Consider the following 56413-nt stretch of genomic DNA (forward strand, 5'->3'; position numbering starts at 1 on the left):
GCGCAAATGGGGGATTCTGTTTACGCCGACCCTTGTATTTCTGCCGGAAGAGGTTCCCGAGGACGCCACCGCCATTGATGCAGCGGTTGCAGTCATGCCGGGGGCGTTTTCGAAAGGAACAACTTTGGATCTGTTCACCTGGGTCTTCGAAAAGCGGTACGAACTTGAAAATGGTGAAGATTTTCAGCGCTACCACGCACGGCGCATTCAGGAGCGAAACAATGTTTCGCAAGACTGAGGTCGGGGGATATAAATAAAAAAATTCATTGTAATGAATTTAATGTTGCGACAGACCGCCCTCGTCGACTACGGTACACAAATGCTTTGGGTCGCAAAGCGCCGTCGGCGTGTTAGCAAATGGGAGGGATCATGAAGCCGAGACTCTTAACATTGGTCTGCGCAATGACAGGGGGTGCCGCGTTTGCTGCGGATACCGACCCGAAAAACGTAACCTATGGTGAATATGGTGCCGTAGAGGTCTCGTTGACCGGCGCGGCCGGTGACGCGGCAAATGGCGCGCTGATCGTTGGCGACAAGTCAAAAGGCAATTGCGTGGCGTGCCATGCGGTCTCGGCTTTGGCCGATATTCCGTTCCATGGCGAGGTTGGCCCGGCGCTGGATGGTGCCGGTGATCGTTGGTCCGAGGCCGAGCTTCGCGGATTGGTTGCAAACGCGAAAATGACGTTCGAAGGCACGGTGATGCCGGCATTCTACAAGGATGACGGCTATATCCGACCGGGCGACGCCTATACCGGCAAAGCCCCGACCGAGCCTCTGACGTCGATCCTGACAGCGCAGGAAATCGAAGACGTGGTCGCGTTTCTTGCAACCCTGAAAGAGGAATAGTCGCGCTTGTCCAGCGTGATTTTTCGAAGACTCAAAGGAGATTGAAAATGGAACTCTCTCGCCGCGAAACTCTGGCCCTTGGGCTGGGCGCCGCGTTCCTGACAATGATGCCGTTTCGTGCAAATGCGGCCGCTGAGGATGCGATTGCCGCGTTTACCGGTGGGGCGGATGTGGCCGACGGCGGTGTTACACTGACGGCACCTGAAATCGCCGAAAACGGAAACACCGTACCGATCGAAGTAAGCGCCCCAGGTGCAGCATCGATTCTGATCGTTGCAGCAGGCAACCCCGAACCGGGCGTCGCAACGTTCAACTTTGGCCCACTGGCCGCTGAACAGGCCGCTTCAACCCGTATCCGCCTTGCCGGAACGCAGGATGTCATTGCCGTGGCGAAGATGGCAGATGGCAGCTTTGCCAAGGCATCCGCGACCGTAAAAGTGACAATCGGCGGCTGCGGCGGCTGATAGCCACGCGCGCCTCGAAGAACAGGAGACTAACCAATGGCATCCGGTGTGAAACCCCGCGTCAAGGTTCCCAAGAAAGCCGCAGCTGGCGAAACCGTCACGATCAAGACATTGATCAGCCACAAGATGGAAAGCGGACAGCGCAAGGACAAAGAAGGCAACGTCATACCTCGGTCGATCATCAACCGTTTCACCTGTGAGTTTAACGGCGAAATGGTGATCGATGTGACGATGGAGCCGGCAATCTCAACCAACCCGTATTTCCAGTTTGAGGCAACCGTGCCCGAGGCAGGTGAGTTCGTGTTTACCTGGTACGATGACGACGGCTCTGTATACGACGAGAAGAAATCGATCGAGATCGCCTGACGGCTCGACCACTAAGGCAGATCAGCGCCGGGCATGACGTTTGGCGCTGGTCCACCAAGGGAGGAACGTAATGAATACAAAGGCATTAACGGCGATCGCAGCAGTTCTGGTTTTCCCAGTGGCAGCAATGGCCGGACCTGACGAAGACAATCTTGTGATCAATGACGAGCTGGACATGACCTCGGTCACCGAAGCGCCGGCGCATTTGGAAAACCTGGACACGATCTATTCCGGTTGGCATTTCCGTACGGATGAAACCCAGGCCCTTCAGATTGATGATTTCGACAATCCGGCGATGATCTTCGTCGACAAGGCTGCCGACCTTTTTGAGACGGTCGATGGGGCTGCCGGCAAAAGCTGTGCCTCGTGCCACGACGGGGTGGAAAGCTTCAAGGGATTGCAGGCTTCCATGCCGAAGGTTGATGCCGAAACCGGCAAGCTGGTGGTCATGGAAGATCTGATCAACGCGTGCCGGACCGAGCACATGGAGGCCGATGCCTGGAAATGGTCCGGTGGCGATATGCAGGGCATGGTCGCTTTGATCGGACTACAGTCACGCGGGATGCCCATGAACGTTGCCATCGACGGTGATGCCGCCCCGTATTGGGAACAGGGCAAGGAAATGTACTATACGCGCTATGGCCAGTTGGAGCTGAGCTGTGCCAACTGTCATGAAGACAATTGGGGCAATATGATCCGGGCAGATCACCTGAGCCAGGGAATGATCAACGGGTTCCCGACGTATCGCTTGAAACAGGCCAAGCTGATTTCGCGACACAATCGTTTCCGCGGTTGTATTCGTGATACGCGGGCGGAAACCTTTGCCGAAGGTTCAGACGAATTCCGTGCGCTGGAGCTTTATGTTGCCTCGCGTGGCAACGGGCTTTCAGTCGAAACCCCGGCCGTGCGCCAATAACGAACGACCCGCGTGGGCGATGTCCGACGCGGGTTTTTCAAGAGCATAACATTCACACATTAATATGTGTAACAGGAAAGCCGAAAGATGATTTCTCGACGTGACTTCTTGCAGGTTTCAATGGCGGCATCGGCTCTGTACGGAGCGTCCGGGTTTGGCAATTGGGCCAGGCTTTCCGCGCAGCAAAGTCTGACGCAGGATCAGCTGCTGGAGTTTGAGACCTTTGGCAATATCAGCCTGATCCATGTCACTGACATCCACGCGCAACTCAAACCGATTTACTTCCGTGAACCCGAGATAAACCTGGGTATCGGCGAGGCGAAAGGGCAGATGCCGCACGTCACGGGGGCCGCATTCCGCAAGGCCTACGGGATCGAGGATGGCAGCCCGTCCGCCTATGCGCTGACATACGACGACTTTGCGGCCCTGGCAAAGACCTACGGTCGGGTCGGTGGTTTGGACCGGGTCTCGACGGTGATCAATGCCATCCGTGCGGACCGGCCCGATGCCCTGCTTTTGGATGGCGGTGATACCTGGCACGGGTCTTACACCTGTTACCAGACGGCTGGTCAGGACATGGTCAATGTCATGAACGCGCTGAAACCTGATGCAATGACCTTTCATTGGGAGTTCACGCTGGGCAGCGACAGAGTTAACGAAATCGTCGAAGGGCTGCCCTTTGCCGCTTTGGGTCAGAACATTTTTGATGCCGAATGGGATGAACCTGCGGAATTGTTCAAGCCCTACAAGTTCTTTGACCGAGGCGGTGCAAAGGTTGCCGTGATCGGGCAGGCGTTCCCTTACATGCCAATTGCGAATCCGGGTTGGATGTTCCCTGAATACTCTTTCGGCATTCGGGATGAGAACATGCAGGCAATGGTCGACGAGGTTCGCGATGCCGGTGCCGATGTCGTCGTCGCCCTCAGCCATAACGGCTTTGACGTGGACAAGAAAATGGCCGGCCGGGTGCAGGGGATCGACGTGATCCTCAGTGGCCACACCCACGATGCGCTGCCCGAGCCGGTTCTGGTGGGCAAAACGCATATCATCGCGTCAGGCTCGAACGGCAAATTCGTCAGCCGCGTGGATCTGGATGTGCGGGATGGGCAGTTGATGGGGTTGAAGCACAAGCTGATCCCGATCTTCTCTGATGTTATCGCTCCGGATCCTGCGATCACCGCCCTGATAGATGAGCAGCGCGCGCCCTATGAGGAGACGCTCAGCGAAGTGATCGGCAGAACGGACTCGTTGCTCTATCGTCGCGGCAATTTCAACGGAACCTGGGATGACCTGATCTGTGATGCCCTGCTTAAGGAGCGGGAGGCAGACATTGCCATGTCCCCCGGTGTTCGTTGGGGGCCGTCGATCCTGCCGGGGCAGGAGATCACGCGCGAGGACATCTGGAACGTCACTTCGATGTCATATCCGAATGCCTATCGCACGGAAATGACGGGTGAGTTCATCCATGTGATCCTCGAGGATGTTGGCGACAACCTGTTCAACCCTGATCCCTACTACCAGCAGGGCGGCGACATGGTCCGTGTCGGTGGGCTGGGCTACCGCATCGACGTGACCAAGCCGCAAGGGCAGCGGATCAGCGAGATGACTCTGCTGAAGACAGGTGAAGCGATTGATCCGTCGAAAACCTATGTCGTGGCCGGCTGGGCCAGCGTCAACGAAGGCACCGAGGGTCCGCCGATCTGGGATGTCGTCGAAAACCACATTCGCAACCTTGGAACCGTAACGGTGCAAGAGAACACCAGCGTCGATGTCGTCGGCGCCTAAGAAACAGATGGAGACCTAAGAGATATGGATGACGCGTTCAAACCGTCCCGCCGGGCCTTCCTGAAAGGTAGTGCCGCGGTCGCCGCGGGGTCAGTTGCAGGTGCGGCAGTGGCAGAAACGCCCGACCCCCTGATAACAGAGCTTCAGGATTGGGCATCGTACACGGGTGCAGGCGTTGACGAGACACCTTATGGCATGCCGATCAGCTATGAATCCCATGTCGTGCGCCGCAATGTGGAATGGCTGACCGCCTCTCCGATTTCGTCGATCAACTTCACGCCGATCCACGCGCTTGATGGTACAATCACACCCCAGGGCTGCGCCTTTGAACGGCACCACTCGGGCGCGATTGAACTGCGCAAGGAAGACTATCGCCTGATGATCAACGGGCTGGTCGATCGCCCGCTGGTCTTTACGTATGACGACATCGAGCGGTTCCCGCGTGAAAACCACGTGTATTTCTGCGAATGCGCCGCGAATACCGGGATGGAGTGGGCAGGCGCGCAGCTCAACGGCGTGCAATTCACCCATGGTATGATCCACAACATGGAATATACCGGTGTTCCGCTGCGCACGCTGTTGCAGGAAGCTGGTGCCGATATCTCGCCCGACAAATGGGTCTATGTCGAGGGCGCGGACGCGTCGTCCAATGGCCGCTCCATTCCGATGGAAAAAGCGCTGGATGATGTGTTGGTGGCCTTCAAGGCAAATGGCGAGGCTCTGCGGATGGAACATGGCTATCCTGTGCGCCTGGTCGTGCCAGGCTGGGAAGGCAACATGTGGGTCAAATGGCTGCGCCGGATCGAGGTCGTCGACAGGGCGGTCGAAAGCCGCGAAGAAACTTCGAAATACACCGATGTCTATGCCGATGGCACGGCCCAGAAATGGACTTGGGTGATGGATGCGAAATCCGTCATAACCTCGCCCAGCCCGCAAATGCCGATCAAACATGGGCCCGGGCCGCTGGTGATTTCAGGGCTTGCATGGTCAGGCCACGGACAGATTACCCGTGTCGATGTATCCAAGGACGGCGGCATCACGTGGGAGACGGCACGCCTTGGCAAGCAGGGCGACACCAAGGCTTTGACACGTTTCTATCTCGACACGAATTGGGACGGGGCACCCATGCTCCTACAGGCCCGAGCAATGGATGAGACCGGCTATGTACAGCCAACCAAAGACCAGCTGCGCGAAAAGCGCGGCGAGAACTCGGTCTATCACAATAACTGTATCCAGACGTGGTACGTAAGCGCAGAGGGGATCGCCGAGAATGTCGAAGTCTCTTAGTCATGTTTTCCTGCCCGTATTCGGCGGCACGGCGTTGGTGCTTGCGGGGGCGTTGGTGTTCGCCAACCGAAACTTCGGCCAATCGAAGATCGAAACTTTGGAAACCCGGATTGGTCAGGTTGAGGCCCACGCTGCAGCCGCACAGGAAAAAGCGAAGACAGAAGCCGAACGAGCAGCCCAGCTTGAGCTCAAACTCCAGGAAATTCAGGCCGCCGCAGCGGAACGGGTTGCGAATGGCGCGAACCTGACCGCACCTGCGCCCAGCCGCGAGGGCACCTATGGGCTTGGACGGCCTGCGCTGGAGGAAGAGATCGCGGCCTGGGACGTTGACGTTTTGCCGGACGGGCGGGGCTTGCCTGTCGGATCGGGCGACGTTTGGACCGGGGAAGAAGTATTTGCCGACCGCTGCGCGTCATGTCACGGAGAGTTCGCGGAAGGTGTGGACAACTGGCCCGTTCTTGCCGGTGGGTTCGATACGCTTGCAAACGAAGATCCCGTCAAGACCGTCGGGTCATACTGGCCGCATTTGTCTACTGCCTGGGATTACATTTCCCGATCCATGCCATTTGGCGAGGCGGGCACTTTGACCGCGGATGAGACCTATGCGATTGTTGCCTACATCCTGTATTCAAATGATTTGGTGGATGACGATTTCGAACTGAGCAACGAAAACTTCGCCGAATTCGAGATGTACAACAAGGACGGTTTTGTCGTCGATACACGACCCGAGACCGAGTACGCCGAATGGCGCAAAGAGCCTTGCATGGAAAACTGCAAGGCAGAGTCCGCTGTCACGATGCGTTCCGTTTTTCTGGTCGAGACGCCGCCCGAAGGTGGGTCGAACTCGGTGATGAATGATGCCACCGTTGAGGGGTTGCCGACATTCACTGCGGACGGCCCGTCGTTCATTCCGGCAGCGGCACCCAAGCCCGAGGAAGAAGCCGCTGCGGAGCCAGCCGTTCAAGAGGCCGAAGAGACCGACGAAGCAACGGAACTGGTTGCCGCCGGAGCGAAAGTCTTCAAGAAGTGTAAAGCCTGCCATCAGGTGGGTGAAGGTGCAAAGCACGGTACCGGGCCGGCGTTGAACGGAATAGTCGGGGCCAATGCAGGATCGGTCGAGGGGTTCAAATACTCCAAGGCGATGAAAGCCGCATCCGAAGCCGGCCTTGTTTGGACGGATGAGGAAATGGCGGCCTTCCTGACGAAACCCAAGGATTACATGAAGGGCACGCGAATGTCTTTTGCGGGGCTCAGGAAGCCAGACGACGTTGAGGCCGTGATTGTCTACCTCAAATCGTTCGGAAGCTGATCGTGCGGTGGTCGGGCATAGTGGCGTGTGCGGCGGTTGTGGCGGCTTTCGCCACATCGACCTGCGCAACCGAAGACCTTGGTGATGCCGAGGCCGGGAAAACAGTGTTCGCCAAATGCAAAGGCTGCCATCAGGTTGGCGAAGGCGCGGAAAACAAAATCGGTCCGCATCTGAATGGTGTCTTTGGGCGCAAGGCCGCAGGTCTCGATGATTTCAATTATTCCAAAAGCCTTATGCGCGCGGGAAATTCGGGTTTGGAATGGCACGCTGACACCTTGTCAGCCTATATCGAAAATCCCCGTGCATTCGCCTCGGGCACAAGGATGAGCTTTCGCGGTCTGAAAGACCCGGAAGACCGGGCCAATGTGATTGCCTATTTGCGGGGGTTTTCAGACAACCCTCGGGACATTCCCGAAGCGGACCCAACCGCGAAAGGCACGGACCATTCCGTCGATCCAGCGATCCTGGCGATTCAGGGAGATCCCGAATACGGCGCATATCTCAGCAGCGAATGCACGACGTGCCATCAGATCGAGGGAAGTGACGAGGGTATCCCGTCGATCGTGTATTGGCCCGACGAGGATTTTGTCGTCGCCATGCACGCATACAAGGACAAAAAGCGGCCACACCCGGTTATGCAAATGATCGCCGGAAGGCTGAGCAATGACGAGATTGCGGCGTTGGCCGCATATTTCAATAACCCAGAGTAATTGTGCCTAAGGGGAGGAAACGCGATGACACTCAATAGACGTACATTTCTAGGAGCCGCCGGGGTGGCGGCAGCCGGATTATCTGCACCGATGGTTCTGGCTCAGGGCAGGCCCCGGGTCGTTGTCGTCGGCGGCGGTGCAGGCGGCGCTACGGCTGCCCGTTATATTGCGAAGGACAGCAAAGGTGAGATCGACGTGACGCTGATCGAGCCGTCGCGGACTTACTACACCTGCTTCTTCTCGAACCTGTATCTTGGAGGGTTCCAGGAACTTTCGGATATCGCGCACAGCTATGGAACGCTTGCTGCCGATTATGGGATAAACGTGGTCCACGATTGGGCCATCGGTGTTGACCGCGATGCCAAGACTGTATCCTTGGCCGGGGGTGGCTCGGTCCCGTATGACAAGCTGATCCTCAGCCCGGGTATCGATTTTGTTGACGGGGCTGTTGAAGGCTGGGACGTCTCGGCGCAAAACAAGATGCCGCATGCGTACAAGGCCGGCTCGCAGACAGAGCTTCTGAAAGCTCAGATCATGGCGATGCCCGAAGGCGGTACTTTTGCGATGGTTGCACCACCGAACCCGTACCGCTGCCCGCCCGGACCCTATGAGAGGGTCTCGATGGTTGCGCATGTTCTGAAAGCAAACAATCCCACCGCGAAAATCATCGTGGCGGATCCGAAGCCGAAGTTTTCGAAGATGGCATTGTTCCAGGAAGGCTGGGCAAACCATTACGAAGGCATGGTCGACTGGATTGGTGAAGACTTCGGTGGTGGAAATGTCTCGGTAAACCCGGACGCGATGACGGTGACCATCGACGGAGAAGAGACCAAAGTCGACGTCTGCAACGTGATCCCGGCGATGAAAGCCGGACGCATTGTCGAAATGGCCGGAGTGACCGAAGGCAACTGGGCGCCGGTGAACGCCGCGGACATGTCCTCCAAGGCGGATCCGGACATCTATGTCCTGGGCGATGCCAGCCAGCAGGGTGACATGCCGAAATCGGGTTTCTCGGCCAACAGTCAGGCGAAAGTGTGCGCGAATGCCGTGCGAGGCGCGTTGACCGGATCCAAGGTGTTCCCGGCCAAGTTCTCCAACACCTGCTGGTCGCTGATCGACACGGATGATGGCGTGAAGGTTGGCGCAACCTACGAGGCGACGCCGGAAAAAATCGCCAAGGTGGACGGCTTCATCAGCCAGACCGGCGAAGATGCCGATCTGAGAAAAGCAACGTATGAAGAGTCGCTGGGTTGGTATGCCGGTATCACCTCGGACATGTTTGGATAGAAGTTCTCGGGGGTTTTGACACGCGTCAAAGCCCCCGAAGCTCAATCTGAGAAACTGCGGCTCAGGAGGAGGATCAAGATCATGAAACACTTAATCATCACGGCCGCGTTTTTTGCGGTCTCTGCCAGTCAAGGGCTTGCCGAGGATATCATCACGACCCCCTTTGACGGAAGTTTTGATGATGCCACCTTCGCGGTCGAATCCGCCATTGTCGGGCAGGGGTTGGTCATCGACTATGTGAGCCACGTTGGCGAAATGTTGAACCGAACGGGCGCTGATGTCGGCAGCGACAAACAGATATTCGCGGCGGCGGACATCTTTATTTTTTGCTCGGCAAAGATTTCGCGAGAGGTGATGGAAGCTGATCCGATGAATATCGGATATTGCCCATACGGGATTTTCGTGGCCGAGGACGATGACGGGGTGAAGGTCGGATACCGAAGCTATCCGGATGGCCCAATGCAAAAGGTCCAGACCCTGTTGTCTGGAATCGTTGAAGAGGCCGTTGGGGATTGAAATGAACTACCGGCAGTATTTTCGAGATCAACTAGATCAACTGAAACAGGAAGGAAACTACCGGATTTTTGCTGACCTCGAACGTCAGTGCGGCGCGTTTCCTAAGGCGCGCAGTTACGCAGGGGGTGGTCCCGAAAAAGTCACTGTCTGGTGCTCGAACGACTATCTTGGAATGGGACAGCATCCCAAGGTTCTTGCGGCCATGCACGAGGCGATCGACAAATGCGGTGCAGGTGCCGGTGGGACGCGGAATATCTCGGGGACCACGCACGAACATGTGCTGTTGGAGCAGGAACTTGCGGACCTTCACGGCAAGCACGCGGCATTGCTGTTCACGTCTGGTTACGTATCCAATTGGGCCGCCTTGGGAACCTTGGCGTCCCGCATTCCTGGCATCACGGTTCTGTCCGACGAATTGAACCATGCCTCGATGATCGAGGGGATTCGTCACAGCCGTTGTCAAAAGCGGATCTGGAAGCACAACGATCTTGAGGACCTTGAAAGACATCTTGCGGACCTGCCTGCAAATGCGCCCAAGCTGATCGCGTTTGAAAGCGTCTATTCCATGGATGGCGATATTGCACCGATTGCCGAGATCTGTGATCTGGCGGACCAATATGGCGCGATGACCTATCTGGATGAGGTTCACGCGGTCGGGCTGTACGGTCCGCGCGGCGGTGGCATCGCCGAGCGCGAGGGCCTGATGGACCGCCTGACCGTGATTGAAGGGACTTTGGGCAAGGCGTTCGGCGTGGTCGGTGGGTACATCGCGGCGTCGAAAGAGCTTGTCGACTTTGTCCGATCCTTTGCCAGCGGATTTATTTTCACCACTGCTTTGCCTCCGGCCGTGGCGGCAGGAGCTGCGGCTTCGGTGAAGCACCTGAAGCAAAGCAATGCAGAGCGGCAACAGCACAATAAGCGCGTGCGCGAAGTCCGGGACAGGCTGGACGATCTGGGTATTCCCCATACACCGAACCCAAGCCACATCATTCCGGTCATGGTCGGCGATCCGGTCAAGTGTCGATTCATTTCGGATGTGCTGATGCGTGACTATGGGATCTACATCCAGCCCATCAACTATCCAACTGTTCCCAAAGGAACGGAACGTCTGCGGATTACGCCGTCGCCGGTGCACACCTGTGAAGACGTGGACCGGCTGGTATCTGCATTGGGCGAGTTGTGGACGCAATGCCAATTGGCGCGCAGGCCAATGGCTGCGCAATGACGCTGACGAATTGACCAAAGACAAAGACACACACGCAACGTAGTGAGAGTTTCTGTCCATGGAGAGGCTCATCGATTTGCTGGGAGACCCGGGCACCCTGGCGTTTGCCGGAGTGCTGGTCGGTATCTTGTTCGGCGTTACGGCTCAGAAGTCCCATTTTTGTTTGCGCGCATCGACGGTGGAAGTCGCCGAAGGTAAGTTTGGCCCCCGCTTGGCGGTTTGGCTGATCGCCTTTACCGCGGCACTGACGCTGGTACAGGCGCTTGTCTCGCTTGAATTGCTGGACCTTTCCGAGGCACGCGCGATCGCGTCAACCGGCAGCCTTAGCGGTGCGATTATTGGTGGGGCGATGTTTGGCATCGGCATGGTTCTTGCGCGTGGATGTGCCTCTCGCCTGCTGGTGTTGGCATCATGCGGCAATCTGCGAGCACTTGTGACAGGATTGATTTTGACCTTGGTGGCTCAGGCCGCCTACACAGGCGTTCTCAGCCCCGCCCGTGAAGCGATTTCCGGTCTGTGGACCATCTCGGGAGGCGCAGAGCGCGATCTTGCAGAAATAATGGGGTTCCCCCCATCGGTCTATTCGGCCGTTGCCGCAATTGGATTTGTCCTGTCGATCGTGTTTGCCCTTCACAGGAAAGTCGCGCCTGCAAAGATCGTGACAGCCGCCGGAGTTGGCGGGGCAGTGGCGCTTGGATGGTTCATGACGTTTTCCATCGCGCTGGCATCCTTTGAGGTCGTCCCCGTGTCTTCGGTGACGTTTACCGGCCCGGCCACAGACACGCTGATGGCGTTGGTTGCAGAGCGAAATGTGGTGCTGTCTTTCGGTATCGGTCTTGTGCCGGGCGTGGCCATTGGCGCAGCAGGATCTGCCATCATTTCCGGTGAGTGGAGGATCGAGCGTTTTGGCTCGGACACTCCGATGGAACGGTACCTCGTCGGAGCTGTCTTCACGGGGTTCGGGGCGATGCTGGCCGGAGGTTGCGCCGTGGGCGCCGGACTTTCAGGCGGGTCCGCCCTGTCATTGACAGCCTGGTTTGCCGTTTTCTTCATGTGGGTTGGGGCGATAGGCACGCACAGGTTTTTGATGCGGCTGCCGGTATTGCAGCATTCCTGACTTACTCGAACTCCATCTGTTCGAAAACGCGCCCGGCGTTCTTGGTTGCCAGCTCCTCGAACGCGTCCAGGTGGGCATAGGGGGACTGATCGACATAATAGGCTTCGGTCAGATCGCCGCCTGCATCCATATGTTCTTGAATTCTGGTTCGCAGATACACCAGGTAATCGCGCGTATAGCGGCGCACCTGATCCATATTCGTGGGATGACCGTGCCCGGGTATGACATATGTGGCATTCAAAGCCTCGAACTCGTTGTCCCAGGTTTCCAGCCAATCCGCGGTATAGGTATCCTGAAAGATCGGCAGCATGCGCTCGTGGAACGCCATGTCACCCGCGATGACAAGGCTTTGGTTCGGCAACCAGATCGAGATATCGCCGGGGCTGTGGGCCGGTCCGAGGTATTTGGCCTCGATCCGGAAGTCGCCCATCTCAATCACGTATTCATCATCGAATGTCTCGGTTGGGCCTGCCAGAAACGTTCCCTCTGCCTTGTCCTGATTGTATCGTTTCATTCCCTCCAGAATCTGAGGGCCATATTCCTCGAACTCGGCAGCTGCATCCGAATGGGCGACGATTGGAACCCCGATTTCCGACCAGTAGGCATTGCCAAGCATCGCGTGCCCCTGACCGTTCTCGTTGAAGACAAGCGTGACCGGCTGATCCGTAATCGCCTGAATTTCCTTGTGAAGCGCTTGGGCAAGGACATAGGCGGCACCGCCGTTGACAACGACCACGCCCTCACCTGTTACGATGAAGCTCAGGTTGTTGTTGTGACCAGAGTTTTCGTAGGTCGGCGGAGCGGTTGCGCCAATGGCGGAATAGACGCCAGGGATGAATTCGACCGGCTTGGAATACAGAACGCTTTGCGGATACTGGTCTGCAATATCCTCGCTTGCCCAAGCTGGTGTGACTAAAGCAACCGCAATCCCGAATGATCGTATCATGACGCCTCTCCAATGAATCTGTAGGCCGAGTCGGTCTTTTCGACGCGGCCAATTCCACCGTTCGGCAAGTGGAAGCCAATTATTCTCTTTTTTTCTTCGGAAACCTGATCCAGCAGAGAGTAACGCGCAGCTGCGGCGACCTGGGGATCCTGATCCGTTCCACTGTGCCAATCGGGGTGCTCAAAGGCCACGTGCGGATTCCCCAGCGCGTCGCCGACGACCATCACGGACTCATTCCCATTTCGAAGCTCAAAAGCCATGTGACCGGGCGTGTGCCCAAAGCTTGCCCGTGCCGCAATGCCCGGAAGTATCTCTTGCCCATCCTCGAAGAACGCGACCTGATCTTCAATTGCTTCCAATCGCCGTTTTGCACCGGCCGCGAACGCGGTGCGATCTTCACCTATCGTGTCCACCGTTGAGGGGTTCCACCAATAATCCCATTCTTTGCGCCCAATGAGGTGCGTCGCATTTGGGAAAAGCAGGTCGTCGAAATCATCCAGAACACCCCAGATATGATCCGGGTGCGCGTGGGTGAAAACCACATGCGTGACACTTTCGGGCGACAGGCCGATTGCTTCAAAAGTTTCCATCAGTTTGCCCGATGTGGGCATGAAGTCCGGCCCCGCTCCAGCATCGAACAGCACGGTGTTTTCATCATCTCGATAAAGCGTGACGTTGCACTCTGGCTCGTACTTGGTCGCGTCCGCTTGATTGCGGGTCAGAAATTGCTCGACCTCCTCTTTGGGCATGGCTCCGAAAACAACATCAGGTGGCAATGACAGGTATCCGTCTGACACGGTCGTAATTCGGGCTGAAGGACCGAGCCGCAGCTCTGCTTGCACGATCCTGGCTTGAGCTCCAAGTGCCGCAAGACACGTGGCATTGAACAGGAAGCTGCGTCGGGACAAAGAAATTCCATTCATACGAAATCATTAAAATGAATATTTTTATTTGTAAACGATGGAAGTACCAACAATGGATCATTCCACGACGCTGAAAAACCGGCCGGGTCTTCTTTGTGAATGGGCGAAGAACGGTTTTCAGCGGTGGTAAATGGAGACGACACCAAGGTCATGCGCAAAGTGAACGTGCAGCGCAATCCGCGCCATGATGGTTTGCCGAGGAAGAGATGATGTCGGAAAGGCGATTGTTACGTGACCTCGAAACAGGGGAGAGGCCCAGCCGCTGAACGACGGCGACGGCAGACGCAGCTTTCCACCGAAAAATCCCGGCCCATCTGCGTCAAAGCGCATTGTTCTCATCCCGCTGTGCTTGTAAGGAAATTGCACGGCCCCAGGGGCTGCGCCGTGCGGGCGTGATGGAATGGTAGACATATCAGACTTAAAATCTGAAGGGCGTATGCCCGTGTGGGTTCGAGTCCCACCGCCCGCACCAAAAAACCGTATAAGCGTTTTTAAAAAAACAAATAAAAATATGGCACCTTTCGTGCCCCACATTCTGCCCCACACTTGGTGAGGTATGCTTGCCAATCGGGCGGCCTTTTCTTCGATTAGACTTTCCAGTTCAGCAACCTTCGCCAGATTGACGCCTGTGCCCTGGTGAATCATCCATTTGCTGTCTTTCTCTGTGCACAAGAACGATTGATCCGATCGAAATGGCGTGTAGACCATTCACTAATTTTCCAGGGAGGACCCCACAGGCTCTGAAACTCGATCAGTCTGGAGCCTGGTCTTCGCTTGGCCTACAGTGTTGCTGGGCCTCTCCAACCGAAAAAGGAGCTCCTATGTCCCGACTTTCAGAACGCACAGACTTTGCCACCGAAATCTGCAAGCAGGCTGGGGTAGTGGCCAAAAAGTTCTTTGCAGATCGGGTCAATCTTGTCGTTGATCAAAAAGGCGCTCAGGACTGGGTTAGCGAGGCGGACAGGAGCGTTGAGACTTTCATTCGTCAAAAGATCGCGGAAACTTGGCCCAAAGATGGCGTTTACGGTGAAGAACATGGCGCGGTAGCGGGAGAGAGTGGCTTTGACTGGGTTATTGATCCAATTGATGGAACCACGAATTTCGTGAACGGTATTCCAGCATGGACCATTGTTCTGGCTGGTGTCACCAACGGCCAAACGGAGATTGGCGTGATCCATGATCCAAACGTGGATGAAACATTTGTCGCAACGCGCGGAGAAACAGCGACACTTAACGGATCACCGATACGCGTCGCTTCAGGAGTGCCGTTGCGCGACGGAACTGTGGCCGTAGGATACTCGAACCGGATTGAGAGCCGTCATGTTTTACCCGTGATCGAGGACCTGATCGAACACGGGGCGATGTTTCATAGAAATGCCAGCGGCGCGCTTTCGTTGGCTTACGTCGCTGCCGGACGCCTTCTGGGCTATGTCGAGGAACACATGAATGCTTGGGATTGTCTGGCTGGGCAATTGCTGGTCGCGGAAGCGGGCGGCGTTGTTGAGGATCAGAACGCCGATGCGATGATCCGAGACGGCGGGCGCGTGATCGCAGGCACGCCAGATGTGTTCGAGACGTTGCGTGAGATCGCAGAGAAGGCTTGGAACGCTTAGCTCCTACGTCAAAGAGACCCAACATGAAACAGGCTCGAGCGTAGCTAAATCTGCCTGCCAGAAATGGCCTTGTGAGGGTTGGTCGTGCTTGCGGTCTATCGAACAATCCGAAAGTGCGCACCAAAGCAATGTGCCCACTGCCCCGTGTGTCGCGATTGCAAGATCCCCGGCATAATGCGTCTGGATTATCTCTGTTACTGCGCGATGAATGCGTCTCTGCGCCTCGACAGCTGTTTCCCAACCGCAATAGCTCGTATTCGGCTGCGCAAAGAAAGCATCGGCCGCGGCCTCGAAATCGTCCCGAGGCAAGTAACCGGTTGCGCTGCGGTCGTTCTCACCAAGGCCCAAGTTGCAATTCACGGGTAGCGCTCGTGGTGCAGCAAGAATCTCACCTGTTTCGCGGGCCTTCCGCTCGCCACTGGTCCATATCTGCGTCACGTTGGACAAGACTTCACTGGATGCAAACTCAGTAGCGCGTTTGCGGCCCACAGCATTCAAGCCCCACTCAGTTATCGGGACGGCCGGATCGACAGAGACCTCGGGGTGCGAGATGATAATGAGTTTCGGCATTTAATCCGGCAAAAGAACGGGGCCTTTGTCAGCAAAGCCCATTTTGATTTCGGTGCCGGGATCAAGCGGCGCATCGACGTCATCGTGTACGGCAAAAACCTGACCGAATTCACCGGTCAGCGTGTATTCCATCCGAACGCCGACATAGGTCGCCTTGGCCACCGTGGCTGGGATGCCTTGGTGTGAACCGATGACCAAACGTGAGGGTCGCACGGCGATGGTCGCAGGTCCTTCGGACAAACCTCGACGTGGTAGCGTGTGGCGATACCCTTCTATTTCTATCGTTGCCGCTTCGCCATTGATTTCGACGATTTGGCACTCCAAAAGGTTTGCCTCGCCTATGAAATCAGCGACAAATCGGTCGTTCGGGGCGTCGTAAAGCTGGCGGGGTGTGCCCATTTGGGCGATTGCTGCGTTACGCATGACAACAATCTCATCCGAGACCGCCAGCGCCTCCTCCTGATCGTGGGTCACGTAGACAACTGTCAAACCAAGATCTTGCTGGATTGCCCGAATATCCTCTCGCACCTGACGGCGAAGCTTGGCATCGAGGTTGGACAGCGGCTCGTCGAACAGCAGAACCTGCGGCTCAAGAACCAGCGCGCGGGCGACTGCAACACGCTGTTGTTGACCCCCTGACAGTTCAGAGGGAAGACGGCTGTCGAACCCCTGAAGCCCAACCAGTTCCAGCCCATTCAGAGCGCGGCTGCGGGCTTCATCCTTTGCAAAGCCCGAGAATGTGAGGCCATACATCACGTTTTCCAGCACGCTCATGTGAGGGAAAAGCGCGTATGACTGGAACACCATGGATACGTCACGGTCGGTTGCGGGCAATTTGGTCACGTCTCGATCTCCGATCAGGATCTTGCCCGAGCTTGCCATTTCCAACCCGGCAATCATGCGCAGAGTCGTTGTTTTCCCACAGCCTGACGGGCCAAGCAGTGTGACGAGCTTTCCCGCCTCGACGTTCAGGTTGATGTTGTCGACGGCAACGACATCCTTGCCGAACACTTTCGACACGTTCTCAAAGCGTACCGGGGCGGCCTTGGAACCGATTTTGGTGTCGGTCATGGCGATGTCTCCGTAGCGTGCTGCGTGCGTCGGCCAATCTGGACCCGACCGACGAGAAGTTGCAATAAGCCGACCGCCGCGAGCATCACGAAGATCAGCGTCGTCGAATAGGCGATCGCAAGGCCATAGTCGTTGTTCTCGACTCGACCGATGATGTAGCTGGTCGCCATGTCATATTCTGCGCTGACCAGAAAGATGACGGCCGAGATCGCCGTCATGGCGCGCACAAAGCTGTATACAAGCGCGGCAAGTATCGCAGGGCGCAACAGCGGCAGAATGATATTTCGGAACGTCTGCCACGAGTTTGCACCAAGGGTCAGCGAGGATTCATCAAGGCTGCGGTCAAGCTGCGACATGCTCGCGATCCCCGCACGAACGCCGACCGGCATATTGCGGAAGATGAAGCTGACAACGAGAATGACACCCGTACCCGTGATTTCAATTGGCGGAACGTTGAAGGCCAGGATGTAGCTGACGCCGATCACTGTCCCGGGGATAGCGAAGGACAGCATTGTTCCAAATTCGAAAGCGTTCTTGCCTGCAAAACTTTGTCTTGTCAGCAGATAGGCGGTCACCAGGCCAACGGCGGCAGTCAATGGCGCAGCAATGGCCGCGATGGTTATGGTGGTCCAGAAACTGTCCCAAGCTGCCCCGGTCCAGCGAATACCCTCTTCTTCGAAGCGGACCGAGAATGCAGTGATATAGTGTTTGATCGTCAGCGAGTTATCGACGCCCCACAGCTCGACAACACTGCCGTAAATGATCATCGCGTAGACAACAATTGTGAACAGCGCCCAACCCAGAGCGACGAGCAGTACCGGAACAGAAAGGCCAGTGGGCATCAGTGGATGAACGCCGGCATCCCCTTTGCCAGTGACGGTTGTATAGCTTTTCTTCCCCAGCCAGACACGCTGCGCGTAGAAGGCGGAAAGAGTGAAGAACAGAAGCACCATGGCCAGAACCGCGGCCCTGCCCTGATCGTACTGAGCGCCGACGATGGCAAAGAATATCTCGGTCGAAAGCACGTCGAAATTCCCGCCCAATACAAGCGGATTTCCGAAATCGGCCATGCTTTCGATGAAGCCCAGAAGAAATGCGTTCGCAAGACCAGGCCGCATCAGGGGCAAGGAAACCGTCTTGAATGTCTGCCATCTGCTGGCGCGGAGCGTTTGCGCCGCTTCTTCCATCGACGGAGAGACACCTTCAACCACACCGATCAGAACAAGAAACGCAATTGGCGTAAACGCGAGTGTCTGCGCGATCAGGATGCCCGGCATTCCGTAAAGCCAGCGTGTCGGTTGCGTGCCGAACAGTTCGGCAAAGAACCGGGTGACGGACCCGGACAGGCCAAAAAGCAGGATCAGCGCCAGGCCGATCACGAATGGCGGGGTGATTATTGGCAGAACGGTCAGAGCGCGCAACGCGCGCTTGTAGCGGAAACCCGAACGCGTCACGACCAACGCGAAACATAGGCCGAGGATCGTTGTGATGAAGCCAACGAGGATGGCAAGGAAAAGTGAGTTCCAGGCCGCACCGCATCGGGCACCATGAAAACACCCCAGGCCCCACAGTCGATCATCGAAAAACTTTGAGAAGAAAACTGCGATGGAATACGCGCCGTCTTCGGTGATGAAGGCAGCGAAAAGCATCTTCGCGATGGGGAAAAAGACAAACGCGGTGACAATTGTAATAACGCCTCCGATGGCGCTTACGACAAAGACGTCACCGTTAATGGCACCCCTTGCCGCGATCCCCTGAGTAAGCAGGAACAGAAAGCTCGAGGCACATATCATCGCGCCATAGCCCATGCCGAACTGACGGTCGCCAAGTTCGCCAAACATCGCCTCCAACCAATGAAAGTTGAAACCTCTGATGCCAATGCTGAACCCCTGAGCGATCAGCCAGCCAAAGCCAAGCGCCCCTGACAGGATCAAGATGCGGGCGTAAACTGGATCAGATTTGGTGCGCTTCAACACCAGAAGCGGCAGGGCCAGTGCGATCAAAAGCGGAGCGAGCCAAAGTTTTTCACCTTGCCCAATCAGAAACGCAGCGGGGGCGTAACCCTCATCGAATGGATAGCCGTCCAAAAGCCACTCGAACGACCAAAGGCCACCGTCGACCATGTACCAAGGTAACAGGCAGAATCCGACCCACCCGGCCGTGATCCAGAAGATCAGGACCGGATGGGTCGTTTTTGAAGTCTGGTCAGTCATTTACTGCGGCAGAGTCGAAACCTCTTCGTCCCATTTCTGCAACAGACGCTTCCGTTCGTCTGAGGAACCATACTTTTTGAAGTCATAATCAATCAGCTTGATCTGACTCATGTCAGGCGCGCTCTCCGAAGTTTTCGCGTTCTTGTTCGACGGCACCTGAAACGCGTTGACCTGAAGAGCAAGATTCTGAGCTTCTGGAGACAGCGCCCAGTCATAGAACTTTTTCGCCTCTTCTTCGTTGCGCGCCCCTTTGACAATCGACATCGAGCCGATTTCGTATCCCGTGCCCTCGCATGGCGCGACGACCTTAATCGGGAATCCTGAAACGGCCTGCTTTACAGCATCATGCATGAAGACGATACCAATGGTGTTCTCACCACGACCGGCCGCCTTGATCGGCGCGGACCCGGACTTGGTATATTGGTTGATGTTCGAATGCAGACCCTTCATGAACTCAAAGCCTTCGTCCTCGCCAAAGATCTGAACCATCGACGCCAGCGTGGTATAGGCCGTACCTGATGAGTTCGGATTCGCCATCTGAACGTGGCCCTTGTATTCGGGCTTCAGCAGGTCTTTCCAACAGGCCGGTTCGGGCAGGTTGTTTGCAGCGATAAGATCGGAATTGTAGCCGTAGCCAAGTGCGCCCGAATAGATGCCGATCGTTCTGTTGCCCGCGCTTTCTGCCTGGGATATCGCCCAATCATGAAGCTGGTCGCGCATGGGCGAAATGTATTCCATCGTCAGGCCCTCTTCAGCGGCCTGCAAGTGCGGATCACCCGTACCACCCCACCAAACGTCTCCTTTCGGGTTCGAGCTTTCGGCGCGTATTTGTGCAAAGGTTTCCCCTGATGACTTCCGGGTCATGTTGACGTCGATGCCCGTCGCATCTTCAAAGCTGCGCGCCATCAGTTGGCACCAGTCTTCTTGCGCCGAACAATAAAGTGTCAGCTTGTCGGCCTGTGCCGCCGACAGTGACGCTGCCAGGGCGATCACCGATCCAACCGTGGTGGATATCAATTTCCTCATTTTCTTCCTCCCTTTGAGCTTGATGCGTCCGGGTTTCCCGGTTCTTTCATGCCCTTCCTCATGCAGCCTGTCGAAGTTTCTTTATGACAGTTTTGACTTCTGGATTGTCTGTCAGATTGTTCAGTAAATCTGACAGGTCGCTTTCTTGAACCAACTTTGCGGCCTTTGCCGGTGAAAACCAGTGACGCGTGCGTTCACCTTTTTCCTTCCAGCTTCGCTTCAGCTTTTCGACGACCATCGGATAAAGGGTGACGCGGCAGCGAACGCTGCTTCGCCCCTCGTATCGTTTGTCATAGAAAAAATGACCGATTGGCCGTTTCGATATGGTGCCGACGGCGCCAGCTTCTTCTTGCGCTTCGATTTCAGCAGCTTGCCATGGTTTTTTGCCGTCCATTAGCCATCCTTTCGGGATAACCCACCGGCCGGTATCCCGCGAAGTGACCATAAGAACGCGTAACTTGCCAGTCTTGTCCCAGCGCATCGGAAGCGCCGCAATCTGATCTGCCGTTTCGCTGTCGCCCATGCCGCCTCTCAATGCCACACGATCAAGAACCAAAAAGGAAGCTGTTTTGTTGGCAAGTTGGCCGGTCAACGCTTTGCCTTGGCTCGTATTCTGAATTTGATCAGCCTGTGCATCTTTGCTTTGCGCTTCGAAATACTTGTGTTCGCTCGAATTCTCACAACCTTCCGAGGGTTATGCAACAAAAAATATTGCATTATGACCGAAAGCCCACAAAAGTGGGTTTCGAAACCTAGTCGGGTCGTCGGATGTCCAAAACTAAAACGCGCGGCAAAATGTCTGAAAAGAACCACAGCCGGGTAAAGAAATCCGACCGGCGCCAACAGATATTGCTGGAACTGAAGCTGCGCCCGCATGTTCGCATCAACGAACTGGCGCAGCGGTTCAACGTCTCCACCGAGACGGTACGCAGAGATTTTGATGCTCTGTCGAATGATGGCTTGATCGCGCGGGCACACGGGGGGGCATCGGCCGCCGCGCAAGGGCACTATCCGGGTTTGGATGAAAGAACAAACGCACAGGTTGAGGAACGCGAACGGATAGGTGCCACAGCGGCAGAACTGATCCAGGGCGGCGAAACGGTCATGATCGATTCCGGCTCGACCACAATCGAAATGGCACGTGCGCTGGCTTATATTGGCACATCTTGCACCGTAATCACCAATTCCATTCCCATAGCCATGACCCTTGGCCATGGGGCTGCACAAGTGCTGTTATGCCCGGGGGAATACTTGGCAACCGAGTCTGCAACGATCGGAACCGAGACGCTGGAGTTTCTGTCCCGCTTCAACGTCGACAGGTGCATGATCGGTTCCTCGGGGTTTTCGACCGAAGGCCCTTCAGAAACGGTGCGCGGCTTTGCGGCAATTAAGAGAGCAATGCTGTCGCGCGCCGAGAAACGGCACCTTCTTGTTGATTCCGGGAAATTCGGCCGGAAAGGCCTGTCTCAAGTAGGGGGCCTTGACGACCTGGATTCAATAGTCACCGACAAAAAACCGACAGGAGAATTGCATAACGCCATTGAAAGCGCCCGAGTCGACGTTCTCGTCGCCGGGTAGATATGAAATGACTGATTAACGGCGGATAAAAAGCACCGCACTTGACTGGGAGGAAAACATGAAGATCGATATCAAACTATTGCTTGGGGCATCTGCAATCGCGCTCATGTCGATAAGTGGAACGGCGTCGGCGCAGGATTGTCCGCGCGGTGACTTGGACGAGCGTTTTTGTGATGCCGACGGGGATTTGATCGCGGATATCCCCACGGATCCTTCCGAGCAGATAGATCCCGACACTTTGATTTTTGCCTATACGCCGGTTGAAGACCCCGCCGTATACAAAACCGCGTGGTCAGATTTTCTTGACCATTTGAAAGCGGAAACTGGCAAGGACGTCGTCTTTTTCCCTGTTCAAAACAACGCGGCCCAGATCGAGGCGATGCGTTCGGGCCGTTTGCACATTGCAGGCTTCAACACCGGTTCCAACCCACTGGCGGTAAACTGCGCCGGGTTCCGTCCGTTCACGATCATGGCTTCGAAGGACGGTAATTTTGGTTACGAGATGGAGATCATCACCTATCCGGGTTCGGGCATCGAAAAGGTCGAAGACATCAAGGGGAAGCAACTGGCTTTCACCTCACCTACATCCAACTCGGGATTCAAAGCGCCCTCGGCGATCCTGAAAAGCGATTTTGATCTTCTGCCCGAACGCGATTTCGAACCTGTCTACTCGGGCAAGCACGACAACTCGATCCTGGGTGTCGCCAACAAGGATTACCTGGCGGCATCGATCGCGAACTCGGTAAAATCCCGGATGATCTCGCGCGATGTGATCAAGGAAGATGATGTCGTTACGATCTACAAGTCGCAGACCTTCCCGACCACAGGATTTGGGACCGTTTACAACCTGACGCCCGAGTTGCAGGAAAAAATCCGCAATGCGTTTTTCAATTTCGAATGGGAAGGCACGACACTGGAGGCGGAGTTCTCGAAATCGAACGAAGGCCAATTCCTCGAGATGACCTATCAGGAATTCTGGGACGTCATTCGCAAAATTGACGCGGCAAATGGCGTCTCTTACGCCTGCCAGTAATTTTTGGCTCATCCGGCGGGCCTGAAAGGGCCCGCTGTTCACCCTAATCTGGGGCATTTCATGCTGCGTCTTCAAAAGCTGACGAAAACATACAAGACCGGAGATCGGGCCCTGAAGGCGATCGATCTTGAGGTTCCCAAAGGACAGGTTCTGGCGTTGATCGGGCCCTCGGGCGCGGGCAAATCGACCATGATCCGCTGTGTCAACCGGTTGGTTGAACCGACAAGCGGCGGTGTCCTTCTGGATGACGTTGACGTGACCAAACTCGGATCGGGCGCGCTGAGGAAAGCACGCCGCCAAATGGGCATGATCTTTCAGGAATATGCGTTGGTCGAACGCCTCACGGTGATGGAAAACGTATTGTCCGGCAGGCTGGGATACGTGGGATTCTGGCGCAGTTTCCTGCGGCGGTATCCGCAATCGGACGTGGACGAAGCCTTTCGCTTGCTTGATCGGGTGGGGCTGCTGCACATGGCGGACAAACGGGCGGATGAACTGTCGGGTGGTCAACGCCAAAGGGTGGGCATCTGCCGCGCCTTGATTCAAAACCCGAAACTGTTGCTGGTCGATGAGCCAACCGCATCGCTGGACCCAAAGACCAGCCGTCAAATCATGCGGCTGATCACCGAGTTATGTCAGGAACGCGGATTGGCAGCCATCATCAATATCCATGATGTGGCGCTCGCTCAGATGTTTGTTCCCCGCGTCGTGGGGCTCCGATTTGGCGAAATCGTGTATGATGGGCTTCCCACCGGCCTCACCCCTGAGAAGCTGACCGAGATCTATGGGGAAGAGGACTGGGAAGCAACCATCGAAAAAGTGGACGAAGATGAAGATGTCGAGGCCGCAGAATGAGCCATCGAGAACTGGACGACATGCTGGGAAAAGGCTGGCGTAAGCCTGCCTTTGTCAAGAACCCAGTGCTCCGCTGGGCATTGCTCCTTGGATTTTTCGCCTACCTGATCGCAGCTTTTATGACCATCGAGGTCGATTGGGGTCGTGTCTATGAAGGGCTGGATCGCGGCTGGGCGTTTGTGCTTGCGTTCACCAGCCCAGACTTCATTTCACGGTGGTCAGATATTTGGAGCGGCCTTCTGGAAAGTATCGTGATGACCGTGGCCGCGTCGGTCGTGGGCATCCTGATATCGATCCCGATCGGGCTGGGGGCTGCACGCAATATCGCGCCGTTGCCAATCTACATGATTTGCCGAGGCATTGTTGCGATAAGCCGGGCATTGCAAGAGATCATCGTTGCCATATTGCTTGTGGCGATCTTCGGCTTTGGCCCGTTGGCCGGATTTCTGACGCTTTCCTTCGCCACCATAGGGTTTCTTTCGAAACTTCTGGCCGAAGATATCGAAGCCATGGACAAGGTTCAGGCAGAGGCGATCAAGGCCTCTGGAGCGCGTTGGCCACAATGGATCAACTATGGAGTTCAGCCGCAAGTGATGCCGCGACTTGTGGGCCTTTCCATGTATCGGATCGACATCAACTTCCGGGAAAGCGCGATCCTCGGGCTTGTGGGGGCTGGTGGAATTGGTGCGACTTTGAACACCGCATTCGACCGCTATGAATACGACACCGCGGCGGCCATTCTCATTCTGATCATCGGCATCGTGATGGCTCTGGAATACCTTTCGGGAATTATTCGAGCGAGGGTTCAGTAATGCCGATACTTGAACGCGACGATGCGCAAATCTGGCGTCGCCGGACAACAGGTCAGAGCTTGGTTCGTTGGTTCGGCTGGCTGTTGGGCGTGGCGATCTTTGTTTACTGCTGGCAGTTGATCTCGGCATCGACCACTTGGTTCTTCGTCTGGGACGCGCCCCGCATCGCCAATGATATCTGGACCCGGGCAACGCCCCCCAAATGGGAGTACATCACCCAACTGGGCCGCCCGATTTGGGACACTCTGAACATTGCCACCCTGGGAACAATCATCGCCCTATGCATGGCAGTGCCCGTCGCCTTTTTGGCGGCCCGCAACACCACGCCATCGGCTTTGTTCATACGGCCGATTGCCCTGTTGGTCATTGTCTCGACTCGCTCTATCAACTCGTTGATCTGGGCGCTTCTTCTGATCGCGATTATTGGTCCCGGAGTGTTCGCCGGTGTCATAGCAATCGCCATTCGTTCAATCGGGTTTTGCGCAAAGCTTCTTTACGAAGCGATTGAGGAGATTGATCACACGCAGGTCGAAGCAATAACGGCAACCGGTGCTTCACGCTGGCAGGTCATGGCTTATGGGATCGTACCGCAAATCCTGCCCGCGTTTGCAGGCATTGCCGTTTTTCGATGGGATATCAACATCCGCGAATCCACGGTGCTCGGGCTGGTTGGTGCTGGTGGCATTGGGTTGCAATTGTCGGCTTCGCTCAACGTTCTGGCTTGGCCACAAGTCAGCCTGATCCTGATTGTCATTCTCGTCGCGGTTATGATCAGCGAATGGGTTTCGGCGAAAGTACGAGGGGCCATCATTTGACCGGTTTCTCTGTGCAAGAAGCTTTTGACGCCTACGAGGCTGTGCGACATCGCCTGCCGCAAACCAGATCAACTGAATTGAACTATCGCCAGGCGGACACGCTGGAGGACATAGCTCATGAGTTTGACGTGTTCCTCCTCGATGCTTTCGGGGTTCTCAATATTGGCGATACGGCAATCCCGGATACGCCAGATCGGGTCAGGTCGCTGACAGCCGCCGGCAAACGTGTTCTGGTCGTGTCGAATGCCGCCGGGTTTCCCCACGCAACTCTTATGGAGAAGTACAACAGGCTTGGTTACGATTTCGCACCACAAGACGTGATCACCAGCCGGGCCACATTGTTGTCTGAGCTGAACGGCCAAAGTGATTTGCATTGGGGATTGATGGCGGCCCCCAGTGCCGGCCTTCGCGATCTGGAGGGGCTGAAACTGTCCTATCTGGAGGATGACCCGAAGCCCTACGAAACCGTCGACGGGTTCTTGTTGATCGGGTCAGCGGTTTGGACTGAAGCGCGACAAGCCATGTTGGAGGCCACTTTGCAAGAGCGTCCCCGCCCGGTATTGGTCGGCAACCCTGACATTGTCGCTCCGCGCGAGTACGGTTTTTCCAAGGAACCCGGTCTTTACGCGCACCGGCTGGCAGACCGGACAGGCGTCGCCCCTCAGTTCTTTGGAAAGCCTTTCGCCAATATCTATGATCTTGCTTTCCAATGTCTCGGGCACATCGACAAGTCTCGGGTTCTGATGGTGGGCGACAGCCTGCACACCGACATACTGGGCGCACGAGAAGCAGGCATAGCTTCCGCCCTCATCTCGGGATACGGTTTCTTCGCAGGACATGACGTTGAAGCAGCGATCATAAAGGCAGGGATAGTCCCTAACTTTGTCGTAAGCCGGCCTTGATTCCAGGGCGTTACCCTTAGATGCGTTTTCCTGTTAACGCTTACTCGTATGTCGGCTGACTCCGCGTGGCAAACATGCCGACCATATACATGCAATGCCACGTGTGAGCGGCGGCTTTGGAAAACTCCTCCGCAACCACAGAACTCTGAACTCATGTCTGGATTGGACTGTTATCACACATCCCAACAAACTGACGTATCGGCCGCTTTGACCGCAATTCGCAGCATATCTCAATCAGGTTCACGGCCTCAGTCCACAGCGGGTTTCAGAAACCGTGTACTTTTTCCATTAGCTTTTTATGGGTTCTTTCGGGACCGTTCACAAGTCGCCGTCTATCTCATCGAATCAAGTCCCTGAACCGGTGTACTGCGCGCACCGTCGCCGCGCAGCCGTTTCTTGAACCGATCAAACGCGATGAACGCCATGTCCTCAAATGTCGGGTCGTTCGGGTTGTTTTCTGCATCAAGACGCCGGAGCTCAAGTTCCGCAATCGGATCGTCGTCGCGTTCCGTATTAGAGGACCATTTTTTCGTTCTGTGCGCGCATCAAACAGGGACATGTCAGGGAAAGATCCAATCCCCCATCCTGGCGCTTGCCGTTGTCTTAGAACCGATAGAACCAGCGACTGCCGTTCTGCGACTTCTTGAGAAAGAGCCCGCCACCGTATTGAACAACGATACAAAGCGCGGCACTTATTACCTGCGCTGCTGATAGTCGGTTTACGTCTCTTGCTTTAACTGCCCCACACTTGCGGCGCGGTGCTTTCCCAAATTCTGTTGCAGTGTCCTGCAGGTGACGGACTAATTTAATAGTAATATTAATGTTTTAGGGTCTATACGCTGCATGTTGTACAAGCCGCATCGTGCTCACCGCCCGTACCAAAAAGAATAAGAAAAATGCCGTGACTTATGTGTGCGTGGCAGGACGCACGGGAGCTGCAAAGCCCCCCATAATACTCTGCTGTGCAACTATGCTTAAACCGGAAACCCCAATTGTCGGATCAGTTTCCAAATGTCCCTGTTCGCGGCTGACAGCTGATCAACGACTGCTTCGATCTGGAGCAGCGCGTTGTCGTCCACGGTATCTTCGCGGCCCAGTTTTATGTCGGTTTTGCGGTCAGCGATCCGCATAAGGATCGTTTTCGGGTTTCCGCTTTCAGGGTCGAAGGAATAGATGCAATGGTTGTACTTGTTGCGGATGCCAGAAAGCTTGGCCAGCCTTTGCGTATGTTCAAGGATCGGATCTCGGAGCTGGGCAGGGCGCCCTTCCATTTTTGCAAGTCTTTCAACCAGATCTATTCGCGCGCGGGTGGTGTTCAAAGTCAAAAAGATGATTACGGCCACGTCCTTGGACGTTCCAGTCAGGCCGGCGATCAGGTGGATCAGCAGGCTTTCGGTATTTGTCCACATATAGTTCAGCCTGCCGACCAAAAGGATCAGGCGGTCGAACCGGGCTTCGAACGGATCAGTCAAGGGCGGTCTGCTGCGCCTCATGAGGCGCAACCTCGAAATAGAAATGAGCAGCCGCAGTCCTGTTGCTGACGCCGATCTTTCCGACAACGTTATGCATGTGCAGCTTGACCGTGTGTTCCGTGATGCCCAGCTTGGCCGCAATCAATTTGTTGCTTTTGCCTTCTGAGACCAGTTGCAAAACCTGTTTTTCGCGGCGTGTCAGCTTGGAGTATTGTGCATGCCGATCCGCGCCGTTGGATGTAATGGCTTCCCGTTGCCGTGGTCTTTCAGGCGCGCGCTGACAGGGGGATGAGACACAGTCAGCCAGGAAGCTGGGAAGATACAGTTCCTCGTGCATCAGCAATCTGAGGATGGCGCGCCACGCATCCGGTGCCACGTTCATCGGTAGAAAGCCGACATCTCCAAACTGCGCGCGGTTCCAGCCTTCGAACAGGTGCCGGGCCGATTCCTCTTTGCGATAGGCGAAGGCAAGACAGCCGGAACCTGCACTTTTGGAGTATGCATCGGGGCGCGCCAACAGGTCTTCGATCAACATTTGATCCACGACGACGATCTTGCCGCTGTCCGGAACACTTGTACGCATCGCCTCGAGTGTTTCGAAGCGAAAAGCGCGGACACCAAATTCGGTTTGAACGCTTCTTAGGGTTTGATTTGAATAGAATAGTTCTTTCCCGAGGAAGACAATCGAAAAATCTTCTGAATAAAGACTCTGATTGCCAGATTCATTGTTCAAAGACTCACTCATTATATTCCCTCACAAAACGGGGTTAACCGGAAATGGCTTTATCGAAATGGAATTGCCGGTGTAAAAGTAGTTAACTAATCAAAGAATTACGTAAGATTTATTGTAGCTGAAAACGTGATTTTCTACAACCAGACGGTATAGTTCAAGTGCCCGAGATATAGAACTATTGTTTAGGTTTTCCGACTTGTCATTGTGTAACTGGCGGAAACAATTGCATTATTTTTTGTTGCTTTTCTTGTTTAGAACTTTTTGATCCAGGCCGGGAATAGTTTCACGGTTTTTAAAAATAAACATAAAATACAATAACTTATCCATATCAGAACTTTCAGTTAGCTAGTCGCAAGCGTGCGTCGCTGCAAACATGGACAGGCTTTAATTTTGAAAGCGTCTGTCCCTGCCGCGCCCGTTCCTTGCGTATTTCAGCATCGATTGTGAACGGCCGCGAATTCGGCTTAGCCGGGAAAGGAGGTGGCCTCAGGAAAACAATCGTTGACCGCATTCAGCGTGCTTGAACGCTGTGCGGGTATTTCAGTTTCAATCACGCCCGTTGCCGCTTTGTAGATGAATGGCGGTCAGGCGTTCCAGTAATGGGAATTTGTTATGAGACGTAATGTAAACAATACAAACGTAACGACCGTTGACGAAATTGTAGTCGAAAACCTCGAAGCTCCGGTGGATGTTGAAATTCAGGTTGATGAGGCCCTTGTCGAAGCCGACGTGACTGCGCAGCAACAGCAGCAGGACCAAAATGTAGAAAACGCCAACGAGCAAGGCCAGGATCAGGGTCAGGACCAGGGTCAGGATCAAGACCAGGGTCAGGATCAGGACCAGGGTCAGGATCAGGACCAGGGTCAGGATCAGGACCAGACGCTTAATGCCGGCGACAACACCAACGACAACTCCAACAGCAACTCAATCAACATCGATTTTGGCGGCGGTGAGTGGATTCCGCGCGACGATGATCAGGTTGATCTGGACCTCGGCGACTCGGCGACAGTGGGTGACGTGATCACTGCTGGTCGCGATCTGACCTATGATCCAGGCGATGACATGAATCTGGATGTCTCGATGGATGGTGCCGGAACAGCGATGTCATCCGTGAACAGCCAGGTCGCCAGTCTGAGTGATGATGACACGTTGGACTCACCAAGCGTATCCAACAATGCCGACTTCTACCAGAACGGTGATGCCAATGGTGGTACTGCTACTGCGGCTGAAGGTATCAGCTCGGATGCCGGCGGTGGAAAATCGGGCGACGGTGGAACCAGTTACGGCGGCGCGGCCGATTCATCGACGCTGGGCAGCCACGCGTGGGCTGACGGCGGCGATACCGGCAGTGCCGATGCCGATTCCAGCGGCGGCCGGGGCGGATCGACCGGTGACGCAAGCAATGCCAGCAACGGTGTTGGTATGGCGGGCGCAGGATCCGACGGTGACAGTGCCGGAGGAGATGGCGGTGCCGCGGATGGTTCCGCGTCATCTGACAACGATGGCAGCACAAGTGCCGATGGCAGCGGAACCGGCGGAGCCGGCGGCAGCGCGGATTCGTTTGGTCTGGGCCTGGGCCTGGGTCTGTCCGGTTCGAATGCATCCGGTAACGCAAACGGCGGCGACAGCGACTCCGACTCGACCGGAACGGGTACCGGAACGGCAGATAACGCCGCGGACGCGTCCGGCGCAGACGGTGGCGACGGTAATGCTGCGGCAGATGGTTCGGCTTCGAACACCAGCGACAGCAACACCGATGCAAATGATGCCACTGCGGGTGACAACACTGCGGATGGCTCTGCTGACAGCGGCGCGGACAGTTCGGCTGACGGCTCTGGCGGAACCGGAACCGGTGGTGACGGATCCGGCGGTGACGGCTCTGGCGGTGACGGCACCGGTGGCGACGGCACCGGCGGCGACGGCGAAGGTGGATTCGGCGCGATGGTCGAAGCTGCAATCATGGCTCTTCAGGAAGAGTTGGGCATGATTGACGCCGAAGCAGGCGAAGGCGGCGACGGAACCGGCGGTGACGGCACCGGTGGCGACGGCACGGCCGGCGACGGTTCGGGTGGCGACGGCTCGGGCGGCGACGGTTCGGGTGGGACCGCTGACGCGGATTCCGATGCTCAGGGTGTTGGCGATCAGTCGGCAAGCGGGCCGGACATCGACCAGAGCCCAGGCGACGTGAACGGTGCGGCCAGCAACTCGCAGGACACCGACGGCAGCGGCGGTGACGGCGGGTCGAACGCAGCAGATGGCGCAGCAGATGCGGCCGGTACCGGAACATCGGCTGCCGACGGCGACGGCGGCGCGGGCGGCAGCACGACGCCGACATCATCATCTACCGGCAACGGAGCCGGGTCTGCCGACGCGGCCAATACCGCGGGTGGCGGCGGAGCTGCCGACATCTTCGGAGATGCCGACACAAACGGTGCGGCTGACAGCCTGGCCGAAGCAATTGCCGGATACGGTGGCGAAGGCAGTTCCGACAATGATGCCACATCGACTGGCTCTGGCGATGCAGCTGGTGCGGCCGACTCGGGTAACGGTGGTGCCGGTGGCGCATCCGCCGCGGACGGCGGAACCAGCGGGGCTTCGATGGGCACTGCAACGTCAGGCGATACCATGGGTGGCATGATCACCGGTGGTAACGGTGGCGGCGCCTATTCAGGTGACGGTGGTGCCGGCGGCAATGGTGGTGCCTGGGGCGCGAACAATGGTGGCGATGGTATCGTAACCGGCGAGTCCTATGCATCGGCTGCGGCTGTCGTTGATACGTCTGCGTTCAACCAGTCGATCATCATGGGCGCCAACGTTCTGGGCAACACGGTCGATACGACCATGGTGGGTGGTTCGATGACCATGTCCCACGCCAGCGACGACACTGACGTTTAAGTCAAAAGGCGGGGCTCGCATTTTCGGGCCTTGCTACCTTTCAAAAATGCCGGGGCCGCAAAACGCGGCCCCGGCCCAACTGAACCCAAAGCGGTAATTACGAGCCGCCGCGGGCAAAAAGGATAACCGACATGGCACTTGACGGTATTACGGAAACGATAGCGCATTTTGTTGGAACTTTTGAGCTTACGATAGAACAAGCCCGCCTGCGGGATCAGTACGAGGAGTTCAGCGCCCTGAGGCGGAAAGCTGAAATAGACGGGCTTGACGAGCCAACCTCGATCAACATCAAAGCTGATCTGGATGTCCCGGCGGGCGAATACAAAGCCCTGCCGTTCAACTTTCTTCCCTCTCAGCCGGAGCTGCCGTTGCCAAAAGCTCCTGTCGGGCCGGTGCACGAGGCGGTCATCATCCTCAACGGTGACAGCGCGGAGTCCGCGCGATTTGTTCCAGACAGCATATCCGGCCCGTCTTCCGCACCTGAACTGATCATTCTTCGACCGGATACGGTGCCATTGGGGTCGGCAATGACGTTCACCGTGCAAAAGGTGGTCATGCGCGACAACGACACGGTGGGGGAAGGGGACTTTCGTGATACCGAGGCGCTGATCGCCCAAGGCGAAGAGATGCTGGACATGGCGCTGTCGCTTCATGCCGTGGCAGCCCCTTCGCTTTCGCTCGCGGATTACAAGTCGACCGAAATGCTCGAGGCGCTGGCCCAACAGATGACGGCCCCGGCAAACGCGAATATCGACGGGGTCACGGTACATCAGTTTCATGGCGATGATGCGTTGGGGGTGATCGTGAACGGCAAGTACGTTGACGACGCTCCGGTATGGACAGACATCCTGCCTGCGTTCCATCAACCGGAGGAAGCCGGAGAGGATGAGGCCGAGTCCATGCTTCCGGCCGAGTGGGAACAGTCGAAAGATCCTGACTTTGATGACGGACACCTGGTCGTGACCGGAGGAAACCTTGCGATCAATGCCGTTTCGGCATCTGTGGGTTGGGTTGATGCCCCCTATATCGCCGTCGGAGGACAGGCGATCAGCCTGACCGCCATCAGCCAGGTTGCGCTTGTTTCAGATTGGGATGTGGGGGCGCCGGGAACGGGCAGCGGCACCAACGTGATTCAGTCCTCGAAGATTGAAGTCGAAGGCCGAGATGCCCCCTGGCTGGACAATGGCGCCGGAACAACCGGACAACCTGAGTTCATTGTTGTGGATTGGGTCCACGGTGATCTGGTTGTGGCAAACTTCGTCAAACAAGTTATCGACGGCACGGATATCGACAACATACAGACCGAGATTTCGGCCGCATCGACATTGTACGCGTTGGGCGACAACGAAATGTTCAATGTCACCGACATCGTGCAGCTGGGCAGTTTTTACGACCTGATCATGATCGACGGGAATATGATTTCCGTGGACATGTTGTACCAGACCAACGTCCTGATGGATGACGATATCATCAGCGGCGGTATGCCCGGCGCAATGGCCGGAGATGATGACAACGTGATCATGAATGACGCGTCGGTCAAAACGATAGGCGAAGATACACATCAGGGTCTGCAACAGAACCTGTCTGACGCCATGGCGCTTGATCAAACGGACATGGATGCGTTGGAGAACGCGCTGCTCAACGATCCCCTGTTCGCAGGGATGGAACAGATGCGCGTGCTCAAGATCGACGGAGACTTGTTGCAGGTGAACATCGTTGAACAGGTCACCATGATGCTGGATCAGGATCAAATTGACCTGTCCGGTCCCAGTGCCGCCGATACCGAGGTCGTCGCAGGCAGCAACGCCCTGTTGAACTCCGTCAATCTGACCAAAATGGGCGTGGATTCGACGATAATGGCCGCTGACGGATCTTACTCCGACCTGCTGCTTCATCAGGCCAGCCTGATCGACGTGCCAGACAACCAGGAAATCACAGATATGACCAACGAGGCGATCGCCGCAATCATGGCGGACATGTCTGTGCCGCAACCGGATGCGGCCCTGGCACTGCACGCACAATCCACTGACACAACGACACCAGATGACGGCCTGCAATCCATGCTGGCCTGACCCCCCCCAAGTTTTTATCGAGTGACCAGAAGGTTTGTATATGTCGATTGTTTTTTCGTCGCGCCGTCCACTCTTATCCAGTCCCCTGGACAGGCAGGGCGGTTTGGGCCCGAAGCGCCAGCGCGCAGACGGTGGGACAGATCCAGCGACACAACGGGTCAAAGCCCGTTTGCACCTGACGCAGGAGATGCGCGTGTCTGAGTCAGATCCAGATTCGACAGTTGAAAGCGAAGCGCCACAGCAATCCGAAGACCAAAAACACTCACGCGAACAACGGCGCGCTGATCCTCCCCATCAGCGTGCGCAGCCGCAACCCGCGCAAGATGAAGACCCGGCGGGTGGCGGCAATGGGGTGGCCGATGCCGACGGCCCGGATCCGGCATCCGCCGGGGACTCGACTGCGCGCAAGACCCCCTCTGCACGCGCATCCGGTGAGAACGGCATAGGCACCACGATCGAGGCCAAGGCAAACCAGCCACTGTTGCAAACGAATTCCGGCGGCGGTGATGGGAACGGGCCACCCCAAACCTTCCACAAACGCACCCCGCCCGAAGACTTCCAGCGCACGTTGCGCGTTTCGATGCGGGCGATCCGGCGCAATCTTGCGTTTGTTCTGGTCCTGACCTGCGCCACCAACATCCTGATTCTGGCGATCCCGATCTATCTGTTCCAGATCAGTGACCGGGTTCTGACCAGCCGGTCGCTGGATACGCTGATCATGCTGACGGCCATCGTTGCAGGGGCGGTGATCTTCCAGTCTGCCTTTGATGCGGTGCGGCGGTTCATGCTCATGCGGACCGGGGTCGAAGTGGCGGCCCGGCTGGGCGCACCGGTTCTGAGCGCGGCGGCCCATGCGTCGCTGCATGGAAACGGGCGCGAGTATCAGACATTGGGCGATCTGCAACAGCTTCGTGGTTTTCTGGTCTCGGGCACGCTGCTTTCATTTCTGGACGTGCCGTTTGCACCGCTGTTCATTCTGATGATCTTCCTGGTGCATCCGCAACTGGGCATGATCGTGGTGGTTACTGCGTTGATTCTTATGACGATTGCACTGATCAACCAGAAAACGACTGCCAAGCCGTTTGCCGAGGCCAACAAGGCACAGTCCATGGCGAACCTGCATCTGGATTCGATGTCTCGCAACAGTCAGATCATTAATGCTCTGGCAATGATACCCGAGGCCGTGCGGATCTGGGGGCGGGATACTGCCCAATCCCTGACTTGGCAGGTGCGGGCGCAGGACCGCAACGTGATCTTCGCTGCAATCTCGCGCGCCGTTCGCCTTTTGACGCAGATCGGAATTCTGGGTTGGGGCGCGTTTCTGGCGCTGCAAGGAGAGATCACAGGCGGTATGGTGATTGCGGCCTCGATCATTGCCGGGCGTGCCTTTGCGCCGATTGAAGGTTCGATTGAAGGATGGAACAGCTATCTGCTGACGCGCGGAGCCTACGGCCGGATCAAGGCGCTGCTGTCGACCTCGGCCCTACAATACGAAAAACTGCGCTTGCCACGGCCCGAAGGTCGTCTGGATGTCGAACGTCTGCTTTATGTACCGGGCGGAACCAAACGCGTGGTTCTGAACGGCATCACGTTCTCGCTGGTTCCAGGTGAAACTTTGGCCATCATCGGCAATTCGGGTGCCGGGAAAACCACGCTTGGGAAGACTCTGGTGGGATCCATTCTGCCCACATCGGGCAGCGTCAGGCTTGACCTGATGGACATCCGAAACTGGGACCCGCGCCAGTTTGGCGAAAGCATCGGCTACCTGCCGCAGGATGTTCAGCTGTTCCCGGGCACGATCAAGGACAATATCGGCCGGATGCGGGCGGATGCCACTGACGAACAGATCCACGATGCCGCCGTTCTGGCCGATGTTCATAACATGATTGCAACATTGCCGCAGGGATATGAAACCGTGGTGGCCGCTGATGGTTCGCCTTTGTCCGGTGGTCAGAAGCAGCGTATCGCACTGGCACGGGCGTTCTTCGGCAACCCCAGAATGGTTGTGCTGGATGAACCGAATTCAAATCTCGACGTCGCGGGCGACAAGGCGCTGGCATGTGCAATCGAACAGGCGCGGCAAAGCAAGATCACCGTTGTCGTCATTACGCAGAAGCCAACGTTGTTGAATGTTGTCGACAAGATCATGCTGCTGACGGACGGGCGTGTGGCCCTGTTCGGTCAGCGTGATCAGGTTCTTCAGCAGATCAACGGGCCGCGCAAGCAGACTGGAATTGAAGGCCAGCAGGGGGGCTGACCATGAATGACCTCGTACCTGTGAACAACTCAGCCAATGAACCAGAAGTCTGGTATGCCGAGGTTCCGCGCTCGATCAACAGGTTGATAGTGATCGGGGTGGTCTTGCTTGTCGTTTGCTTCGGTGGTTTCGGGGTCTGGTCCTTCAGCGCCCCGCTGGCCGCAGCGGTCATCGCGCAAGGCAGCTTTGTGGCCACGGGCCGCAACAAAATTGTCCAACATCTTGAAGGCGGCATCATCGAAGACATCAAGGTTGTGGAAGGTCAGGCGGTTCAGGCAGGTCAAGTGTTGATGACCCTGGACCAGACCTCGGCCCAAGCCAATGAGCGTGAATTGCATATTCGCAAGTTGCGCCTTCAGGCCATGACCGAGCGGTTGCTGGCCGAGTACGGGGAACGCGACCGCCTCGTGTTTTCGCAGGCGCTTGTCGAAGCATCCGAAGATCCTGAAATAATGGCCATTCTGGATGGTCAAAAGCTCAGCTTTGATGTGTCGCGCAAGACGCTGCTGAATGACTTGGCTTTGCTGGAGCGCAATATGGAAGCGCTGAAAATCCGATCCAGCGGATTTGAGGCGCAACTGGACAGCATGGCCCGGCGCGCCGAGATATTGCAGGAGGAATTTGAGGCCAAAAGCCAACTGTTCGAAAAGGGCCTTGTCCGCAAAGGGGAGTTGAACACGATCCGTCGTGTGCAAGCCGAAGCCGAAGGTCAGCAGGCCCGGTTGCAGGCGGAAGCCGCTGAAATCAACCAGATGCTGCTGAAATATGACGAACAGATCGCGCGTACGCGGTCCGCCTATCGTGAGGCCGCACTGGATGAACTGGGCGTGATCGAAGCCGATCTGGAAAGCGTGCGTGAAAAATCCCGACAGGCGCGCAGCGTTCTTGACCGAGCCGTTGTACGCGCGCCGGTAACCGGAACGGTGGTGCGATTGCATTATCACACGCCGGGCGGTGTGATTGAGACCGGGGAACCGATAGCCGAAATCCTGCCCGCAGATGCGCCCCTGATCATCGAGGCACAGATTCCGCGTACCGAGATTGACAGTGTCGTCACGGGGCAGACCGCCACAGTCCGCCTGATCGCGTTGAACCAACGCACGACGCCTGTTTTGTATGGCGAGGTTTTCTATATCTCGGCCGATGCGCTGCTTGAGGATTCGACCGGTGTTCCGCAGGAAGTCTATCTGGCACGAGTCTCACTGACCCCGGATGAGTTGCAGCGCGTGCGCGGCTTTGTTCCGACACCGGGGATGCCCGCAGAAATCATGATCCAGACCGAGGAGCGCACCTTTGCGGCCTATATCGCCAAACCGGTATCAGACAGCATGTCGCGCGCGTTTCGCGAGCAGTAACACGCGCGTTTCCTTCCATGTCTACACCTTCCAAAATTCGCATGTTAACCTCTGCGCGGTGACGTAAAGGAGAACTCACATGCCGGTGACGGTGAAAGAGATGATGGAGGCGGCCAACGCGGTGGTCGAGCGTATCGATACGGCCAAGGCAAAGGCGATGACCGAACAGGGGGCGCTGCTGTTGGACATTCGCGATGCGAATGAGCTGGAAAACACGGGCCGCGCCGTCGGAGCGCATCATATACCCCGCGGCATGCTGGAGTTTCGGGCAGATGATGCATTGCAATCACATGACCCTGAACTGTGCAAGGATCGCCCCATCGTGTTGTACTGCGCATCAGGCGGGCGCGCGGCTTTGGCCGGAAAACTCCTGAAGGATATGGGATACCAGAGGGTGTACAATCTTGGTGGATTGACGGACTGGGTGAATGGGGGCGGTGAAATCGCCAAATCCTAGCTTCGGAACCGTCTGAAACTGACACAAATCAAAGTACAACACATTCGAATCGTGAAATATTTGGCCGGAAGCCATAAAAAGGAAAGCCCGGCCATGTTTCGCCTTGCCGCTATGCTGTATTCACTGATTGCAACTGCTCTGTCTGGTTCGGCCGTAATCGCCGTGCTGTCGGCCGGAATGGTGTCCGTCAGCGCAATTGTGGGCGCCGCGGCCGCGGGGGCCGTAATCGCAGCTCCGGCATCCTGGATGGTGGCCAGGCGGCTGTATCAAGGCGCTTGATCAGGCGTTCAGGAAGGTCCTGACGGCAGCTTCGAACTCGCGCGGTTTTTCGGCGTGCAGCCAGTGCCCGGCGCCGGGGATCTTGGCAAATCGCGCGCTGGGAAACAGTGCGCGGATTTTGGCCCGATGTTCCGGCAAGACGTAATCTGACTCGCCCCCCGACAGGAACAGCGCGGGGCCTTGCCACTGGGCGTCCAACTCGGGAAAGCCCATGATATTTGGCATCTGGTCCGCCAACACATCCAGGTTCAGCAGCCAACGCTTTCCCTTGATGTCCAGCGATTGGGTGAAGAAGCTCTGCAATGCTTTTTCAACGCCTTGCTCGGCCAATTGCTGCTCGGCATCCGAGCGGCGTGCAATGCGCGAGAAATCCACGGCACGCATGGCCTCGATAAATTGAATTTGGCTGTGCGTGTATTTCACCGGCGCAATATCTGCGACCACCAGTTTGTTCACCAGCGCGCCGTGTTGCAGCGCAAGTGTCATCGCGGCCTTGCCGCCCATTGAATGCCCAAGTACGTCTGCCGTCCCGCCGGTCCGTTCGATGACCTCGGCGATATCCTGCGCCAGATGGGGATAGTCGTGACAAGCGTCCCATGCGCTGTAGGCGTGGTTACGCATATCGACGGCCACAACCTGCCGCTGGTCTGATAGCCGTCTGGCAATCACGCCCCAGTTTCGGGCCGATCCATACAGGCCGTGGGCAATGACAAGGGGCGGTCGGGCGGTCGGTTCGCCATGTATGATGGTGTTCAGCATGTACCGCGTGATACAAGTCACAGCCGGAAACGACCAGCCCCATTGTAGGTCATAGACGCTGCCGCTAGATTGCCTCGGCAGGAGGCCACCAATGCCGCAGGACCCAGACATTCAGACCCGGATCGCCGAAACGGTTGTGTTGCTGCGCGCAAAGCTCGGGGTGCGCGACAAGACGCTCGAGGCATCAATCCGCAAGGCCAAGCGCCGACTGCCGCGGCGCGTCTACAAGCAGGCCTTGATTCTGGCCCGGGCCGAGGCGATGGCCTCTCATCCCAAACTGAGGCTGGTTCTGGACAACCCCAAGCTGATCAAGGCGTCCGACGTGGTGCAGGAACATCTGGGGTCCATCAATCTTGCGGATCGCAGATGGGGTTGGTTCCTTGGCCTGCTGGGGGGGCTGGCCTTCAACATGCTGGCACTGACGACGCTTCTGTTGGTTTTTCTGTGGTGGCGCGGCTTGATCTGAGCTTGGATTCTGGACAACGCGCCAAGGTCTGAACATGGCGCAAACCCCTGTGTGCGGTAACATCGAAGGCACGGATTCGGTGTGAACAGCTGCGCGAAAAGCTGGTCGGGGCGGAAAAAGCGCGTATTGACCAGAATGGCCTTGGCGACCTTTGGGCCCGAGACCTTGCCAAAACACCGGATATGCGCTGTGCGAGATCCAGAACGTTTTCAGGGATCTGACGCAAAAAAACGGCGCCTCATGGCGCCGTTCCGTGTTGGAGGATGGACCAGTTACAGGTTCGGATAGATCGGGAATTTGGCGCAGAGGTCTGCGACTTCGGCCTTGACCTTGGCCTCGACGGCGCCGTTGCCGTCTTCGCCATTGGCGGCCAGGCCGTCGACCACTTCGATGATCCAGTCGGCGATCTGGCGGAATTCGACCTCGCCGAAGCCGCGGGTGGTGCCGGCGGGCGACCCCAGACGGATGCCCGATGTGATGGTCGGCTTTTCGGGGTCAAACGGCACGCCGTTCTTGTTGCAGGTGATATGCGCGCGACCCAAGGCTTTCTCGGTGGCGTTGCCCTTGACGCCTTTGGGGCGCAGGTCGACCAGCACCACATGGGTGTCGGTGCCGTGGGTCACCGTGTCCAGACCGCCCTTGATCAGCTGATCCGACAGTGCCTGGGCGTTGGTGATCACCTGCTTGACATAGTCCTTGAACTCGGGCCGCAGCGCCTCGCCAAAGGCCACGGCCTTGGCCGCGATCACATGCATCAGCGGGCCGCCTTGAATGCCGGGGAAGATGGCCGAGTTCACTTTCTTGGCGATATCTTCATCATTGGTCAGGATCATGCCGCCGCGCGGGCCGCGCAGGGTCTTGTGCGTGGTGGTGGTGGCCACATGCGCATGCGGGAACGGGCTGGGATGCTCGCCCGCCGCGACCAGACCGGCGAAATGCGCCATGTCCACGTGCAGATAGGCACCGACCATGTCGGCGATCTGACGCATGCGGGCAAAGTCGATCTGGCGCGGGATGGCCGAACCGCCGGCGATGATCAGCTTGGGCTGGTGTTCCTTCGCCAGCGCTTCGACCTGATCGTAATCCAGCATGTTGTCCTGCTGGCGCACGCCGTATTGCACCGCGTTGAACCACTTGCCCGACTGGTTCGGACGGGCGCCGTGGGTCAGGTGACCGCCGGCATCCAGGCTCATGCCCAGAATGGTGTCGCCGGGCTTGATCAGCGCCTGAAACACGCCCTGGTTGGCCTGAGAGCCGGAATTGGGCTGCACGTTGGCGAATTCACAGCCGAACAGCTGCTTGGCGCGGTCGATGGCCAGGTTTTCGGCGATGTCGACGAACTGGCAGCCGCCATAATAGCGGCGGCCGGGATAGCCTTCGGCGTATTTGTTGGTCATCACCGAGCCCTGCGCCTCCATCACGGCGGCAGAGACGATGTTCTCGGACGCGATCAGCTCGATCTCGTCGCGCTGACGACCCAGTTCCGACGTGATCGAGCCAAAAAGCTCGGGATCACGATCAGAAAGGGACTGGGTGAAAAATCCGGTATCACGAAGATTGGCGTTCATGGGCGCTCCACATGGCTGGATAAAAATCTTGCGGATTTCCTATCGGAAACGCCACATTTGCAAAAGGCTTAAAGCGACGATTTGGCCCGCTGCGGCGTCAAGACTGGCCTATCGGGGAAAGGTATGTTTGTTTCGGAACCAAATGTGCAGCACCGGAAACCGGAAAACATGAAAAAAAGAATCGCCTTTCTTGCCAGTGAGGTCAAAGTGGCGCAAACGGCCCGGGATGCTCTGGTGTCCAAACACGGTAATGCGGCGCCCCGCGACGCAGATGTTGTGGTTGCTCTTGGGGGGGATGGCTTCATGTTGCATACCCTGCACAACATGCAGCATCTTGATACACCGGTATATGGGATGAACCGTGGCACAATCGGGTTCCTGATGAACGAGTATCACGAAGACGACCTGATGGCCCGCCTGGAGGATGCCGAGGAAGAGGTCATCAATCCGCTGGCGATGCGGGCGATGGATCAGTCCGGAAAGCTGCACGAGGCGTTGGCGATCAACGAAGTGTCATTGTTGCGGGCAGGCCCGCAGGCCGCGCGGCTGAAGATCAGCGTTGATGGCCGCGAGCGAATGGATGAACTTGTATGCGATGGAGCGCTGCTGTCCACAGCGGCGGGGTCCACGGCGTATAACTACTCGGCACACGGGCCTATTCTGCCGATTGGTTCGGACGTTCTCGCGTTGACCCCAATCGCCGCATTCCGCCCCCGCCGATGGCGTGGTGCCTTGTTGCCAAAAATCGCAAAGGTACGGTTCGATGTGCTGGATGCGGACAAGCGACCCGTTATCGTTGCCGCTGATTCCGTAGCTTTCCCAGACATTGACTGGGTCGAAATCCGGTCCGAGCCTACGATTTCACATCGCATTCTTTTCGACCCCGGGCACGGTTTGGAAGAACGACTGATTTCCGAGCAATTCACATAAATTTGCGTCTCTGCGAGGATTTTTTGAAACTGTGTGAAGCAGTTCACAGGGAATCTTTTGGCAATTGGCTAATGTGAAACTGCCCGGAGAACACGCCAAGGTGGGAGTGAGTGGCCACCTGAACGGCGTATTCGAATGATTGCGCAGATTTTGCGCTGGCGAGGGTGGGTGGTGCTACGCTCGTCATCAGAAATCCGGGCTTATTTTAGCAGTCGGGCCCCGGGTACAATGTCCCGGGGTCTATTTTTTGCAGCCGCCCAGCAACTCTGACTTTTCCCAAAGCGGCAGGCACATTTGCCCCACGCGTGCCTCGATTGCCGCGGCCGCATCCACCGCCAGATCTTCGCGCCAACGCTGTGCCGCAATCTGAACATTGATCGGCTGGGGGCCCTTAGGCAATTCAGCCAGCCGGGCCGGGACACATGCCGCAGGCAGGCCCAGAAAGTTCATCGCATAGGAATAAACGGCGCACCCCAGAACCTCATGCACTCCATCGGCGCCTTCGGTGTCCCGGTCAGGTTTGAAGAACGGTTGTGGCAGGAAAGGCGACAGCACCAAAGGGTAATCCTGCATAAACAGGGACCATTCCCGCGCATAGTGGCTTCGCTTGGCCAGCATCTGAACCATCTCGGTTTCGACAATAGGCGGGAATTCCTGGAAATAGACCGCAAAGATATTCTGAATGGTTTTCGAACCGGCCGCTTCGATATCTGACTGCATGAGCGTGAGCACTTCGCCCATCAGGGTACGGTAACCGATCCGACCGCATTCAAATACATCAGGCGGTTCAATCTCTTGCACCACATAACCCGCATCGGTCAGCGCATCCCGTGCCGTGTCGAGCGCTTTTTCCACCTCGGGGTGCAGGCCATAGCCGAATGTGCTCTTGGTGAAGGCCACCCTGACGGGCGCGTCGGGATCAGGACCACGCCAGGGCATCGGCACGTGAAACGGGTCACGCGCGTCGGCGGTGATCAGGCTGGGCATGGACAGATGCAGGTCAGCGGCCGACCGGGTAATCAGGCCCTGAACTGACATCGACTGCGCCAGCAAACCGCGTTCGACCTTCTGGCTTGGGTTCCATGCCGGGACACGCCCCAGCCCGGGTTTCACTGTCACGGCTCCGTTGGCCGCCGCGGGAAAGCGCAGGCTGCCGCCGATATCGTTGCCGTGGGCCAGCGCGCCGATTCCGGCCATGACCGCAGCGCCAGCCCCACCGGAAGAGCCGCCGGGCGAGATATGCCGCCCCCAGGGGTTGTGCGTACGGCCATACAGCGGATTGTCCGTGTCGGCGCGGAAAGAGAACTCGGGCGTGTTGGTTCGCCCGACAACAACAGCCCCGGCCTTTAGCAGATTGCTCACAACCGGGGCGTCATCCGGTGCAATCACATCCTTCAATGCGACGACACCGTTGGTTGTGGCATGGCCTTTTTGGTCAATGTTCACCTTGATCGTGACCGGCACGCCATGCAGCGGACCCGTGGGTTTGCCGCCAGCCCGCGCATTGTCCAGCGCTTCGGCACGTTCCAACGCTTGCTCGCGCAGGTCTTCCACAACCGCATTCAAATCCGGGTTGACCTCATCCATTCGCTCGATCGAGGCCCGAACCGCCTCGGTCGCACTCAGGTCGCCGCGTCTTGTCAGGGTGGTCAGGTCTGTGGCGCTGAGACGCCAGATATCGGTCTGTGTCATGGGTCCTCACTGTCTTAACGTGACAGTAGAGGGGCTGCTTCCGGTTGCAAGAGAAGACAAAAAAATGGGCGGGTAATGCCGCCCCCCGGATTACTTGGCGTAACCGATTGTCTGCAAGGCCTCTTTGATCTCGTCCAGAATGGCTGGATCATCGATCGTTGCAGGCATTTTGTAATCCTGACCGTCTGCAATCGACACCATCGTACCCCGCAGGATTTTACCCGAACGTGTCTTGGGCAACCTGTCGACGACGACGGCCAGTTTGAAGGCCGCCACCGGGCCGATCTTTTCCCGCACCATCTTGACGACTTCCTGAACCACGTCGCCATGATCCCGATCAGCACCGGCATTCAGGCACAGGAACCCAACGGGCATCTGACCCTTTAGCTGATCCGATACACCGATCACCGCGCATTCGGCCACATCCGGGTGAGCGGCAAGCACTTCTTCCATCCCCCCGGTCGACAGACGGTGACCCGCGACGTTGATGACATCATCGGTGCGGGCCATGATGTAAAGATATCCGTCCTCGTCGATCATGCCGGCATCGCCGGTTTCATAATACCCGGGGAAATGTTCAAGATAGGATTTCCTGAACCGTTCCTCGGCGTTCCACAAGGTCGGCAGGGTGCCCGGAGGCAATGGCAGTTTGACCGCGATGGCCCCCAGTTCGCCGGCTTTCATCGGGTGGCCGCCTTCGTCGAGAATTTGCACGTCATAGCCGGGCATCGGTTTCGCGGGCGAACCCAGCTTGATCGGAAGCTCTTCGATGCCCAGCGGATTTCCGGCGATGGCCCATCCGGTTTCTGTCTGCCACCAATGGTCGATCACCGGAACCTTCAGCGCATCCTGCGCCCAGATGATGGTGTCGGGGTCAGCCCGTTCCCCCGCAAGATACAGTGCCCGCAGATGAGACAGATCATACTTGGCGATCAATTCGCCTTTGGGGTCTTCTCGTTTCACGGCACGGATCGCCGTAGGGGCGGTGAAGAAGCTTTTCACCTTATGTTCAGAGATCACGCGCCAGAAGGTTCCCGCATCAGGGGTGCCGACTGGTTTGCCTTCGAACACAATCGTCGTGTTGCCGTGGATCAGGGGGGCATAGCAGATATAGGAATGTCCGACGACCCAACCCACATCGGACGCCGCCCAGAATACATCACCGGGATCAACGTCATAGATGTTCTTCATGGTCCAGTTCAGTGCCACCAGATGCCCGGCAGTGGGGCGCACGACGCCCTTGGGCGCCCCCGTGGTGCCCGAAGTGTACAGGATGTACGCCGGATCGTTTCCGTCGACGGGAACACATTCCGCCGGTTCGACACCGTACTGGAACCCGTGCCAGTTGTAGTCACGCCCTTCGATCAACTGCGCAACTTCCTGTTCGCGCTGAAAGATGACGCAGAAATCCGGCTTGTGCTCGGCAAGTTCGATGGCGCCGTCCAGAAGCGGCTTGTAGTGCACGACCCGGCCAGGTTCCATACCACAGGACGCCGCAATGACGGCTTTGGGTTTGGCGTCGTCGATACGGACTGCCAGTTCGTTGCTGGCAAATCCGCCGAACACAACGGAATGCACAGCGCCCAGACGTGCGCAGGCCAGCATCGCCTCAAGCGCCTCGGGGATCATCGGCATGTAGATGATGACGCGGTCACCTTTCTCAATACCTTTTGCCCGCAGCGCACCGGCCAGATTGGCCACGCGGTTGCGCAGCTCGACATATGAAATCTCGCGCTTGGTATGGGTGATCGGGCTGTCATAGATGATGGCGGTCTGCTCGCCGCGCCCGTTTTCCACGTGGCGATCCACGGCGTTCCAGCAGGTATTGACCCGTGCGTCGCTGAACCATTCATACAAAGGCGCGTTGTCGTCGAACAGAGCTTTGCTGGGTTCCTTGACCCAATCGATCCCCTTGGCGGCGTCCATCCAGAACGCTTCGGGGTTTTTCTTCCAACTGTTATAAACGTCCTGATACGCCATCTCGTCCTCCTCACAACGACTTGGTCTTTGTGTTAGGACCCAGAAAACTATCGGGCAAGCGCGTCAAATGACGACGCGTCAGTTTATCGCAAAATATTTGCAGTAATTCGCGCAACAGCTTGCAAATTTTTGCAAACTTCTTTTCCAGCATTGGATTTTCTGCGCCAAATAGGCCATTTTGCAAACTTGCAAATTCAACCGTGCAAAAGATCACGTCCGAGGCGACTCGGCGCAATGCCAATTCGCCCTTCTTCCGCGTGCCCTATGGCTCCCACGGAGATGCAACGGCATATAGCAGTCAAAAGGTGAGAATTGTGTTAACCGCACCCCCGTAGGGGATGCGGTTTTGGGCGTCGGGCGGCCGGCTTACCCGTAATGCGCCACCGGGGTCCCCGCGATGGCAGCCATGTTCAGCAATCCGCGTGCGGTAATGGATGGGGTGACGATGTGCGCCTTGTTGCCCATTCCCATCAGAATGGGGCCAACTTCGATCCCGTCCGCTTTCATTTTCAGGATATTGCGCACGCCGCTGGCCGCATCCGCATGAGCAAAGATCAGCACATTTGCCGCGCCCTGTAGGCGAGAACCCGGAAAAATCCGCGCCCGAAGATCCGCATCAAGGGCCGCATCCAGGTTCATTTCGCCTTCATAGACAAAGTCGCGCGGTTTCTGGTCCAAGATGTCCAATGCAGCGCGCAGGCGTTTTCCCGATCCTTCCGCCTGATTGCCGAATTGCGATTGCGAACAGAATGCGATCTTGGGTTCGATCCCAAATCGGCGAACATGCCGCGCGGCGCCAATGGTGGATTCCGCCAGTTCTTCGGGCGTCGGCAATTGCCGGACATGCGTATCGGCGATGAACAGGGGGCCGTCTTCCAAAATCATCAGCGACAACGCGCCGTGCGGACGCAGGTTGCCATCGTCAAGCACCTGTTCAACATAGTTCAGATGCCAGCGATATTCGCCGAACGTGCCGCAGATCAGACTGTCGGCCTCGCCCCGATGCACCATGATCGCGCCGATGGCGGTTGTATTTGTGCGCATGATCGCCTTGGCCAGATCCGGGGTCACACCTCGGCGCTGCATGATCTGATGATACGAGCTCCAGTAATCGTAGTAACGCGGATCGTTTTCCGGGTTCACGATCTGGCAGTCTGTGCCCGGGCGAATGGTCAGGCCCAGTTTTTCGCATCGGGATTCGATGACTTCGGGACGTCCGATCAGGATCGGCGTTTCCGTCGTTTCCTCAAGAATAGCCTGTGCAGCCCGCAGCACCCTTTCATCTTCGCCTTCGGCAAATACGATGCGACGGGATGCGACGGCTGCGGCCTCGAATACGGGGCGCATCAAAAGCGCCGACTTGAAAACAGACTGGTTGAGTTTTTCCTTATAGGCCTCAAGATCTTTAATGGGGCGCTTAGCGACGCCGCTTTCCATGGCTGCCTTGGCAACGGAAGATGAGACGACACCCACCAAACGCGGATCAAAAGGTTTCGGAATCAGGTAATCCGGCCCAAAGGTCAGTTGCTCGCCCTTGTAGGCGGCTGCCGCCTCGGCGCTTGTTGTCGCGCGGGCCATTTCCGCAATGCCGTCAACGCAGGCGATCTGCATTGCGTCATTGATCTCGGTCGCGCCCACATCCAGAGCACCCCGGAAGATAAACGGAAAGCACAATACGTTGTTGACCTGATTGGGAAAATCGCTGCGCCCCGTGGCGATGATTGCGTCCGGTGCAACCTCACGCGCGGCCTGAGGCAGAATTTCTGGCGTTGGGTTGGCCAGTGCGAAGATGATGGGACGATCGGCCATTTTCTGAACCATTTCAGGCTTCAGGACATTCGGGCCACTAAGGCCCAGAAACAGATCCGCATCGCCGATTACATCATCCAGAGTCCGCAATTCCGTTTTCTGCGCAAACTGCGACTTGTGCGGGTTCATATCCTCGGCGCGCCCCTCGTAGACGAGCCCGTGAATATCGCACAGCCAGATGTTTTCCTGTTTCACACCCAGTTTCACCAGCATGTTCAGGCAGGCAATCCCAGCAGCCCCGCCGCCGGTTGATACGACTTTGATGTCCGCAAAGGATTTCCCCGCCACATGCAAAGCGTTCTTGGCCGCAGCCCCGACGACAATTGCGGTTCCGTGCTGATCGTCGTGAAAAACGGGAATGTTCATACGCTCGCGGCACAGCTTTTCGACAATGAAACAATCCGGTGCCTTGATGTCTTCCAGGTTGATGGCCCCGAATGTCGGTTCCAGCGCGCAGACGATATCCGCCAACTTTTCCGGATCAGACTGGTCTACTTCGATATCAAAACAGTCAATGCCAGCGAATTTCTTGAACAGGACGGCTTTGCCCTCCATCACCGGTTTCGAGGCTAGCGCTCCGATATTGCCCAGACCAAGAACCGCGGTGCCGTTGGATACCACGGCGACAAGGTTGCCGCGCGCCGTGTACTTTTCCGCGTTTGCGGCGTCGGCTTTGATTTCAAGGCTGGCCTCGGCCACGCCGGGCGAATAGGCGCGCGCCAGATCGCGACCGTTGGCCATCGGTTTCGTGGCCTTGATCTCAAGTTTTCCGGGTTTCGGATGGGCGTGATAGTCAAGCGCGGCCTGTCGCAGGCTGGGGGTGTCAGACATTGAAGTTTCAGTTCCCTCTTAGAATTTGATTTAACATTAAACTATTCGTCCAAGCTTGGCTACGTTGCGTAATTTTGCCGACGTGGCGCAGTTGCACACCCGAAATGGGTTGAATTTTGACATATTTTTTTTACATCTAGGCAACTTTGCAAAACGAACAAACACTCAGGCAAGACGAAGCAGTAATGACTTTCAAGGCAAATGATCAGGTCGATGGCCTGTTCTCCGGTTCTGTGGCGGATACCGGAGTTGTGCGGCTCACCCTTTGGTTTGCGGTGCTGTCAAGTGTTGTGCTTCTTGGTGCTGTTGGCATCTGGCCAGAACAGGCACTGGTTTTCAATCAGGAAGGCGGGTTGTTTGAAACAATTTCCGCGGCGTGTTTGTTTGCAGCGGGTGTGGCCGCTTTGTGGCGATATCCGGGTGTCACCCGGCTGTATATCGGGCTGACATTCCTGTTGTTGGCCGAGCGAGAGCTGGAAGCAGGCGTTTATCCTGAAGGCAGCTTGCCGTTCATGATCCTTGACGGGCTGGATTCGGTGCTGGACGTCACTCTGGTCAGGGTCTTGCTGGCCTGCGTTGTCCTGGGCGGTTTCATCTGGCATGGGATCCCGACGGGATGGCGTGCTGTCAAGCGGTGCGCGCCTTATATGATCGTGTTCATTGCGGCCGGCTGTCTTGCCGTCATCGCTCAGCTTCTTGAAGAATTCGCCGGGCTGCACGGCGAAGCTTTGTCGTCAGTTATGAAGACGCGGCTTTTCGTGATGGAAGAAACGCTCGAGATGTTCTTTTCGATTGGCATTTTGGCCTCTGTTCTGATCGGATGGTCAAAATCGCATTCTGACGAGACATCTCATGACAAAGACATCCGAGCCTTCCCGGACCCAAGCTGAATTTCGTTTGCCTACCCAGGAAATTCGAAACGACATCCCCTTTTATACCAAGGTGTTGGGGATGCAGATGGACATGATCTATCCCGCGGACGATCCGCGCGTCGCAGTGTTTTCAGGGCACGGTCTGCGGCTGCGGATTGAAAAAGACGCGCCCGAAGGTCCGGGAACATTGCGCATCCTGACAGATGACCCGGAAAGCTTTGCAGATGGCCAACGCGTTCTTGTCGCGCCGAATGGGACCCGGATCGAAATCGAAGAGCGTAACCCGCCGCTGGTGATGCCTGAAACGGTTCATTCCTTCGTGGTGCGCAGGCTCAAGGATCAGGCGCCCTGGATCATCGGCCGGGCGGGGATGCACTATCGCGATCTGGTGCCGGATCGTCTGGGCGGATCGATCATCGCCAGCCATATCCGCATCCCGGACGGGGGCCCGGTGCCCGATATGGTGCATTTTCACAAAGTCGGTTTCCAGCTGATATTCTGCATTCATGGCTGGGTGGATGTCGTCTACGAGGATCAGGGAGAAAAAATGCGCCTGACCTCAGGGGATTGCTTTATCCAGCCGCCGGAAATTCGTCACCGCGTGCTCGAGGCGTCAGACAATGTTCAGGTTATCGAGATAGGTGTGCCAGCGGAGCATGTCACGGAAATCGACCATGACATGCAGCTTCCCACGCCGCATTTTCGCCCGGACCGTGAATGGCAAGGGCAACGCTTTGTCTACAACCAGGCCAAGGATGCTGAATGGGTGCCATTCCGTCTTCCAGGTTACATCTGCCGCGATACGACAATTGCCGAGAACACCAAAGGGGTCGCCGGCGTCCAGGTCGTCCGCAAAGGGCAGGGCGATACCGAATGGGCCAGTCATGATACGGACATTCACTTTACCTTCGTGATGGACGGGGCGGTTACACTGGAAGGCGAGGGGCGCGAGCCCTACCGGCTGGAGCAAGGAGACGCCTTTGTCATCCCGCCCGGGATGCGCACGCGCTTGTCCTCGCCCTCGGACAACATCGAGTTGCTGGAAGTCACCTTGCCCGGTACGTTCACGACAACACTGGGTTGACTGAAAAACATTGGCTGGGGGCTTCAATTCCTCGGCCTTTTTACGTAACGATCCAAATTTCTGACCAGATGATCAAAAAACGGGGAATCGCCATGTCGCTCAAAGACGCTGCCTTGTCAGTCCGCGAAAACGCCTATGCGCCTTATTCGAATTTCAAGGTTGGCGCAGCGCTTCGGGCTTCGACGGGTCAGATCTTTTCCGGGTGCAACGTTGAAAACGTGGCCTATCCCGAAGGCACTTGTGCCGAGGCCGGCGCAATCGCCGCGATGGTCGCCGCAGGAGAGCAGGAACTGACCGAGGTCTATGTGGTCGCCTCCAGCCCTCAGCCTGTGCCGCCTTGCGGTGGGTGTCGCCAGAAACTGGCCGAGTTTGGCAAGCGCGATGTGAAGGTTACCCTTGCAACCGTGGACGGCGCTGAATTCGAGACAACCATCGGGGATTTGTTGCCGGGCGCATTCGACGCGTCACATATGGAGGATGTCTGAACGCATGGATGCCCGCTCGATCATAGCAAAACTACGCAGGCAGGAAGTGCCCGGGCGCGAGGAGCTGATCTGGTTTGCGCAGGGGCTTGCGGACGGAAGCGTCAGCGACGCGCAGGCCGGGGCATTCGCCATGGCTGTCTGCATGGGCGGATTGGGCCCTCGGGGGCGTGCGGATCTGACGATTGCGATGCGCGACAGCGGTGACGTTCTGACCTGGGACGTGGACGGGCCCGTGATCGACAAGCACTCGACCGGAGGGGTCGGGGACAGCGTCAGTCTGATTCTTGCTCCGGCGTTGGCGGAATGTGGGGCGTATGTCCCAATGATCTCGGGCCGGGGTCTTGGGCATACCGGCGGAACGCTGGACAAGCTAGAGGCGATACCGGGGGTCAGCACTCAGATCGGGCAGGACCGTCTTGCGCAGATTTTACGCGAAACCGGCGCGGCCATCGTCGGGGCGACCGGCCAGATCGCGCCGGCAGACAAGCGCCTTTATGCGGTGCGGGATGTGACCGCGACGGTCGAGAGCCTGGATCTGATCACAGCGTCGATCCTGTCCAAAAAGCTGGCCGCCAGCCCGGACGCGCTGGTTCTGGATGTCAAAACCGGCAGCGGTGCTTTCATGAAAACGATGGAAGATGCCCGCAAATTGGCCACCGCATTGACCCAGACCGCAAACGCAGCAGGATGCCGCACGTCGGCGGTTATCACGGATATGAACCAACCATTGGCCCCGGCGTTGGGCAATGCCTTGGAAATCGCGGAAGTGATGAAGGTGCTGACCACGTCGAATGCGTCGCCTTTGGCAGACATTTCCGCCGAGCTGGGAGGCGTCCTGCTGACCGATGCGGGGCTCTGCGGAACGGTTGAGGAAGGGCGTGAGAAGATCTTTGAAATCATCCGTGACGGCCGCGCTGCCGAACGGTTCGGGCGCATGATGGCAGCGGTCGGTGGCCCGGTTCAGTTTGTCGATACCTGGGCCCGGTTCCTGCCTGAGGCGAATGTCATCCAAGAGGTTCCGGCCCCGCGGGACGGCTTCATCTCGGCCGTTGACGGAGAAGCTCTGGGTCTTGCCGTGGTTGCGCTGGGCGGTGGCCGTCAGGTCGAAAGTGATGAGATCGACCCCGCCGTCGGCATATCCAGTATTCTTCGGCTTGGGGATCGCGTGTCAAAAGGCGCGCCGATTGCAGTGATCCACGCTGCTCGGGAAGATGCCGCGCGCCGAGCCGCAGAAACCGTGTTGAGCGCGATTGAGATCAGCGATACGGCTCCGACGCTTCCGGATCTGATCCATGAAAGGATCAGCGTATGAGCCGCGCATTTCTAGCCGTCATGGATTCCGTCGGAATAGGCGGTGCGCCTGATGCCGATCGTTTTTTCAATGGCGACGTTCCGGATAGTGGGGCAAATACGCTGGCCCATATCGCGCAGGCCTGTGCCGAAGGGCGGGCCGAAGACGGGCGCTCGGGCCCCTTGAACCTGCCGAACCTCGACGCGCTGGGTTTGGGTGCGGCTGCGCGACTGGCGTCTGGGGACGCAACCCCCGGATTGAACGCCGAACCCAATGGGCTGTGGGGCTGCGCGCGCGAGCATTCGCCCGGCAAAGACACGCCCTCGGGCCACTGGGAACTGGCAGGTCTGCCGGTGCCGTGGGATTGGCACTATTTCCCGGATACGGTTCCGGCTTTCCCTGCGGACCTGAGCCGCGCAGCGGCCCAGGCCGCCGGGACCGAAGGCATCCTTGGCGATTGCCACGCCTCGGGCACGGCGATCATCGCCGAACTGGGTGCCGAGCATATGCGAAGCGGCTGGCCGATCTGCTACACCTCAGCCGACAGTGTGTTTCAGATTGCAGCCCATGAAGAGAGTTTCGGACTGGACCGTTTGCTGGGTATGTGCCGCGCCCTTGCACCGCGCTTGCACGAGATGAAAGTGGGCCGTGTCATTGCGCGCCCCTTTGTCGGCTCGCCAGAGGCGGGATTCGAACGGACAACCAACCGCAAGGATTTCGCCATTCTGCCGCCCGCACCGGTTCTGACCAATTGGGCGCAGGATGCCGGGCGGAAGGTGCACGCGGTGGGCAAGATCGGCGACATCTTTTCCATGCAGGGTATCGACACGCTGCGCAAAGGGTCGGACGCTGAACTCATGCGGCACCTTTCAGATCTGGTGGATGACGCCGAAGAGGGCAGCCTGACTTTTGCCAACTTTGTTGAATTCGACAGCCTTTACGGCCACCGCCGCGATATCAGCGGCTATGCCCGAGCATTGGAATGGTTCGATCACGAGATCGGCAAGATTCTGGCCAGGCTGCGCCCCGGCGACCTGTTGGTGTTGACCGCCGATCATGGCAATGATCCAAGCTGGACCGGGACAGATCACACACGTGAACAGGTGCCGGTTCTGATTTCCGGGTCGGGCACGGGGCAGATCGGCCAGGTAGACTTTGCCGATATTGCCGCCAGCATCGCCCATCACCTGAACATTCCGGCGCAAGGGCCGGGAAGGAACTTTCTATGAGCGTCGCCGATCTGCCGAAAATAGAACTGCACCTGCATCACGAAGGCGCCGCCCCCCCGGCCTTCATACGTCAGCTTGCGCATGAAAAACGGGTGGACCTGAGCGGTATCTTCAAGCCGGACGGATCCTATGATTTCCGCGATTTCGCGCATTTCCTGAATGTGTATGAAGTGGCTTGCGAAGTCCTGAAGACGCCCGAAGACTTCCGGCGGCTGACATTGGCCATTCTCGAAGAAAGCGCCGAAAACGGTGTCGTCTATTCTGAGACTTTTCTGAGCCCCGATTTTTGTGGCGGCGGCGACCTGCACGCCTGGCGGGACTATCTGAACGCCATTCAGGAAGCGGCGGACGAGGCCGAGCGCAAGTTTGACATCACCCTGCGCGGCGTCATTACCTGTGTGCGCCATTTCGGCCCCGATCAAGCCAGGCGCAGCGCCTATTGCGCGGCAGAGACTGCGGGCGACTGGATCACCGGTTTTGGCATGGGTGGAAACGAATCCGTTGGCACGCAGGGCGATTTCAAATGGGCGTTCGATTGCGCGCGCGAGGCCGGGTTGCGGCTGACGACACATGCCGGTGAGTTCGGAGGCCCTCAAAGCGTGCGCGATGCCGTCCGTGATCTGGGGGTCGAGCGCATCGGGCACGGTGTTCGCGCCATCGAGGATCCGGACCTTGTTCGCGAACTCGTCGACCGGGACATCACTCTGGAGGTCTGTCCGGGATCGAATGTGGTTTTGGGACTTTTCCCGGATTTTGCGACGCATCCAATCGCGGCCTTGCGTGATGCGGGCGTGAAGGTCACCGTCTCAACGGATGACCCGCCATTTTTTCACACGACCATGCGGCGGGAATATGAAATGCTGAACGCAGCTTTCGGCTGGGAGGCCGAAGATTTTGCGGCCCTGAACGAAACCGCCCTGGAAGCGGCCTTTTGCGATGACGCTACCCGCGCGCGGGTCAAGAAAAGACTGGAGAAAACATGAGCGAACATCTGACCATCGTCGATCACCCTCTGGTGCAACACAAACTGACGCTCATGCGGGACAAGGGGACCTCGACCGCCGTGTTCCGGCAGTTGCTGCGCGAAATAACGTTGCTGCTGGCCTATGAGGTCACGCGCGAAATTCCGTTGACCACGCGCCATATCGAAACACCGATGGAAGAAATGGATGCACCCATTCTGGCGGGCAAGAAAATGGCGCTGGTGTCGATCCTGCGTGCCGGAAACGGGATGCTGGACGGGGTGCTGGAGCTTGTTCCTTCTGCGCGCGTCGGCTTTGTCGGTCTGTATCGCGACGAAGAAACGCTGAAGCCCGTGCAGTATTACTTCAAGGCACCCGAGAGCCTGAAAGACCGTTTGGTTATCGCGGTGGATCCGATGCTGGCCACCGGCAACAGCTCGGCCGCGGCGATTGACCTGCTGAAAGAGGCGGGGGCGACGGATATCCGTTTTCTGTGCCTGTTGGCCGCGCCGGAAGGTGTGGCGCGTATGAAAGAGGCGCACCCGGATGTTCACATCGTCACCGCCGCACTGGACCGCGAGTTGAACTCGAAAGGCTATATCATGCCGGGTCTGGGCGACGCGGGCGACCGGATGTTTGGAACCAAGTAAACCGGCTTATTCGCCGCATATGTTTTGCAGCCGGACCCAATCACGGTCCGGCAACACCTGTTCCAGTGTCCGGCCGGCCATGGGATCGGCCTCGATCAGACCCAATACTGACTCTCCGGTAATGTCCTGAGCATAGGCGTAAGGGGTGGAAGGCAGGGCGCTTTGCGAAAACATCGCCAGCAAGTCTTCGTCCGGAAGGGAAGGTCGGGGCTGCGAGAGGACTTGTTCGGTATAGGTGTCGATGATCTCAGGTGTCAGTTCCCCGGTCGTCAACAGTCGAAAGGCCGAGGCCGCCCCGGTTCTGTCCAGCAGATCATCCAGCGGGTCGTTGAGCGCCGTCCGCGCGCGCTCTGCAACAACATAGCCTGCTGCGACAGCAGGGTCTTCGTGGTCTTCAACCAGCGCCCGGTTCAACAGAACGGTGCCACCCGGCAAGCTGAGGCTGTCCTGAACGCCGGCGGGCAGAATAACGATCTGCCGCACGCCCGTACGACTGGCCAAGCGATCCAGTGAAGCCTGCGCATCCACGGAAGAACAGGCCGGTCCCGAGACACGCTCGATCCGACGCAGGATCGTGTCTCCGATTTCCTGTCGTTTGATTTCGGGCACGACCGAGACAACATGGTTTTGCAACGCACCGGGCAGCCAAAACAACAATACGGCCAGAACCGCGGCCACAACGCCTCCGACGCTCATCCAGCGCAAACGGCCGGGATGGGGACGCGAGCGTTCGATGGCCCGTTGCAGCCGATCGATCGCTTCAAGCATCGTGGTTTCGGATTCTCCCAGTTCCAGTGTCTCATCCGGATCGCCGTCGGGGCAAAAAACAGCCGGAAAGGCACCGGGGTTCTGCCGTTCAAGCGCCGCCAAAGACCAATGCGTCAAAGCCCTGTCATTGAAATCGGAAATGGTCAGGGTCGCCTTGCCAATCGATACCACGACTTCGCGCCGCTGTTCATCGGGCGAAGGGCGCCACAGACCGGTGGCTTCGATCCGCTGGTACTGTTTCAGGGCCGTCATCTGGTTGGGGTCTGCTCGAAATTGTTTTGCCGCAGCTTAGCATGGTGAAAACGCCGTGCGCAAACCTGTTGCGCAGGTATTCCGATTTGTGCTGGATACCCGTCAGGAAAAAGATCGCCAATCTTTGATCGCAACAAGGGCACGGACATGCAGGCAGATACGACCACCTCTCCGGTGCTGGCTTCAGCCCTTATGGTCGCAGCAATGGCTATTATCGGCGTGATCGACAATGTTGTGATCCTGCTGGCCGAGACGGTCGGGCTGTGGCAATTCCATTTCATGCGGGCATTGCTGATGCTGCCGCTGATTTTCGGGCTGTCCCTTTTGGGGCTGGGCGGGATGAGGCCGCAACGGTGGGGGGCGGTCATCTTACGCAGTCTTCTGATTACGACGGCCATGTTTTTCTATTTTGCGTCGCTGTCGATGATGCCGATTGCGCAAGCCCTGGCAGGGTTGTTCACCTCGCCGATTTTCGTGCTGTTGATTTCGTCCATTGCGCTTGGGCAAAAGATCGGGCCGTGGCGCATTCTGGCTGTGCTGGTCGGTTTTTCGGGCACTCTTCTGGTTTTGCAACCCAACCCGGTCGAATTTGACATGCGTTCGGTTTTTCCAGTTGCCGCAGGTTTTTTCTATGCCTTGAGTTCGATCATGACGCGGACATATTGCGCGCGCGAAAGCACGGTTGCGATGCTGGCGGCCATGGTCATTACCCTTGGGCTGTCAGGGGCCGTGGGCGCCGCCTTGTTCTCGGTTGCACCCGTTGCCACGCTGGACGGGCCGGATGGCTTTGTTACACGGGGTTGGGTCTGGGAAGTGGGGCCCGCGTTGCCATGGATTGTTGTTCAGGCCGTCGGGTCGACGATTGCGGTCTTCATGCTCATCAAAGCTTATCAGGTAGGCGAGACCTCTTACGTGGCCGTGTTCGAGTATTCGGTGATGATTTTCGGGCCGCTCTTTGCATTCGTCGCACTGGGCCAGACCCTCGATTTGATGCAGGTGTCCGGGATTGTCCTGATCGCGACGGCAGGGGTTTTGCTGGGCTGGCGGGCCAGGCGGTCATCCACCCAGCAGGAACTTGCC

The 56413-nt window shown here is 57.3% G+C and carries 53 protein-coding genes and 1 tRNA gene (2 of these 54 only partly in view); 37 read left to right on the plus strand and 17 right to left on the minus strand.

Features of this window, described 5'->3' with window-relative positions; all coding sequences use genetic code 11:
- The 13 genes from FIU92_RS04215 to FIU92_RS04275 form a co-directional block, all read left to right on the plus strand.
- On the plus strand, positions 1–238 hold the final stretch of the coding sequence (locus tag FIU92_RS04215; protein WP_152457368.1) for a thioredoxin family protein. The gene continues 341 nt to the left of window position 1, outside the view; 238 of the gene's 579 nt are visible here — the last part of the coding sequence; its start codon lies beyond the left edge, outside the window; the stop codon is at positions 236–238.
- A 131-nt stretch (positions 239–369) separates the two neighbouring features.
- Positions 370–846, plus strand: a complete 477-nt coding sequence (soxX, locus tag FIU92_RS04220) for a sulfur oxidation c-type cytochrome SoxX (protein WP_152457369.1) — start codon at positions 370–372, stop codon at positions 844–846.
- 47 nt (positions 847–893) lie between these two features.
- The gene (gene soxY / locus FIU92_RS04225) at positions 894–1310 is read left to right on the plus strand and encodes a thiosulfate oxidation carrier protein SoxY (RefSeq protein WP_152457370.1); all 417 of its coding nucleotides are present in this window, start codon (positions 894–896) and stop codon (positions 1308–1310) included.
- Positions 1311–1346: 36 nt separating this feature from the next.
- The gene (gene soxZ, locus FIU92_RS04230) at positions 1347–1676 is read left to right on the plus strand and encodes a thiosulfate oxidation carrier complex protein SoxZ (protein ID WP_152457371.1); all 330 of its coding nucleotides are present in this window, start codon (positions 1347–1349) and stop codon (positions 1674–1676) included.
- A gap of 70 nt (positions 1677–1746) precedes the next feature.
- Positions 1747–2592, plus strand: a complete 846-nt coding sequence (gene soxA, locus FIU92_RS04235; RefSeq protein ID WP_152457372.1) for a sulfur oxidation c-type cytochrome SoxA — start codon at positions 1747–1749, stop codon at positions 2590–2592.
- A gap of 87 nt (positions 2593–2679) precedes the next feature.
- Positions 2680–4377: a thiosulfohydrolase SoxB gene (gene soxB / locus FIU92_RS04240; RefSeq protein ID WP_152457373.1), complete on the plus strand. Its 1698-nt coding sequence runs from the start codon at positions 2680–2682 to the stop codon at positions 4375–4377.
- 24 nt (positions 4378–4401) lie between these two features.
- On the plus strand, positions 4402–5664 hold the full coding sequence (gene soxC / locus FIU92_RS04245) for a sulfite dehydrogenase (protein WP_152457374.1): 1263 nt from the start codon (positions 4402–4404) through the stop codon (positions 5662–5664).
- Positions 5648–6973 carry a c-type cytochrome gene (locus tag FIU92_RS04250; protein WP_152457375.1) on the plus strand — a complete coding sequence of 442 codons (1326 nt, stop codon included), beginning with the start codon at positions 5648–5650 and terminating at the stop codon, positions 6971–6973. Before soxC ends, FIU92_RS04250 begins: the two co-directional genes overlap by 17 nt.
- Positions 6974–6975: 2 nt before the next feature.
- Complete coding sequence (locus FIU92_RS04255) at positions 6976–7683, plus strand: c-type cytochrome (RefSeq protein ID WP_371419730.1); 708 nt, start codon at positions 6976–6978, stop codon at positions 7681–7683.
- Between the two features lie 24 nt (positions 7684–7707).
- On the plus strand, positions 7708–8970 hold the full coding sequence (locus FIU92_RS04260) for an NAD(P)/FAD-dependent oxidoreductase (protein ID WP_152457376.1): 1263 nt from the start codon (positions 7708–7710) through the stop codon (positions 8968–8970).
- 81 nt (positions 8971–9051) lie between these two features.
- Positions 9052–9486, plus strand: a complete 435-nt coding sequence (locus FIU92_RS04265) for a DUF302 domain-containing protein (protein ID WP_152457377.1) — start codon at positions 9052–9054, stop codon at positions 9484–9486.
- A gap of 1 nt (position 9487) precedes the next feature.
- The gene (gene hemA / locus FIU92_RS04270; RefSeq protein ID WP_152457378.1) at positions 9488–10711 is read left to right on the plus strand and encodes a 5-aminolevulinate synthase; all 1224 of its coding nucleotides are present in this window, start codon (positions 9488–9490) and stop codon (positions 10709–10711) included.
- A 58-nt stretch (positions 10712–10769) separates the two neighbouring features.
- Positions 10770–11828, plus strand: coding sequence for a YeeE/YedE family protein (locus FIU92_RS04275; RefSeq protein ID WP_152457379.1), 1059 nt, complete (start codon positions 10770–10772; stop codon positions 11826–11828).
- 1 nt (position 11829) lies between these two features.
- On the opposite strand, the gene FIU92_RS04280 is transcribed toward FIU92_RS04275, so the two are convergent.
- From FIU92_RS04280 to FIU92_RS22940, 3 genes are all read right to left on the minus strand, one after another.
- Positions 11830–12774, minus strand: a complete 945-nt coding sequence (locus FIU92_RS04280) for an MBL fold metallo-hydrolase (protein ID WP_152457380.1) — start codon at positions 12772–12774, stop codon at positions 11830–11832.
- The gene (locus FIU92_RS04285; protein ID WP_152457381.1) at positions 12771–13697 is read right to left on the minus strand and encodes an MBL fold metallo-hydrolase; all 927 of its coding nucleotides are present in this window, start codon (positions 13695–13697) and stop codon (positions 12771–12773) included. The genes FIU92_RS04280 and FIU92_RS04285 overlap by 4 nt, the downstream gene beginning before the upstream one ends.
- Positions 13698–13814: 117 nt before the next feature.
- A complete protein-coding gene (locus tag FIU92_RS22940) occupies positions 13815–14027 on the minus strand; it encodes a hypothetical protein (protein WP_152457382.1) in 213 nt (70 codons plus the stop codon).
- A gap of 56 nt (positions 14028–14083) precedes the next feature.
- Between FIU92_RS22940 and FIU92_RS04295 the strand changes: the two genes are divergently transcribed.
- Positions 14084–14169: transfer RNA gene (locus tag FIU92_RS04295), tRNA-Leu, on the plus strand.
- A gap of 349 nt (positions 14170–14518) precedes the next feature.
- A complete protein-coding gene (locus tag FIU92_RS04300; protein ID WP_152457383.1) occupies positions 14519–15310 on the plus strand; it encodes an inositol monophosphatase family protein in 792 nt (263 codons plus the stop codon).
- 3 nt (positions 15311–15313) lie between these two features.
- On the opposite strand, the gene FIU92_RS04305 is transcribed toward FIU92_RS04300, so the two are convergent.
- The 5 genes from FIU92_RS04305 to FIU92_RS04325 are packed head-to-tail and all read right to left on the minus strand — an operon-like array spanning position 15314 to position 20713.
- On the minus strand, positions 15314–15880 hold the full coding sequence (locus tag FIU92_RS04305) for a histidine phosphatase family protein (RefSeq protein WP_152457384.1): 567 nt from the start codon (positions 15878–15880) through the stop codon (positions 15314–15316).
- The gene (locus FIU92_RS04310) at positions 15881–16951 is read right to left on the minus strand and encodes an ABC transporter ATP-binding protein (RefSeq protein ID WP_152457385.1); all 1071 of its coding nucleotides are present in this window, start codon (positions 16949–16951) and stop codon (positions 15881–15883) included.
- Positions 16948–19164, minus strand: a complete 2217-nt coding sequence (locus tag FIU92_RS04315) for an iron ABC transporter permease (RefSeq protein ID WP_152457386.1) — start codon at positions 19162–19164, stop codon at positions 16948–16950. Before FIU92_RS04315 ends, FIU92_RS04310 begins: the two co-directional genes overlap by 4 nt.
- Entirely contained in the window at positions 19165–20190 is a 1026-nt protein-coding gene (locus FIU92_RS04320; RefSeq protein WP_152457387.1) for an ABC transporter substrate-binding protein, read from the minus strand. It abuts the gene before it with no gap.
- A 58-nt stretch (positions 20191–20248) separates the two neighbouring features.
- On the minus strand, positions 20249–20713 hold the full coding sequence (locus tag FIU92_RS04325) for an NUDIX hydrolase (RefSeq protein ID WP_152457388.1): 465 nt from the start codon (positions 20711–20713) through the stop codon (positions 20249–20251).
- 272 nt (positions 20714–20985) lie between these two features.
- Here FIU92_RS04325 and FIU92_RS04330 point away from each other — a divergent pair, with 272 nt between their 5' ends.
- Genes FIU92_RS04330 through FIU92_RS04355 form a run of 6 tightly spaced genes read left to right on the plus strand, consistent with a single transcriptional unit; the run spans position 20986 to position 26185 of the window.
- Positions 20986–21768 carry a DeoR/GlpR family DNA-binding transcription regulator gene (locus FIU92_RS04330; RefSeq protein WP_254705355.1) on the plus strand — a complete coding sequence of 261 codons (783 nt, stop codon included), beginning with the start codon at positions 20986–20988 and terminating at the stop codon, positions 21766–21768.
- 58 nt (positions 21769–21826) lie between these two features.
- Positions 21827–22801 carry a phosphate/phosphite/phosphonate ABC transporter substrate-binding protein gene (gene phnD / locus FIU92_RS04335; protein ID WP_152457390.1) on the plus strand — a complete coding sequence of 325 codons (975 nt, stop codon included), beginning with the start codon at positions 21827–21829 and terminating at the stop codon, positions 22799–22801.
- 60 nt (positions 22802–22861) lie between these two features.
- Entirely contained in the window at positions 22862–23656 is a 795-nt protein-coding gene (gene phnC / locus FIU92_RS04340; RefSeq protein WP_152457391.1) for a phosphonate ABC transporter ATP-binding protein, read from the plus strand.
- Positions 23653–24468 (plus strand): phosphonate ABC transporter, permease protein PhnE, encoded by an 816-nt coding sequence (gene phnE / locus FIU92_RS04345; protein ID WP_152457392.1) that lies wholly within the window; start codon positions 23653–23655, stop codon positions 24466–24468. The genes phnC and phnE (FIU92_RS04345) overlap by 4 nt, the downstream gene beginning before the upstream one ends.
- Positions 24468–25283, plus strand: coding sequence for a phosphonate ABC transporter, permease protein PhnE (phnE, locus tag FIU92_RS04350; RefSeq protein ID WP_152457393.1), 816 nt, complete (start codon positions 24468–24470; stop codon positions 25281–25283). The genes phnE (FIU92_RS04345) and phnE (FIU92_RS04350) overlap by 1 nt, the downstream gene beginning before the upstream one ends.
- On the plus strand, positions 25247–26185 hold the full coding sequence (locus FIU92_RS04355) for an HAD hydrolase-like protein (protein ID WP_152457394.1): 939 nt from the start codon (positions 25247–25249) through the stop codon (positions 26183–26185). The genes phnE (FIU92_RS04350) and FIU92_RS04355 overlap by 37 nt, the downstream gene beginning before the upstream one ends.
- A 974-nt stretch (positions 26186–27159) precedes the next feature.
- On the opposite strand, the gene FIU92_RS04360 is transcribed toward FIU92_RS04355, so the two are convergent.
- Together FIU92_RS04360 and FIU92_RS04365 are read right to left on the minus strand one after the other, a co-directional pair.
- Positions 27160–27657, minus strand: coding sequence for a hypothetical protein (locus FIU92_RS04360; protein WP_152457395.1), 498 nt, complete (start codon positions 27655–27657; stop codon positions 27160–27162).
- Positions 27650–28240 carry a response regulator transcription factor gene (locus tag FIU92_RS04365; RefSeq protein WP_172978465.1) on the minus strand — a complete coding sequence of 197 codons (591 nt, stop codon included), beginning with the start codon at positions 28238–28240 and terminating at the stop codon, positions 27650–27652. Before FIU92_RS04365 ends, FIU92_RS04360 begins: the two co-directional genes overlap by 8 nt.
- A 762-nt stretch (positions 28241–29002) precedes the next feature.
- Between FIU92_RS04365 and FIU92_RS22715 the strand changes: the two genes are divergently transcribed.
- The 6 genes from FIU92_RS22715 (at position 29003) to FIU92_RS04400 (ending at position 37705) form a co-directional block, all read left to right on the plus strand.
- Positions 29003–31285 (plus strand): hypothetical protein, encoded by a 2283-nt coding sequence (locus FIU92_RS22715; RefSeq protein WP_172978466.1) that lies wholly within the window; start codon positions 29003–29005, stop codon positions 31283–31285.
- A 131-nt stretch (positions 31286–31416) separates the two neighbouring features.
- Positions 31417–33357: a type I secretion protein gene (locus tag FIU92_RS04380; protein ID WP_152457397.1), complete on the plus strand. Its 1941-nt coding sequence runs from the start codon at positions 31417–31419 to the stop codon at positions 33355–33357.
- A 187-nt stretch (positions 33358–33544) separates the two neighbouring features.
- Entirely contained in the window at positions 33545–35614 is a 2070-nt protein-coding gene (locus tag FIU92_RS04385) for a type I secretion system permease/ATPase (protein ID WP_371419731.1), read from the plus strand.
- Between the two features lie 2 nt (positions 35615–35616).
- Positions 35617–36969, plus strand: coding sequence for an HlyD family type I secretion periplasmic adaptor subunit (locus FIU92_RS04390; protein WP_152457399.1), 1353 nt, complete (start codon positions 35617–35619; stop codon positions 36967–36969).
- 79 nt (positions 36970–37048) lie between these two features.
- The gene (locus FIU92_RS04395) at positions 37049–37426 is read left to right on the plus strand and encodes a rhodanese-like domain-containing protein (protein WP_152457400.1); all 378 of its coding nucleotides are present in this window, start codon (positions 37049–37051) and stop codon (positions 37424–37426) included.
- Between the two features lie 93 nt (positions 37427–37519).
- Entirely contained in the window at positions 37520–37705 is a 186-nt protein-coding gene (locus FIU92_RS04400) for a hypothetical protein (RefSeq protein WP_152457401.1), read from the plus strand.
- Here the strand turns inward: FIU92_RS04400 and FIU92_RS04405 are convergent, their stop codons facing one another.
- The gene (locus FIU92_RS04405; RefSeq protein WP_152457402.1) at positions 37706–38464 is read right to left on the minus strand and encodes an alpha/beta fold hydrolase; all 759 of its coding nucleotides are present in this window, start codon (positions 38462–38464) and stop codon (positions 37706–37708) included.
- Positions 38465–38555: 91 nt separating this feature from the next.
- On the opposite strand from FIU92_RS04405, the gene FIU92_RS04410 reads away from it, so the two are divergent.
- Complete coding sequence (locus FIU92_RS04410; RefSeq protein ID WP_152457403.1) at positions 38556–38930, plus strand: hypothetical protein; 375 nt, start codon at positions 38556–38558, stop codon at positions 38928–38930.
- A 272-nt stretch (positions 38931–39202) separates the two neighbouring features.
- On the opposite strand, the gene glyA is transcribed toward FIU92_RS04410, so the two are convergent.
- A complete protein-coding gene (gene glyA, locus FIU92_RS04415) occupies positions 39203–40498 on the minus strand; it encodes a serine hydroxymethyltransferase (RefSeq protein WP_152457404.1) in 1296 nt (431 codons plus the stop codon).
- Positions 40499–40666: 168 nt separating this feature from the next.
- On the opposite strand from glyA, the gene FIU92_RS04420 reads away from it, so the two are divergent.
- Positions 40667–41428 carry an NAD kinase gene (locus FIU92_RS04420; protein ID WP_253282455.1) on the plus strand — a complete coding sequence of 254 codons (762 nt, stop codon included), beginning with the start codon at positions 40667–40669 and terminating at the stop codon, positions 41426–41428.
- 240 nt (positions 41429–41668) lie between these two features.
- On the opposite strand, the gene FIU92_RS04425 is transcribed toward FIU92_RS04420, so the two are convergent.
- From FIU92_RS04425 to FIU92_RS04440, 4 genes are all read right to left on the minus strand, one after another.
- Entirely contained in the window at positions 41669–43120 is a 1452-nt protein-coding gene (locus FIU92_RS04425; protein WP_152457406.1) for an amidase family protein, read from the minus strand.
- A gap of 90 nt (positions 43121–43210) precedes the next feature.
- Positions 43211–45100 carry a propionate-CoA ligase PrpE gene (gene prpE / locus FIU92_RS04430; protein WP_152457407.1) on the minus strand — a complete coding sequence of 630 codons (1890 nt, stop codon included), beginning with the start codon at positions 45098–45100 and terminating at the stop codon, positions 43211–43213.
- A gap of 10 nt (positions 45101–45110) precedes the next feature.
- The gene (locus FIU92_RS04435) at positions 45111–45341 is read right to left on the minus strand and encodes a hypothetical protein (protein WP_152457408.1); all 231 of its coding nucleotides are present in this window, start codon (positions 45339–45341) and stop codon (positions 45111–45113) included.
- A gap of 125 nt (positions 45342–45466) precedes the next feature.
- Complete coding sequence (locus FIU92_RS04440) at positions 45467–47740, minus strand: NADP-dependent malic enzyme (protein WP_152457409.1); 2274 nt, start codon at positions 47738–47740, stop codon at positions 45467–45469.
- Between the two features lie 185 nt (positions 47741–47925).
- Here FIU92_RS04440 and FIU92_RS04445 point away from each other — a divergent pair, with 185 nt between their 5' ends.
- The 7 genes from FIU92_RS04445 to upp all read left to right on the plus strand — a co-directional run bounded on the left by FIU92_RS04445 (position 47926) and on the right by upp (position 54313).
- Positions 47926–48630, plus strand: a complete 705-nt coding sequence (locus FIU92_RS04445) for a hypothetical protein (RefSeq protein ID WP_152457410.1) — start codon at positions 47926–47928, stop codon at positions 48628–48630.
- Positions 48593–49696 (plus strand): cupin domain-containing protein, encoded by a 1104-nt coding sequence (locus tag FIU92_RS04450; protein ID WP_152457411.1) that lies wholly within the window; start codon positions 48593–48595, stop codon positions 49694–49696. Before FIU92_RS04445 ends, FIU92_RS04450 begins: the two co-directional genes overlap by 38 nt.
- A gap of 92 nt (positions 49697–49788) precedes the next feature.
- On the plus strand, positions 49789–50181 hold the full coding sequence (locus tag FIU92_RS04455) for a cytidine deaminase (protein WP_152457412.1): 393 nt from the start codon (positions 49789–49791) through the stop codon (positions 50179–50181).
- A gap of 4 nt (positions 50182–50185) precedes the next feature.
- Positions 50186–51493: a thymidine phosphorylase gene (locus tag FIU92_RS04460; protein ID WP_152459833.1), complete on the plus strand. Its 1308-nt coding sequence runs from the start codon at positions 50186–50188 to the stop codon at positions 51491–51493.
- Positions 51490–52701, plus strand: coding sequence for a phosphopentomutase (locus tag FIU92_RS04465; RefSeq protein ID WP_152457413.1), 1212 nt, complete (start codon positions 51490–51492; stop codon positions 52699–52701). The genes FIU92_RS04460 and FIU92_RS04465 overlap by 4 nt, the downstream gene beginning before the upstream one ends.
- Positions 52698–53684: an adenosine deaminase gene (locus FIU92_RS04470; protein ID WP_152457414.1), complete on the plus strand. Its 987-nt coding sequence runs from the start codon at positions 52698–52700 to the stop codon at positions 53682–53684. The genes FIU92_RS04465 and FIU92_RS04470 overlap by 4 nt, the downstream gene beginning before the upstream one ends.
- The gene (upp, locus tag FIU92_RS04475) at positions 53681–54313 is read left to right on the plus strand and encodes a uracil phosphoribosyltransferase (RefSeq protein WP_152457415.1); all 633 of its coding nucleotides are present in this window, start codon (positions 53681–53683) and stop codon (positions 54311–54313) included. Before FIU92_RS04470 ends, upp begins: the two co-directional genes overlap by 4 nt.
- A 6-nt stretch (positions 54314–54319) precedes the next feature.
- Here upp and FIU92_RS04480 read toward each other — a convergent pair whose 3' ends face one another.
- Positions 54320–55333: a hypothetical protein gene (locus tag FIU92_RS04480; RefSeq protein WP_152457416.1), complete on the minus strand. Its 1014-nt coding sequence runs from the start codon at positions 55331–55333 to the stop codon at positions 54320–54322.
- 147 nt (positions 55334–55480) lie between these two features.
- Here FIU92_RS04480 and FIU92_RS04485 point away from each other — a divergent pair, with 147 nt between their 5' ends.
- A protein-coding gene (locus FIU92_RS04485) for a DMT family transporter (protein WP_152457417.1) crosses the window boundary here: on the plus strand, positions 55481–56413 show its 5' portion. It continues 3 nt past the right edge of the window; 933 of the gene's 936 nt are visible here — the first part of the coding sequence; the start codon lies at positions 55481–55483; the stop codon falls past the right edge of the window.

Origin of the sequence: Ruegeria sp. THAF33 (genome assembly GCF_009363615.1) — a bacterium.
In the GTDB taxonomy this organism is placed as follows: domain Bacteria; phylum Pseudomonadota; class Alphaproteobacteria; order Rhodobacterales; family Rhodobacteraceae; genus Ruegeria.

What these genes read in the sequence shown, in the direction of transcription:
- soxX (WP_152457369.1), top strand. Translation starts at nt 370, where the DNA reads ATGAAGCCGAGACTCTTAACATTGGTCTGCGCAATGACAGGGGGTGCC.
- soxY (WP_152457370.1), top strand. Translation starts at nt 894, where the DNA reads ATGGAACTCTCTCGCCGCGAAACTCTGGCCCTTGGGCTGGGCGCCGCG.
- soxZ (WP_152457371.1), top strand. Translation starts at nt 1,347, where the DNA reads ATGGCATCCGGTGTGAAACCCCGCGTCAAGGTTCCCAAGAAAGCCGCA.
- soxA (WP_152457372.1), top strand. Translation starts at nt 1,747, where the DNA reads ATGAATACAAAGGCATTAACGGCGATCGCAGCAGTTCTGGTTTTCCCA.
- soxB (WP_152457373.1), top strand. Translation starts at nt 2,680, where the DNA reads ATGATTTCTCGACGTGACTTCTTGCAGGTTTCAATGGCGGCATCGGCT.
- soxC (WP_152457374.1), top strand. Translation starts at nt 4,402, where the DNA reads ATGGATGACGCGTTCAAACCGTCCCGCCGGGCCTTCCTGAAAGGTAGT.
- FIU92_RS04250 (WP_152457375.1), top strand. Translation starts at nt 5,648, where the DNA reads ATGTCGAAGTCTCTTAGTCATGTTTTCCTGCCCGTATTCGGCGGCACG.
- FIU92_RS04260 (WP_152457376.1), top strand. Translation starts at nt 7,708, where the DNA reads ATGACACTCAATAGACGTACATTTCTAGGAGCCGCCGGGGTGGCGGCA.
- FIU92_RS04265 (WP_152457377.1), top strand. Translation starts at nt 9,052, where the DNA reads ATGAAACACTTAATCATCACGGCCGCGTTTTTTGCGGTCTCTGCCAGT.
- hemA (WP_152457378.1), top strand. Translation starts at nt 9,488, where the DNA reads ATGAACTACCGGCAGTATTTTCGAGATCAACTAGATCAACTGAAACAG.
- FIU92_RS04275 (WP_152457379.1), top strand. Translation starts at nt 10,770, where the DNA reads ATGGAGAGGCTCATCGATTTGCTGGGAGACCCGGGCACCCTGGCGTTT.
- FIU92_RS04280 (WP_152457380.1), bottom strand. Translation starts at nt 12,774, where the DNA reads ATGATACGATCATTCGGGATTGCGGTTGCTTTAGTCACACCAGCTTGG.
- FIU92_RS04285 (WP_152457381.1), bottom strand. Translation starts at nt 13,697, where the DNA reads ATGAATGGAATTTCTTTGTCCCGACGCAGCTTCCTGTTCAATGCCACG.
- FIU92_RS22940 (WP_152457382.1), bottom strand. Translation starts at nt 14,027, where the DNA reads ATGCGCTTTGACGCAGATGGGCCGGGATTTTTCGGTGGAAAGCTGCGT.
- FIU92_RS04300 (WP_152457383.1), top strand. Translation starts at nt 14,519, where the DNA reads ATGTCCCGACTTTCAGAACGCACAGACTTTGCCACCGAAATCTGCAAG.
- FIU92_RS04305 (WP_152457384.1), bottom strand. Translation starts at nt 15,880, where the DNA reads ATGCCGAAACTCATTATCATCTCGCACCCCGAGGTCTCTGTCGATCCG.
- FIU92_RS04310 (WP_152457385.1), bottom strand. Translation starts at nt 16,951, where the DNA reads ATGACCGACACCAAAATCGGTTCCAAGGCCGCCCCGGTACGCTTTGAG.
- FIU92_RS04315 (WP_152457386.1), bottom strand. Translation starts at nt 19,164, where the DNA reads ATGACTGACCAGACTTCAAAAACGACCCATCCGGTCCTGATCTTCTGG.
- FIU92_RS04320 (WP_152457387.1), bottom strand. Translation starts at nt 20,190, where the DNA reads ATGAGGAAATTGATATCCACCACGGTTGGATCGGTGATCGCCCTGGCA.
- FIU92_RS04325 (WP_152457388.1), bottom strand. Translation starts at nt 20,713, where the DNA reads ATGGGCGACAGCGAAACGGCAGATCAGATTGCGGCGCTTCCGATGCGC.
- FIU92_RS04330 (WP_254705355.1), top strand. Translation starts at nt 20,986, where the DNA reads ATGTCTGAAAAGAACCACAGCCGGGTAAAGAAATCCGACCGGCGCCAA.
- phnD (WP_152457390.1), top strand. Translation starts at nt 21,827, where the DNA reads ATGAAGATCGATATCAAACTATTGCTTGGGGCATCTGCAATCGCGCTC.
- phnC (WP_152457391.1), top strand. Translation starts at nt 22,862, where the DNA reads ATGCTGCGTCTTCAAAAGCTGACGAAAACATACAAGACCGGAGATCGG.
- phnE (WP_152457392.1), top strand. Translation starts at nt 23,653, where the DNA reads ATGAGCCATCGAGAACTGGACGACATGCTGGGAAAAGGCTGGCGTAAG.
- phnE (WP_152457393.1), top strand. Translation starts at nt 24,468, where the DNA reads ATGCCGATACTTGAACGCGACGATGCGCAAATCTGGCGTCGCCGGACA.
- FIU92_RS04355 (WP_152457394.1), top strand. Translation starts at nt 25,247, where the DNA reads ATGGGTTTCGGCGAAAGTACGAGGGGCCATCATTTGACCGGTTTCTCT.
- FIU92_RS04365 (WP_172978465.1), bottom strand. Translation starts at nt 28,240, where the DNA reads ATGCGTACAAGTGTTCCGGACAGCGGCAAGATCGTCGTCGTGGATCAA.
- FIU92_RS22715 (WP_172978466.1), top strand. Translation starts at nt 29,003, where the DNA reads ATGAGACGTAATGTAAACAATACAAACGTAACGACCGTTGACGAAATT.
- FIU92_RS04380 (WP_152457397.1), top strand. Translation starts at nt 31,417, where the DNA reads ATGGCACTTGACGGTATTACGGAAACGATAGCGCATTTTGTTGGAACT.
- FIU92_RS04385 (WP_371419731.1), top strand. Translation starts at nt 33,545, where the DNA reads ATGCGCGTGTCTGAGTCAGATCCAGATTCGACAGTTGAAAGCGAAGCG.
- FIU92_RS04390 (WP_152457399.1), top strand. Translation starts at nt 35,617, where the DNA reads ATGAATGACCTCGTACCTGTGAACAACTCAGCCAATGAACCAGAAGTC.
- FIU92_RS04395 (WP_152457400.1), top strand. Translation starts at nt 37,049, where the DNA reads ATGCCGGTGACGGTGAAAGAGATGATGGAGGCGGCCAACGCGGTGGTC.
- FIU92_RS04400 (WP_152457401.1), top strand. Translation starts at nt 37,520, where the DNA reads ATGTTTCGCCTTGCCGCTATGCTGTATTCACTGATTGCAACTGCTCTG.
- FIU92_RS04405 (WP_152457402.1), bottom strand. Translation starts at nt 38,464, where the DNA reads ATGCTGAACACCATCATACATGGCGAACCGACCGCCCGACCGCCCCTT.
- FIU92_RS04410 (WP_152457403.1), top strand. Translation starts at nt 38,556, where the DNA reads ATGCCGCAGGACCCAGACATTCAGACCCGGATCGCCGAAACGGTTGTG.
- glyA (WP_152457404.1), bottom strand. Translation starts at nt 40,498, where the DNA reads ATGAACGCCAATCTTCGTGATACCGGATTTTTCACCCAGTCCCTTTCT.
- FIU92_RS04420 (WP_253282455.1), top strand. Translation starts at nt 40,667, where the DNA reads ATGAAAAAAAGAATCGCCTTTCTTGCCAGTGAGGTCAAAGTGGCGCAA.
- FIU92_RS04425 (WP_152457406.1), bottom strand. Translation starts at nt 43,120, where the DNA reads ATGACACAGACCGATATCTGGCGTCTCAGCGCCACAGACCTGACCACC.
- prpE (WP_152457407.1), bottom strand. Translation starts at nt 45,100, where the DNA reads ATGGCGTATCAGGACGTTTATAACAGTTGGAAGAAAAACCCCGAAGCG.
- FIU92_RS04440 (WP_152457409.1), bottom strand. Translation starts at nt 47,740, where the DNA reads ATGTCTGACACCCCCAGCCTGCGACAGGCCGCGCTTGACTATCACGCC.
- FIU92_RS04445 (WP_152457410.1), top strand. Translation starts at nt 47,926, where the DNA reads ATGACTTTCAAGGCAAATGATCAGGTCGATGGCCTGTTCTCCGGTTCT.
- FIU92_RS04450 (WP_152457411.1), top strand. Translation starts at nt 48,593, where the DNA reads ATGACAAAGACATCCGAGCCTTCCCGGACCCAAGCTGAATTTCGTTTG.
- FIU92_RS04455 (WP_152457412.1), top strand. Translation starts at nt 49,789, where the DNA reads ATGTCGCTCAAAGACGCTGCCTTGTCAGTCCGCGAAAACGCCTATGCG.
- FIU92_RS04460 (WP_152459833.1), top strand. Translation starts at nt 50,186, where the DNA reads ATGGATGCCCGCTCGATCATAGCAAAACTACGCAGGCAGGAAGTGCCC.
- FIU92_RS04465 (WP_152457413.1), top strand. Translation starts at nt 51,490, where the DNA reads ATGAGCCGCGCATTTCTAGCCGTCATGGATTCCGTCGGAATAGGCGGT.
- FIU92_RS04470 (WP_152457414.1), top strand. Translation starts at nt 52,698, where the DNA reads ATGAGCGTCGCCGATCTGCCGAAAATAGAACTGCACCTGCATCACGAA.
- upp (WP_152457415.1), top strand. Translation starts at nt 53,681, where the DNA reads ATGAGCGAACATCTGACCATCGTCGATCACCCTCTGGTGCAACACAAA.
- FIU92_RS04480 (WP_152457416.1), bottom strand. Translation starts at nt 55,333, where the DNA reads ATGACGGCCCTGAAACAGTACCAGCGGATCGAAGCCACCGGTCTGTGG.